General features: G+C 46.8%; 36 protein-coding genes (1 of these 36 cut by a window edge). 30 read left to right on the forward strand and 6 right to left on the reverse strand.

What is annotated here, in order from left to right:
• The 3 genes from ACOJUN_RS06915 to ACOJUN_RS06925 all read left to right on the forward strand — a co-directional run.
• Positions 1-676, forward strand: the 3' end of a protein-coding gene (locus ACOJUN_RS06915) for an F-box/WD repeat-containing protein (RefSeq protein WP_422135925.1). 983 nt of this gene lie to the left of the window's left edge; only the last 676 of its 1,659 coding nucleotides appear in the window; its start codon lies off the left edge, out of view; its stop codon occupies positions 674-676.
• 145 nt (positions 677-821) lie between these two features.
• Entirely contained in the window at positions 822-2,531 is a 1,710-nt protein-coding gene (locus tag ACOJUN_RS06920; protein ID WP_422135926.1) for an F-box protein, read from the forward strand.
• 77 nt (positions 2,532-2,608) lie between these two features.
• The gene (locus ACOJUN_RS06925) at positions 2,609-2,809 is read left to right on the forward strand and encodes a hypothetical protein (RefSeq protein WP_422135927.1); all 201 of its coding nucleotides are present in this window, start codon (positions 2,609-2,611) and stop codon (positions 2,807-2,809) included.
• Positions 2,810-2,926: 117 nt separating this feature from the next.
• Here the strand turns inward: ACOJUN_RS06925 and ACOJUN_RS06930 are convergent, their stop codons facing one another.
• Complete coding sequence (locus tag ACOJUN_RS06930) at positions 2,927-3,373, reverse strand: DUF6682 family protein (RefSeq protein ID WP_422135928.1); 447 nt, start codon at positions 3,371-3,373, stop codon at positions 2,927-2,929.
• A 335-nt stretch (positions 3,374-3,708) separates the two neighbouring features.
• Between ACOJUN_RS06930 and ACOJUN_RS06935 the strand changes: the two genes are divergently transcribed.
• From ACOJUN_RS06935 to ACOJUN_RS06975, 9 genes are all read left to right on the forward strand, one after another.
• Positions 3,709-5,376 (forward strand): F-box/WD repeat-containing protein, encoded by a 1,668-nt coding sequence (locus ACOJUN_RS06935; protein WP_422135929.1) that lies wholly within the window; start codon positions 3,709-3,711, stop codon positions 5,374-5,376.
• Between the two features lie 148 nt (positions 5,377-5,524).
• Positions 5,525-7,234, forward strand: coding sequence for an F-box protein (locus ACOJUN_RS06940; protein ID WP_422135930.1), 1,710 nt, complete (start codon positions 5,525-5,527; stop codon positions 7,232-7,234).
• A 172-nt stretch (positions 7,235-7,406) separates the two neighbouring features.
• A complete protein-coding gene (locus ACOJUN_RS06945) occupies positions 7,407-9,089 on the forward strand; it encodes an F-box/WD repeat-containing protein (RefSeq protein ID WP_422135931.1) in 1,683 nt (560 codons plus the stop codon).
• Between the two features lie 113 nt (positions 9,090-9,202).
• Positions 9,203-10,915 carry an F-box/WD repeat-containing protein gene (locus ACOJUN_RS06950; protein WP_422135932.1) on the forward strand — a complete coding sequence of 571 codons (1,713 nt, stop codon included), beginning with the start codon at positions 9,203-9,205 and terminating at the stop codon, positions 10,913-10,915.
• Between the two features lie 173 nt (positions 10,916-11,088).
• Positions 11,089-12,786 carry an F-box/WD repeat-containing protein gene (locus tag ACOJUN_RS06955; protein WP_422135933.1) on the forward strand — a complete coding sequence of 566 codons (1,698 nt, stop codon included), beginning with the start codon at positions 11,089-11,091 and terminating at the stop codon, positions 12,784-12,786.
• 163 nt (positions 12,787-12,949) lie between these two features.
• Entirely contained in the window at positions 12,950-14,650 is a 1,701-nt protein-coding gene (locus ACOJUN_RS06960) for an F-box/WD repeat-containing protein (RefSeq protein WP_422135934.1), read from the forward strand.
• Positions 14,651-14,811: 161 nt separating this feature from the next.
• A complete protein-coding gene (locus ACOJUN_RS06965; RefSeq protein ID WP_422135935.1) occupies positions 14,812-16,482 on the forward strand; it encodes an F-box/WD repeat-containing protein in 1,671 nt (556 codons plus the stop codon).
• A gap of 192 nt (positions 16,483-16,674) precedes the next feature.
• Positions 16,675-18,381 (forward strand): F-box-like domain-containing protein, encoded by a 1,707-nt coding sequence (locus ACOJUN_RS06970; RefSeq protein WP_422135936.1) that lies wholly within the window; start codon positions 16,675-16,677, stop codon positions 18,379-18,381.
• A gap of 160 nt (positions 18,382-18,541) precedes the next feature.
• The gene (locus tag ACOJUN_RS06975) at positions 18,542-20,245 is read left to right on the forward strand and encodes an F-box/WD repeat-containing protein (RefSeq protein ID WP_422135937.1); all 1,704 of its coding nucleotides are present in this window, start codon (positions 18,542-18,544) and stop codon (positions 20,243-20,245) included.
• Between the two features lie 134 nt (positions 20,246-20,379).
• Here the strand turns inward: ACOJUN_RS06975 and ACOJUN_RS06980 are convergent, their stop codons facing one another.
• Together ACOJUN_RS06980 and ACOJUN_RS06985 are read right to left on the reverse strand one after the other, a co-directional pair.
• Positions 20,380-20,706 carry a helix-turn-helix domain-containing protein gene (locus ACOJUN_RS06980; protein WP_422135938.1) on the reverse strand — a complete coding sequence of 109 codons (327 nt, stop codon included), beginning with the start codon at positions 20,704-20,706 and terminating at the stop codon, positions 20,380-20,382.
• The gene (locus ACOJUN_RS06985) at positions 20,690-20,944 is read right to left on the reverse strand and encodes a type II toxin-antitoxin system RelE family toxin (protein WP_422135939.1); all 255 of its coding nucleotides are present in this window, start codon (positions 20,942-20,944) and stop codon (positions 20,690-20,692) included. Before ACOJUN_RS06985 ends, ACOJUN_RS06980 begins: the two co-directional genes overlap by 17 nt.
• Positions 20,945-21,274: 330 nt before the next feature.
• Between ACOJUN_RS06985 and ACOJUN_RS06990 the strand changes: the two genes are divergently transcribed.
• The 6 genes from ACOJUN_RS06990 to ACOJUN_RS07015 all read left to right on the forward strand — a co-directional run bounded on the left by ACOJUN_RS06990 (position 21,275) and on the right by ACOJUN_RS07015 (position 32,168).
• Complete coding sequence (locus tag ACOJUN_RS06990) at positions 21,275-22,978, forward strand: F-box/WD repeat-containing protein (RefSeq protein ID WP_422135940.1); 1,704 nt, start codon at positions 21,275-21,277, stop codon at positions 22,976-22,978.
• A gap of 162 nt (positions 22,979-23,140) precedes the next feature.
• On the forward strand, positions 23,141-24,844 hold the full coding sequence (locus tag ACOJUN_RS06995; RefSeq protein WP_422135941.1) for an F-box/WD repeat-containing protein: 1,704 nt from the start codon (positions 23,141-23,143) through the stop codon (positions 24,842-24,844).
• A 176-nt stretch (positions 24,845-25,020) separates the two neighbouring features.
• Positions 25,021-26,727, forward strand: a complete 1,707-nt coding sequence (locus ACOJUN_RS07000; RefSeq protein ID WP_422135942.1) for an F-box/WD repeat-containing protein — start codon at positions 25,021-25,023, stop codon at positions 26,725-26,727.
• A gap of 173 nt (positions 26,728-26,900) precedes the next feature.
• Complete coding sequence (locus ACOJUN_RS07005) at positions 26,901-28,472, forward strand: F-box/WD repeat-containing protein (RefSeq protein WP_422135943.1); 1,572 nt, start codon at positions 26,901-26,903, stop codon at positions 28,470-28,472.
• 174 nt (positions 28,473-28,646) lie between these two features.
• Complete coding sequence (locus ACOJUN_RS07010) at positions 28,647-30,356, forward strand: F-box/WD repeat-containing protein (protein WP_422135944.1); 1,710 nt, start codon at positions 28,647-28,649, stop codon at positions 30,354-30,356.
• A 162-nt stretch (positions 30,357-30,518) separates the two neighbouring features.
• Complete coding sequence (locus tag ACOJUN_RS07015) at positions 30,519-32,168, forward strand: F-box/WD repeat-containing protein (protein WP_422135945.1); 1,650 nt, start codon at positions 30,519-30,521, stop codon at positions 32,166-32,168.
• A gap of 32 nt (positions 32,169-32,200) precedes the next feature.
• Here the strand turns inward: ACOJUN_RS07015 and ACOJUN_RS07020 are convergent, their stop codons facing one another.
• Positions 32,201-32,797 (reverse strand): hypothetical protein, encoded by a 597-nt coding sequence (locus ACOJUN_RS07020; RefSeq protein ID WP_422135946.1) that lies wholly within the window; start codon positions 32,795-32,797, stop codon positions 32,201-32,203.
• Positions 32,798-33,283: 486 nt separating this feature from the next.
• Between ACOJUN_RS07020 and ACOJUN_RS07025 the strand changes: the two genes are divergently transcribed.
• Both ACOJUN_RS07025 and ACOJUN_RS07030 read left to right on the forward strand, forming a co-directional pair.
• Entirely contained in the window at positions 33,284-34,933 is a 1,650-nt protein-coding gene (locus tag ACOJUN_RS07025; RefSeq protein WP_422135947.1) for an F-box/WD repeat-containing protein, read from the forward strand.
• Between the two features lie 243 nt (positions 34,934-35,176).
• Positions 35,177-36,682, forward strand: a complete 1,506-nt coding sequence (locus ACOJUN_RS07030) for a hypothetical protein (protein WP_422135948.1) — start codon at positions 35,177-35,179, stop codon at positions 36,680-36,682.
• A 51-nt stretch (positions 36,683-36,733) separates the two neighbouring features.
• On the opposite strand, the gene ACOJUN_RS07035 is transcribed toward ACOJUN_RS07030, so the two are convergent.
• Both ACOJUN_RS07035 and ACOJUN_RS07040 read right to left on the reverse strand, forming a co-directional pair.
• Entirely contained in the window at positions 36,734-37,933 is a 1,200-nt protein-coding gene (locus ACOJUN_RS07035; protein WP_422135949.1) for a hypothetical protein, read from the reverse strand.
• A gap of 482 nt (positions 37,934-38,415) precedes the next feature.
• Positions 38,416-39,618: a hypothetical protein gene (locus ACOJUN_RS07040; RefSeq protein ID WP_422135950.1), complete on the reverse strand. Its 1,203-nt coding sequence runs from the start codon at positions 39,616-39,618 to the stop codon at positions 38,416-38,418.
• A 376-nt stretch (positions 39,619-39,994) separates the two neighbouring features.
• Here ACOJUN_RS07040 and ACOJUN_RS07045 point away from each other — a divergent pair, with 376 nt between their 5' ends.
• From ACOJUN_RS07045 to ACOJUN_RS07090, 10 genes are all read left to right on the forward strand, one after another.
• Positions 39,995-41,641 (forward strand): F-box/WD repeat-containing protein, encoded by a 1,647-nt coding sequence (locus ACOJUN_RS07045; RefSeq protein ID WP_422135951.1) that lies wholly within the window; start codon positions 39,995-39,997, stop codon positions 41,639-41,641.
• A 133-nt stretch (positions 41,642-41,774) separates the two neighbouring features.
• Positions 41,775-43,430: an F-box/WD repeat-containing protein gene (locus ACOJUN_RS07050; protein ID WP_422135952.1), complete on the forward strand. Its 1,656-nt coding sequence runs from the start codon at positions 41,775-41,777 to the stop codon at positions 43,428-43,430.
• A gap of 133 nt (positions 43,431-43,563) precedes the next feature.
• Entirely contained in the window at positions 43,564-45,219 is a 1,656-nt protein-coding gene (locus ACOJUN_RS07055) for an F-box/WD repeat-containing protein (protein WP_422135953.1), read from the forward strand.
• A 133-nt stretch (positions 45,220-45,352) separates the two neighbouring features.
• The gene (locus ACOJUN_RS07060; protein ID WP_422135954.1) at positions 45,353-46,744 is read left to right on the forward strand and encodes an F-box/WD repeat-containing protein; all 1,392 of its coding nucleotides are present in this window, start codon (positions 45,353-45,355) and stop codon (positions 46,742-46,744) included.
• 133 nt (positions 46,745-46,877) lie between these two features.
• The gene (locus ACOJUN_RS07065; protein ID WP_422135955.1) at positions 46,878-48,554 is read left to right on the forward strand and encodes an F-box/WD repeat-containing protein; all 1,677 of its coding nucleotides are present in this window, start codon (positions 46,878-46,880) and stop codon (positions 48,552-48,554) included.
• Positions 48,555-48,687: 133 nt separating this feature from the next.
• A complete protein-coding gene (locus ACOJUN_RS07070) occupies positions 48,688-50,364 on the forward strand; it encodes an F-box/WD repeat-containing protein (RefSeq protein ID WP_422135956.1) in 1,677 nt (558 codons plus the stop codon).
• Positions 50,365-50,495: 131 nt separating this feature from the next.
• Positions 50,496-52,253, forward strand: a complete 1,758-nt coding sequence (locus tag ACOJUN_RS07075) for an F-box/WD repeat-containing protein (RefSeq protein ID WP_422135957.1) — start codon at positions 50,496-50,498, stop codon at positions 52,251-52,253.
• 122 nt (positions 52,254-52,375) lie between these two features.
• Entirely contained in the window at positions 52,376-54,055 is a 1,680-nt protein-coding gene (locus ACOJUN_RS07080) for an F-box/WD repeat-containing protein (protein WP_422135958.1), read from the forward strand.
• Between the two features lie 132 nt (positions 54,056-54,187).
• A complete protein-coding gene (locus ACOJUN_RS07085) occupies positions 54,188-55,849 on the forward strand; it encodes an F-box/WD repeat-containing protein (RefSeq protein WP_422135959.1) in 1,662 nt (553 codons plus the stop codon).
• Between the two features lie 136 nt (positions 55,850-55,985).
• The gene (locus tag ACOJUN_RS07090) at positions 55,986-57,656 is read left to right on the forward strand and encodes an F-box/WD repeat-containing protein (protein WP_422135960.1); all 1,671 of its coding nucleotides are present in this window, start codon (positions 55,986-55,988) and stop codon (positions 57,654-57,656) included.
• Positions 57,657-57,671 lie beyond the last annotated feature (15 nt).

Raw genomic sequence — 57,671 nt, forward strand, 5'->3', positions numbered from 1 at the left:
CCAGCTGGCCGAGGGATTATGGGTAGTAACATCCATTATTCAACCAGAGGCCAATGCTTTCCAGGCCAACTTCAGCGCCGATAGCTGCCATCTGGTCCTCAGCACTTATAGTAATCACGCGGCAATAATCTTTAACCTGCAGGCTGATGGATCGTGGAAAGAAATGGACACGATAAAACATGATGAGTTGATCAAATCAGCCAACTTCAGCGCCGACTGCCGCCATGTGTTGACCGTCTATAAAGGTGGTATGGTGAAAATCCATAGCCAGAACGCTGGATCATGGGGAGAAAAAGCCCGCGTTGAACACTCTGAGGAGGTCATCTCAGCGAGCTTCAGTGCCGATTGCCAGCATGTGGTGACCATCAGTGATGCTATAGCGAAAATCAGCAGCCTGCAGGCCGATGGATCATGGGCACTAAAAGCCCGCATTGTCCATCAGGATGAGGTTGTCTCAGCCACCTTCAGTGCCGATGCTTGCCATGTGTTGACCGCCAGTATCGATGGTGTAGTGAAAATTTATGGTCTGGAGATTAGTGAGTCATGGCTGCAAAAAGCCGTCATTCAAAAAGGGACAGAACTCACCGCAGCCAGTTTCAGCCCCGATAGCCGGAATGTGATGACCCTGGGTGATTATAAAAAGGTAAGAATCACTGAACTTCGGAAGAAGAATTGATGATCGAATGATGGGTATTAGTTCCACTGACCTCAATCTTTTTTGAACTTCCACTATAAAAGCGACTCCAACAGATTGAATGCTTTTTAAATAACCTTTCCAGGCGAGAATAAAGACCGACTTTGGAGCTACGGAGTAATGAGGGATGAACCCAATTAACAGCCATTCCGGGATACACGAATCACTCCCGCCAACACCTGTGCAGCATCAACTGGAGGAAGCACCAACGGGTGTCAGTGCAGGTAGGGACGTTACTCTATATCACAACAATAACTCTCCGATTTTAGCTTTGCCCGAATTAACACAGTTAAAGATTATTCGATGCCTGGATTTTCGAGAGATTACCCGTTTAGCCAAGGTATGCCGATATTTTCGCGATTTTGTTAAACAAAACAGAGCTCTGGAAAGTGCATGGGATCGCCGGTTTCCTTCACCACATCTTTATCAACTAAAGGCCGCAATTAAGACAAAAGACGAGCAACAGCTCCGTGATTGGTTGCAGACGTTTGCAAATTCAGAAACTATCGAGTCACTCATTAAACAAAGAAAGAGTTCTTATTTTCCTGTTCAGTTACTTTTCAGCAACAGTAAACTGATGTCTGAATGTAAAAAATTCAAGTTAGTGGAAAAAGCCAAAATTACTCATTCCTTCTATGTCAAAACAACCACCTTCAGCGCCGATGGTTGCCATCTGGTCACCGTCGGTGGGGATAAAAGGGCGAAAATCTTCGGCCAGAAGACCGATGGATCATGGGAACCAAAAGGCATCATTTCCCACAGTGATTACCTCTACTCAGCCCGCTTCAGTCCCAATGGTCGTCATTTGGTGACCGCCGGTTGGGATGGCCAGGCGAAAATATATGGTCAGGAGGATGATGGATCATGGAAAGAGAAAGCCATCCTTTCCCATATTGGTCCGGCCTATTCAGCCACCTTCAGTGCTGATGGCCGCCGTGTGGTGACTGCCAGTGCTTACAGGACGAAAATCTTTATTCAGGGGGACGATGGATCATGGGCATTAGAGAGTACTATTGAACGTGGTAGTACGGTCTCTTCGACCGTAATCAGCTCCAATGGCCATCATCTGGCGCTCTGCAGTCAAGATTACTCTGTAAAAATCTATGCTCGGGGGCCCGCTGGATCATGGGTAGAAAAAGCCAGCATTCAGCACAGTTCCGGAATCAAATCCGCCAACTTCAGCGCCAATAGCCTCCATGTGGTGACCGTCAGTAGGGACAGTACGGCAAAAATCAGTGGCCTGCAGGCCGATGGATTATGGAAAACAGCAGCCACGATTTATCATAATCATCGGGTCTCAGCCACCTTCAGCGCCGATAGCTGCCATCTGGTGACCGCCAGTCGGGGCGGCAAGGCGAAAATCCATAGCAAGACGGCCGATTCATCATGGCAAGAAAGAGCCTGCATTTCCCACACCGAAGAGATCACCAAAGCCAACTTCAGTGCCGATTGCCGCCATCTGGTGACCAGCAGCAGGGATAACACGGTAAAAATCAGTACCCTGCAGGCCGATGGATCATGGCAAGAAGAGGCCATCATCATTATCCATCAGAACAGCGTCACCTCAGCTACCTTCAGTGCCGATGGCTGTCATATGGTAACTACCAGCCTGGATGGTACAGCGAAAATATGTGGCCAGGAGGCCGACGGGTCATGGCAGGAAAAAGCCACCATTCAACACGAAAGTCAGGTCAAGTCAGCCGCTTTCAGCGCCGATAGCCGACTTGTGGTGACGGTTACTCTTTACACAGCAAAAATCACTGAACTATGCAAGGACGATGATGATCCAATGGGTCTGACCCAACCTCAGCCTGAGGTTAGTTGTCTCCTCTTTTGATGTAGGGGCGTATGCGCGGCAGGTAGTCCAGTTCCATAGTCTATGATGTCCTTTCAAGAAATGAAAAGGTGAAATCAATGAATAAAAATCAGCGTGATTGTTTGTCTAAGATGTGGTTTGATCTGGTCAAGGTGCCCTTAGCTCTGTGTATCCTGGGTCCTTTGGTATCAGAAAGTGACCTGTTTTGGGAAATAGAACTGTTCGGTGCTGCGCTGATTATTTTCTTTGTTTATGTTGGCTTTCTGACACTCCCCGCCCTATCGGGCGAGGGTTCTTAGATCGCTCCAAGGGAGAAAAGTTATGACACCCAGCGATATGTATCTGCTCATGACCCTTTTTGTGGTCATTATTGCCATACCGGTCATTATCTGGATCAAGCATGAAAACAAAAAGCATTAACCCTGAACCACATCCCCCTGAAGCTGCTGCCTGAAAATCAGGTCCACATTCCATTTCAGTTGCAGGTCATTAGCGAACATTTTCAGATAGCTTTGTGCCTGCATCAGATTTTCTTCCGTTTCTCCGTCCGTAATGTAGGCACGGAACATCAAGTAATTGATTACCGGGTTCAGCCAGACGGTATCCAGTTCCATGTCGGTAGGATCGTTTCCAACGTCGGTAATGGTGACCGGAACCGGTGTTCGGTTGATCATAATATTGATGATGTGATTGGCCGCTGGCACTGGGTAGACGTAAAACACGCCGGGGCTTTTCTCGTCGTAGATAAACCGTTCCACATTCGTTCCGGTGGTGACAGACCAGTTGGCTATTAATGAATCCAGTGACTCACGGGTAGTTTTAGTGACCGATCTGCCGGCATTTTCGTTGTCGATGATATTCATTAACCGTTAGGCTTCAATGGGTACACTCTGCCTTGACTTGGCCTGACAGTTAAAATTAGTCACCTGCGAATAGGTATCAGGGCGGTTCTGCACCACGGCCAGCTGAGCTAAACCCGGTTGCCGTCTTTGTCGCAAGGGAACAAGTCTTTGTTCACTTGCTTGATCCATGACCTTGAAAAAATTTCACGGATCAGGGCTCTGTTTTTTTCCTGGTTTCACTGACCCCAATATTTTGAACTTCCATTACAAAACCGACTCTAACAGATCAAATCAACTTTAGATGTCTTTTTAAGGCACGGGTAAGTACTGACTTTTGAACTCAGGAGGGGCCAGACATGAACCCTTTGAACAACAATTCCGGCCATGACGATTTACTCCCGCCAGAACCCAAGCGACCTAGACTGGAGGAAACAGCAACGAGTGTCTGTGTCGGCAGAGACATTAATGTATATTACCAAAACCAATCGCCATTGCTTTGTTTACCCTACGAAACAAAATCGATGATTATTCGCTATTTGGGTCTTCGCGAGATTACCCGTTTGGCAAGGGTATGCAGGTACCTTCGCGATTTTGTTGAAACCGATAAAGCACTGGAAAGAGGGTGGTATCAACGGTTTCCTTCACCTCACCAAGATCAACTAAAGGCCACGATAACGAAAAAAAATGAGCAACAACTCCGTGCCTGGTTAAAGCCGTTTGTGGATAAGGACACTATCGAGTCACTTTTAAAACAACGAGAAAGTACTTACTTTCCTGTTCAGCTCCTTTTCATCAACAGCAAACTGATGTCTCAATGTAAACTATTCAGCCCAGTGGAAAAACTCGAAATTGCCCATTCCAGCAATGTCTGCACCGCCACCTTCAGCACCGATGGCCGTCACCTGGTAACCGCCAGTTATGATGGAACAGCAAAAATCTTCGGCCTGGAGACCCATGGATCATGGGAATCAAAAGGCACCATCTCCCATAATAATTGGGTCACATCAGCCAGCTTCAGTCTCGATGGCCGTCATGTGGTGACTGCCAGTAAAGATCACACGGCGAAAATCTTTGGTCAGCAGGATGATGGATCATGGGAAGAAAAAGTCATTATTACCCATATTGATCAGATCAGTTCAGCCAGCTTCAGTACTGATGGGCGCCGCGTGGTGACTGCCAGTCTGGATCATACGGTGAAAATCTTTGCTCAGGGGAGCGATGGATCATGGCAACCGGAGGGCATTATTGACCACAGTAGTCAGGTCTGTTCGGCCATGCTCAGCGCCAATGGCCATCATCTAGTGATTTGCGATGCAGATTATGCTGTAAAAATCTACGCTCAGGGGGTCGCTGGATCATGGGTAGAAAAAGCCACCATTCAACACAAGAAAGCAATCTCCTCAGCAGACTTCAGCGCCGATAGCTGCTATCTGGTAACCTCCAGTTTTGATTGCACGGCAAGAATCTGTGGCCTGCAGGCCGATGGATCATGGAAAGAAATAACTGCGATCCATCATGGCGATGTGATCTGCTCAGCCAACTTCAGCGCCGATTGCCGTCATGTGGTGACCGCCAGTTGGGATGGCAGTGCAAAAATCTATAGCCAGAATGTCAATTCATCATGGCAAGAAAAAGCCCGCATTTTTCACACCAGGGAAGTCAACTCAGCCAACTTCAGCGCCGATTGCCTCCAAGTGGCGACCGCCAGTAATGACAACACGGCAAAAATCAATGGCCTGCAGGCCGATGGATCATGGCAGGAAGAAGCCTGTATCACCCATAGCGGGAGTGTCTTCTCAGCCGACTTCAGTGCCGATGGTTGTCATATGGTAACCGCCAGTTTGGATCGCACAGCGAAAATTTGTGGCCAGCAGGCCGACGGATCATGGCTGGAAAAAGCCACCCTCCAACACGAGGATGAAGATGCAGTCCACCAGGCCACTTTCAGTGCCGATAGCCGACATGTGGTAACCGTCACCGAGTACACAGCGAAAATTACTGAACTATTGAAGAACGATCAATGATCGAATGAGCGTATTTTTGCTTGGCTCCACTGAACTCAATCTTTTTTGAACTACCACTATAAAACTGAGTCGAACAGATAGAATCCATTTAAAATATCCTTTCCAGGCGAGGATAAAGACTGATTTTGGAGCTACGGAGCAATCAGGGATGAACCCTATCACCAGCAATTCAGAGATACACAAATCACTTTCGCCAAGACCTTTGCAACCTCAGCTTGAGGAAGCATCAACGGGTGTCAGTGCAGGTAGGGACGTTGCTTTATATCACAACAATAACTCTCCGATTTTAGCTTTGCCCGAATTAACACAGTTAAAGATTATTCGCTGTCTGGGTTTTCGAGAGATTATCCGTTTAGCAAAGGTATGCCGATATTTTCGCGATTTTGTTAAACAAAACAGAGCTCTGGAAAGAGCGTGGGATCGCCGGTTTCCTTCACCACACCTATATCAACTAAAGGCCGCAATTAAGACAAAAGACGAGCAACAGCTCCGTGATTGGTTGCAGACGTTTGCAAATTCAGAAACTATCGAGTCACTCATAAAACACAGAAAGAGTTCTTATTTTCCTGTCCAGTTACTTTTCAGCAACAGTAAACTGATGTCTGAATGTAAAAAATTCAAGTTAGTGGAAAAAGCCAAAATTACTCATTCCTTCTACTTTGACTCAGTCACCTTCAGCGCCGATGGTCGCCATCTGGTCACCGGTGGGGATAAAAGGGCGAAAATCTTCGGCCAGAAGACCGATGGATCATGGGAACTAAAAGGCATCATTTCCCACAGTAGTTACTTCTACTCAGCTAGCTTCAGTCCCAATGGTCGTCATTTGGCGACCGTCAGTTCGGATTGCCAGGCGAAAATATATGGCCAGGAGGATGATGGATCATGGAAAGAGAAAGCCATCCTTCCTCATATTGGTCCGGTCTATTCAGTCACTTTCAGTGCTGATGACCGCCGTATGGTGACTGCCAATGCTCATAGGACGAAAATCTTTAGTCAGGGGGACGATGGATCTTGGGCATTAGAGAGTACTATTGAACGTGGTAGTTCGGTCTCTTCGTCCGTAATCAGCTGCAATGGCCATCATCTGGCGCTCTGCAGTAAAGATTGCTCTGTAAAAATCTACGCTCAGGGGCCCGCAGGATCATGGGTAGAAAAAGCCAGCATTCAGCACAGTTTCAAAATCAAATCCGCCAACTTCAGCGCCGATAGCCTCCATGTGGTGACCGTCAGTGATGACAGAACGGCAATAATCAGTGGCCTACAGGCCGATGGATCATGGAAAAAAGCAGCCACGATTTATCATAATCATTGGCGCTTCTCAGTCACCTTCAGCGCCGATAGCTGCCATCTGGTGGCCGCCAGTCGGGGCGGCAAGGCGAAAATCCACAGCAAGACGGCCGATTCATCATGGCAAGAAAAAGCCTGCATTTCCCACACCGGAGAGATCACCTCAGCCAACTTCAGTGCCGATTGCCGCCATCTGGTGACCGGCAGCAAGGATAACACGGTAAAAATCATTACCCTGCAGGCTGATGGATCATGGCAAGAAGAGGCCATCATCATTATCCATCAGAACTGCATCACCTCAGCTACCTTCAGTGCCGATGGCTGTCATATGGTAACTACCAGCCTGGATGGTACAGCGAAAATATGTGGCCAGGAGGCTGACGGGTCATGGCTGGAAAAAGCTACCATTCAACACGAAAGTCCAGTCAAATCAGCCGCTTTCAGCGCCGATAGCCGACTTGTGGTGACGGTTACTTCTTACGCGGCAAAAATCACTGAACTATGCAAGGACGATGATGATCCAATGGGTCTGACCCAACCTCAGCCTGAGGTTAGTTGTCTCCTCTTTTGATCCATGACTTTGAAAAATTTTTCTGGATCAGGGCTCTGTTTTTTTCCTGGTTTCACTGACCCCAATATTGTGAACTTTCATCATAAAACCGAGTCTAAGCTGTCGAATCCATTTTGAATGTTTTTTTCCTACAAGGATAAATACCCACCTTGAAGTTTTGAAGGAGTCGGGCATGGGACCTGTTAACAGCAATTCGGGTATTGACTCGCCAACACATGGACAAGCTTACCTTGAGGAAGTGCCAACGGTTGTCAGTGCAGGCAGGGAGATTAGTGTATACAACCAAAACCAATCGCCATTGCTCCGTTTACCCTACGAAACAAAATCGATGATTATTCGCTATTTGGGTTTTCGCGAGATTACCCGTTTGGCAAAGGTATGCAGGTATCTTCGCGATCTTGTTGAAAACGATAAAGCACAGGAAAGAGCATGGGGTCGCCGGTTTCCTTCACAACACCAATATCAACTAAAAGCCACGATAACGAAAAAAGATGAGCAACAACTCCGTGATTGGTTGGCGCCTTTTGCTAATAAGGACACTGCCGAGTCGCTCATTGAACACCGAAAGAATATTCATTTCCCTGTTGAGTTACTTTTCACCAACAGTAAATTGATGTCTCTATGTAAAAAATTCAAGCTAGTGGAAAAAATCAGGATTACTCATGCTGGTCCTGTCTCCGAAGCCACTTTCAGTCCCGATGGCCACTTCCTGGCAACCGCCAGTTTTGATAACACAGCAAAAATCTACCGCCTGCAGGCCAATGGATTATGGGAAGAAAAAGCCACTATTACCCATAATCGTATGGTCTTGTCAGCCAGCTTCAGCCCCGATGGCCGTTATCTGGTCACTGCCTGTCACGATGGCACAGCGAAAATCTGTGGTCTGAAGGATGATGGATCATGGGAAGAAAAAGCCATTATTCACCATATTGATCATGTCAGTTCAGCCAGCTTCAGTGCTGATGGTCGCCGTGTGGTGACTGCCAGTTTGGGTCATACGGTGAAAATCTTTGGTCAGGGGGACGATGGATCATGGCAACAGGAGGGCATTATTGACCATAGTAGTCCGGTCTGTTCGGCCATGCTCAGCGCCAATGGCCATCATCTGGTGATCTTCGATGAAGATTATGTTGTAAAAATCTACGCCCAGGGGGTCGCTGGATCATGGTTGGAAAAAGCCACTTTTCAACACAAGAAAGCAATCAGCTCAGCCAACTTCAGCGCCGATAGCTGCCATCTGGTAACCGCCAGTTTTGATTGCACGGCGAGAATCTGTGGTCTGCAGGCTGATGGATCATGGAAAGAAATAACGGCTATTCATCATAGTGACGTGATCGGCTCAGCCACCTTCAGCGCCGATTGCCGTCATGTGGTCACTGCCAGTATGGATGGCAAGGCGGAAATCTATAGCCAGAAGGCCCCTGCATCATGGCAACATAAAGCCTGCATTTCCCACAACGGAGGGATCAACTCAGCCAACTTCAGCAGCGATTGCCTCCATGTGGTGACCGCCGGTGGTGACAACACGGCAAAAATCAGTGGCCTGCAGGCCGATGGATCATGGCAAGAAGAAGACAGCATTATCCATAAGGAGTGTGTCATCTCAGCCACTTTCAGTGCCGATGGTTGTCATTTGGTCACTGCCAGTGCAGATGGTACAGCGAAAATTTGTGGCCAGGAGGCCGACGGATCATGGCTGGAAAAAGCCACCCTCCAACACGAGGATGAAGGTGCAGTCCAATGGGCCACCTTCAGTGCCGATAGCCGACATGTGGTAACCGTCACCGAGTACGCAGCGAAAATCACTGAGCTATTTTTCCCGGATCAGGGCGCTTCTTTTTCTTATTTCCACTGACCTCAATATTTTGAACTTCCGTCGTGAAAATGACTCTAACAGATCAAATCAACTTTAGATGTCTTTTCCAGGCAGGGGTAAGTAATGACTTTTGAACACAAGAGGAGCCAGACATGAACCCTTTGAACAACAATTCCGGCCGTGACGATTTACTCCCGCCAGCACCCAGGCGACCTCGACTGGAGGAAGCGGCAACAGGTGTCTGTGCAGGCAGAGACGTTAATGTATATCACCAAAATCAATCGCCATTCCTCTGTTTACCCTACGAAACAAAATCGATGATTATTCGCTGTTTGGGTTTTCGCGAGATTACCCGTTTAGCAAAGGTATGCAGGCATCTTCGTGATCTTGTTGAAAACGATAAAGCTCTGGAAAGAGCCTGGTTTCGCCGGTTTCCTTCTCAACACCAATATCAACTAAAGACCACGATAAAGAGAAAAGATGAGCAACAACTCTGTGACTGGCTGGCACCGTTTGCGGATAAGGACACTGTCGAGTCACTTTTCAAACAACGAGGAAGTACTTACTTTCCTGTTCAGCTCCTTTTCACCAACAGTAAACTGATGTCTCAATGTAAAAAATTCAAGCTGGCAGAAAAAGCCAAAATTACCCACGCTTCTTATGTCACCACAGCCACCTTCAGCGCCGACAGCCGCCGTGTGATGACCGCCAGTGTGGATCATAAGTTGAAAATCTATGGCCAGGAGAGTGGTGGAACCTGGGAAGAAAAAAACACTATTACCCATGATGGTTCAGTCATGTCGGCCAGCTTTAGCACTGATGGCCATCATGTGTCAGCCACCGGTTGTGATAAGACATTCATTATCTACAGTCAGGCGGACAATGGATCCTGGGAAGCAAAAGCCACCATTCCCCATGTTCCCACTGCCAAATCAGTCACCTTCACTGCTGATGGTCGCCGTTTGGTGACTGCCGGTACAGATCACACGGTAAAAATCTTTGGCCAGGGAAACAATGGATCATGGGAATTAGAGGACACCATTGACCATACCACTCCGATCGAATCGGCCAGGTTCAGCGTCGATGAGAGTCTTCTGGCGATCCACGATACACATTTCGTTGTTACAACCTATGGCAAGGGGGCCGCTGGAAAATGGGTGGAGAAAGCCACCCTTCAAGGCACCCATATCGCACTTGCCGATATCAGCGCCGATAGCTGTCACCTGTTAACCAAAGATTCAGGTTACAAGGCAAGTATCTTTAACCTGCAGGCCGATGGATCATGGAAAAAAGCGGTCACGATTTCCCATGATTATATACTCGAAACAGCCACCTTCAGCGCCGATAGCTGCCATGTGGTGACCGCCAGTTGGGATTACAAGGCGAAAATCTATAGCCGCAGAGCCGATTCATCATGGCAAGAAAAAGCCTGCATTACCCACAAGTACGAAGTCATCTCAGCCACCTTCAGTGCCGATTGCCTTCATGTGGTGACTATCAGTAAAGATAACAAGGCAAAAATCAGTGGCCTGCAGGCCGATGGATCATGGCGAAAACAAGCCAGCATTACCCATAAGGAAAAAATCCTCTCAGCCACCTTCAGTGCCGATGGTCGTCTTGTGGTGACCGCCAGTGCAGATGGTACGGCGAGAGTTTTTGGTCTGCAGACCGAAGGGAAGTGGCTGGAAAAAGCCACCATCCGACACGAGAGAGGAGTCCTCTCAGCCGACTTCAGTCCCGATGACCGATATGTGGTGACCATCAGTAATGATTACAGTGCAAGAATCACTGAGCTGCGGAAGGACGATGATGATCAAATGAGCATAACCCACCTCTTGTCTGAGGCTAGTTGCCTCCTCTTTTGATCCATTACCTTGAAAAATTTTCCCGGATCAGGGCTTTTTTTTTCCTCGTTTCTCTGACCCCAATATTGTGAACTTTCATCCTAAAACTGAGTCTAAGTCGTCGAATTCATTTTGAATGTCTTTTTCATACAAAAAAGATAAATACTCACATTGTAGTTTTGAAGGAGCCAGAAATGGGCCCTGTTAACAGCAACTCGGGCATTGACTCGCCGACACCTGGACAACCTCAACTTGGGGAAGCATCAACAGTTGTCAGTGCAGGCAGGGAGGTTAGTGTATACATGCAAAATCAATCGCCATTCCTCTGTTTACCCTACGAAACCAAATCGATGATTATTCGCTGTTTGGGTTTTCGCGAGATTACCCGTTTGGCAAAGGTATGCAGGCATCTTCGCGATCTTGTTGAAAACGATAAAGCTCTGGAAAGAGCCTGGTATCGCCGGTTTCCTCCACGACACCAATATCAACTAAAGGCCATGATAACGGAAAAAGATGAGCAACAACTTCGTGACTGGTTGGCGCCGTTTGCAAATAAGGACACTGTCGAGTCACTTTTAAAACAACGAGAAAGTACTTACTTTCCTGCTCAGCTCCTTTTCACCCGGAGTAAACTGATGTCTCAATGTAAAAAATTCAAGCTGGTAGAAAAAGCCAAAATTCCCCATGCTGGCATCAGCAAAGACACCTTCAGTGGCGTCGGCCGCCGTGTGGTGGCCGCCAGTGAGGATCATAAGTTGAAAATCTATGACCAGGAGAATGGTGGAACCTGGGAAGAAAAAAACACTATTACCCATAATGGTGCAGTCATGTCGGCCAGCTTGAGCTCTGATGGCCGTCATGTTTTAGCCGCCGGTTATGATGCGACAGTCACTATCTACAGTCAGGCGGACAACGGATCCTGGGAAGCAACAGCCAGCATTCCCCATGTTCTCAATGTCAGATCCATCACCTTCACTGCTGATGGCCGACGTTTGATGACTGTCGCTCCAGATCACACGGTGAAATTCTTTGGTCAGGGGGACGATGGATCATGGGAATTAAAGGACATTATTTACCATACCAGTCCGGTCATTTCGGCCAGGTTCAGCGTCGATGAGAGTATTCTGGCGATCCGCGATATAAATTCCGTTGTTACAATCTACGGCAAGGGGGCCGCTGGATCATGGCTGGAAAAAGCCACCCTTCAAGGCACCCAGGAAGCAATTAAAGATATCAGCGCCGATAACTGCCACCTGTTAACCAGAACAGGTTTGGAGATAAATATTTTTAACCTGCAGGCCGATGGATCATGGAAAAAAGCGGCCACGATTTCTCATGATTATGAACCCATCTCAGCCACCTTCAGCGCCGATAGCTGCCACGTGGTAACCGCCAGTAAGTATTACAAGGCGAAAATCTATAGCCGGAGAGCCGGTTCATCGTGGCAGGAAAAAGCCTGCATTACCCACAATGACGAACTCTTCTCAGCCACCTTCAGTGCCGATTGCCTCCATGTGGCGACCACCAGTGTTGATAAGACGGCAAAAATCCATGGCCTGCAGGCCAATGGATCATGGCGAGAAGAAGCCAACATTAGCCATAAGAGCAGCGTCTCCTCAGCCACCTTCAGTGCAGATGGTTGTCATGTAATAACCACCAGTGTGGATGGTACGGCGAAAATTTATGGCCAGGAGGCCGATGGGTCATGGCTGGAAAAAGCCACCATCCGACACGAGAGACTAATCACCTTAGCCGACTTCAGTCCCGATGACCGATATGTGGTGACCATCAGTAATGATTACAGTGCAAGAATCACTGAGCTGCGGAAGGACGATGATGATCGAATGAGCACAACCCAGCACCTGCTTGAGGCTGGTTGTCTCCTCTTTTGACCCATGACCTTGAAAAAATTTAACGGATCAGGGCTCTGTTTTTTTCCTGGTTTCACTGACCTCAATATTGTGAACTTTCATCATAAAACCGAGTCGAATTCATTTTGAATGTCTTTTTCATACAAAGATAAATACCAACTCTGGAGTTTTGAAGGAGCCAGGCATGGGCCCTGTTAACAGCAATTCGGGTATTGACTCGCCAACACATGGACAACCTCAACTTGAGGAAGCATCAACAGTTGTCAGTGCAGGCAGGGAAGTTAGTGTATACCACCAAAATCAATCTCCATTCCTCTGTTTACCCTACGAAACAAAGTCGATGATTATTCGCTATTTGGGTTTTCGCGAGATTACCCGTTTAGCCAGGGTATGCAGACATCTTCGCGACCTTGTTGAAAACGATAAAGCTCTGGAAAGAGCCTGGTATCGCCGGTTTCCTCCACGACACCAATATCAACTAAAGGCCACGATAACGGAAAAAGATGAGCAACAACTTCGCGACTGGTTGGCCCCGTTTGCAGATAAGGACACTGTCGAACCACTTTTAAAACAACGAGAAAGTACTTACTTTCCTGCTCAGCTGCTTTTCACCAACAGTAAACTGATGTCTCAATGTAAAAAATTCAAGCTTGTAGAAAAAACCAAAATTCCCCTTGCTAAAGGTACCAACACAGCCACCTTCAGCGCCGTCAGCCGTCGTGTGTTGGTCGCCAGAGTGGATCATACGTTGAAAATCTATGGCCAGGAGAATGGTGGAACCTGGGAAGAAAAAAATACTATTACCCATAATGGTCCAGTCAGGTCGGCCTGCTTTAGCTCTGATGGCCGTCATGTTTTAGCCACCGGTTATGATAAGACAGTCACTATCTACAGTCAGGCAGACAATGGATCTTGGGAAGCGACAGCCAGCATTCCCCATGTTCTCAATGTCGAATCATTCACCTTCACTGCTGATGGCCGACGTTTGATGACTTTCGGTCCAGATCACACGGTGAAATTCTTTGGTCAGGGGGATAATGGATCTTGGGAATTAAAGGACATTATTTACCATATCAGTCCGGTCATTTCGGCCAGGTTCAGCGTCGATGAGAGTATTCTGGCGATCCGTGATATAAATTCCGTTGTTACAATCTACGGCAAGGGGGCCGCTGGATCATGGGTGGAAAAAGCCACCCTTCAAGGCACCCAGAAAGCAATTAAAGATATCAGCGCCGATAACTGCCACCTGTTAACCAGAACAGGTGTCGAGATAAATATTTTTAACCTGCAGGCCGATGGATCATGGAAAAAAGCGGCCACGATTTCTCATGATTATGAACCCATCTCAGCCACCTTCAGCGCCGATAGTTGCCATGTGGTAACTTCCAGCTGGGATTACAAGGCGAAAATCTATAGCCGGAGAGCCGACTCATCATGGCAAGAAAAAGCCTGCATTACCCACAAGAAAGAAGTCTGCTCAGCCACCTTCAGTGCCGATTGCCTCCATGTGGCGACCACCAGTAATGATAACACGGCAAAAATCCATGGCCTGCAAGCCAATGGATCATGGCGAGAAGAAGCCAACATTAGCCATGAGAGCAGCGTCATCTCAGCCACCTTCAGTGCAGATGGTTGTCATGTAATAACCACCGGTACGGATCGTACGGTGAAAATTTATGGTCAGGAGGCCGATGGATCATGGTTGGAAAAAGCCACCATCCGACACGAGAGAGGAGTCACCTTAGCCAAATTCAGTCCCGATGATCGATATGTGATGACCCTCGGTCTTGATAACAATGCGATAATCACTGAGCTGCGGAAGGACGATGATGATCGAATGAGCATAACCCACCTCTTGTCTGAGGCTAGTTGCCTCCTCTTTTGATCCATTACCTTGAAAAATTTTCCCGGATCAGGGCTCTGTTTTTCCTGGTTTCACTGACCTCAATAGTGTGAACTTTCAGCATAAAACCGAGTCGAATCCATTTTGAATGTCTTTTTCATACAAGGATAAATACCACCTTTGGAGTTTTGAAGGAGTAAGGCATGAGCCCTGTTAACAGCAATTCGGGTATTGACTCGCCAACACATGGACAACCTCAACTTGAGGAAGCATCAACGGTTGTCAGTGCAGGCAGGGAAGTTAGTGTATACCACCAAAATCAATCGCCATTCCTCTGTTTACCCCACGAAACAAAGTCAATGATTATTTGCTATTTGGGTTTTCGCGAGATTACCCGTTTAGCCAAGGTATGCAGGCATCTTCGCGATCTTGTTGAAAACGATAAAGGTCTGGAAAGAGCCTGGTTTCGGCGGTTTCCTTCACAACACCAATATCAACTAAAGGCCATGATAACGAGAAAAGATGAGCAACAACTTCGTGACTGGTTGGCGCCGTTTGCGGATGAGGACACTGTCGAGTCACTTTTAAAACAACGAGAAAGTACTTACTTTCCTGCTCAGCTCCTTTTCACCAACAGTAAACTGATGTCTCAATGTAAAAAATTCAAGCTGGTAGAAAAAGCGGAAATCCCCCTTGCATACGCTCTCAACACAGCCACCTTCAGCGCCGACAGCCTCCGCGTGGTGACCGCCAGTTTGGATCATAAGTTGAAAATCTATGGCCAAAAGAATGGTGGAACCTGGGAAGAAATAAACACTATTATCCATGATCGTCCAGCCAAGTCGGCCAGCTTTAGCTCTGATGGCCGTCATGTATTGGCTACCGGTTATGATAATACATTCACTATCTATGGTCAGGCAGACAATGGATCATGGGAAGCAAAAGCCACCATTCCCCATGTACTTAATGCCAGTTCAGCCACCTTCACCGCTGATGGCCGCCGCTTGGTGACTGGCGGTCCAGATCAGACGGTGAAATTCTTTGTTAAGAGAGACAACGGATCATGGGAATTAGAGGAGACTATTTACCATACCAGTGCGATCGATTCGGCCAGGTTCAACGACGATGAGAGTCTTCTGGCGATCCACGATATACATCTCGTTGTTACAATCTATGGCAAGGGGACCGCTGGATCATGGGTGGAAAAAGCCACCCTTCAAGGCCCCCAGACCGAAATCGCCAATTTCAGCGCCGATAGCTGCCATCTGTTAACCTTCAGTCCAGGTCACAAGGCAGATATCTTTAACCTGCAGGCCGATGGATCATGGAAAAAAGCAGCCTCAATTTATCATGATAATTTGATCATCACAGCCACCTTCAGCGCCGATAGCTGCCATGTGGTGACCGCCAGTTGGGATCACAAGGCGAAAATCTATAGCCGTAGGGCCGATTCATCATGGCAGGAAAAAGCCTGTATATCCCACGCTAGAAACATCAGCTCAGCCACCTTCAGTGCCGATTGCCTCCATGTGGTGACCACCAGTCACGATAATACGGCAAAAATCAGTGGTCTTCAGGCCGATGGATCATGGCAGGAAGAAGCCAGCATTATCCATAAGCGCAATGTCACCTCAGCCTGCTTCAGCGCCGATGGTTGTCATGTGTTAACCGCCAGTGCGGATGGTACGGCGAAATTTTGTGGTCTGCAGGCAGATGGGTCATGGCTGGAAAAAGCCACCATCCAGCACGCAAGAGGAGTCACCTCAGCCAATTTAAGTCCCGATGATCGATACGTGCTGACCGTCAGTGTTGATTACAGTGCGAGAATCACTGAACTGTGGAAGGACGATGATGATCGAATGAGTGTAACCTGACGCCTGCCTGATTAGTGGTCTCCTCTTTTGACCCATGACCTTGAAAAATTTTCCCGGATCAGGGCTCTGTTTTTCCTGGTTTCACTGACCTCGATATTGTGAACTTTCATCCTAAAACTGAGTCAAATGCATTTTGAATGTCTTTTTCATACAAGGATAAATACCACCTTTGGAGTTTTGAAGGAGTAAGGCATGAGCCCTGTTAACAGCAATTCGGGTATTGACTCGCCAACACATGGACAACCTCAACTTGAGGAAGCATCAACAGTTTTCAGTGCAGGCAGGGAGGTTAGTGTATACAACCAAAATCAATCGCCATTCCTCTGTTTACCCCACGAAACAAAATCGATGATTATTCGCTATTTGGGTTTTCGCGAGATTACCCGTTTAGTAAAGGTATGCAGGCATCTTCGCGATCTTGTTGAAAACGATAAAGCTCTGGAAAGAGCCTGGTTTCGGCGGTTTCCTTCACAACACCAATATCAACTAAAGGCCATGATAACGAAAAAAGATGAACAACAACTCCGTGACTGGTTGGCGCCGTTTGCGGATGAGGACACTGTCGAGTCACTTTTAAAACAACGAGAAAGTACTTACTTTCCTGCTCAGCTCCTTTTCACCAACAGTAAACTGACGTCTCAATGTAAAAAATTCAAGCTGGTAGAAAAAGCCAAAATTCCCCGTGCTGGCGGTATCAACGGAGTCTCCTTCAGTGCCGTCAGCCGTCGTGTGGTGGTCGCCAGTGCGAATCGTAAGTTGAAAATCTATGGCCAGGAGAATGGTGGAACCTGGGAAGAAAAAAACACTATTACCCATCATAATGGTGCAGTCATGTCGGCCAGCTTTAGCTCTGATGGCCTTCATGTGTTAGCCATTAGCTATGATAATACAGTCACTATTTACAGTCAGGCGGAGAATGGATCTTGGGAAGCAAAAGCCACCATTCCCCTTCTCAATGTCAGATCCATCACCTTCACTGCTGATGGCCGCCATTTGATGACTGTCGCTCCAGATCAGACGGTGAAATTCTTTGGTCAGGGGGACAATGGATCATGGGAATTAGAGGACATTATTTACCATACCAGTCCGGTCAATTCGGCCAGGTTCAGTGTCGATGAGAGTCTTCTGGCGATCCAGGATACACATTTCGTTGTTACAATCTATGGCAAGAGGGCCGATGGGTCATGGGTGGAAAAAGCCACCCTTCAAGACACCCCGAGCGTAATTGTCAATATTAGCGCCGATAGCTGCCACCTGTTAACCTACAGTTCAGATCGCACGGCAAATATCTATGACCTGCAGGCCGATGGATCATGGAAAAAAGCAGCCACGATTTATCATGATGATGCAATCGCCTCAGCCACCTTCAGCTCCGATAGCTGCCATGTGGTGACCAACGGTTGGGATTGCAAGGCGACAATCTATAGCCGGAAGGCTAATTCATCATGGCAAGAAACAGCCTGCATTACCCACAAGGGCATAGTCTTCTCAGCCACCTTCAGTGCCGATTGCCTTCATGTGGTGACCACCAGTACTGATAACACGGCAAAAATCTATGGCCTGCAGGCCAATGGATCATGGCGAGAAGAAGCCAACATTAGCCATAAGAGCATCCTCTACACAGCTACATCATTCAGTGCCGATGGTCGTCTTGTGGTTACCGCCAGTGAGGATCGTACGGCGAAGGTTTTTGGTCTGCAGACCGAAGGCGCATGGCTGGAAAAAGCCACCATCCGACACGAGAAAGGAGTCACCTTAGCCAAATTCAGTCCCGATAGTCGATATGTGATGACCCTCGGTGTTGATAACACTGCGATAATCACTGAGCTGCGGAAGGACGATGATGATCGAATGAGCATAACCCACTTCTTGTCTGAGGCTAGTTGCCTCCTCTTTTGATCCATTACCTTGAAAAATTTTCCCGGATCAGGGCTCTGTTTTTCCTGGTTTCACTGACCTCAATAGTGTGAACTTTCAGCATAAAACCGAGTCAAATGCATTTTGAATGTCTTTTCATACAAAGATAAATTCCCACTTTGGAGTTTTGAAGGAGCCAGGCATGGGCCCTGTTAACAGCAATTCGGGTATTGACTCGCCAACTCATGGACAACCTCAACTTGAGGAAGCATCAACGGTTTTCAGTGCAGGCAGGGAGGTTAGTGTATACCACCAAAATCAATCGCCATTCCTCTGTTTACCCTACGAAACCAAATCGATGATTATTCGCTATTTGGGTTTTCGCGAGGTTACCCGTTTAGCCAAAGTATGCAGGTATCTTCGCGATCTTGTTGAGTACGATAAAGCACTCGAAAGAGCATGGTTTCGCCGGTTTCCTTCACAACACCAATATCAACTAAAGGCCATGATAACGAAAAAAGATGAGCAACAACTCCGTGACTGGTTGGCGCCGTTTGTGGATAAGGACACTGTCGAGTCACTTTTAAAACAACGAGAAAGTACTTACTTTCCTGCTCAGTTCCTTTTCACCAAGAGTAAACTGAAGTCTCAATGTAAAAAGTTCGAACTGGTAGAAAAAGCCGAAATTCCCCATTCTGAAGTTATCAACACAGCCACCTTCACCGCCGACAGCCGCCGTGTAGTGACCACCAGTTGGGATAATAATTTGAAAATCTATGGCCAGGAGAATGGTGGAACCTGGGAAGAAAAAAACACTATTACCCATAATGGTGCAGTCATGTCGGCCAGCTTTAGCTCTGATGGCCGTCATGTGTCAGCCACCGGTTATGAAAACACAGTCACTATCTACAGTCAGGCAGACAATGGATCCTGGGAAGCAAAAGCCACCATTCCCAATGTTCGTAATATCAGTTCAGTCACCTTCACTGCTGATGGGCTTCGTTTAGTGACTGCCGGTACAGATCACACGGTGAAAATCTTTGGCCAGGGAGACAATGGATCATGGGAATTAGAGGACACCATTTACCATACCACTCCGATCGAATCGGCCAGGTTCAGCGTCGATGAGAGTCTTCTGGCGATCCACGATACACATTTCGTTGTTACAACCTATGCCAAGGGGGCCGCTGGAAAATGGATGGAGAAAGCCACCCTTCAAGGCACCCATATCGCAATTGCCGATATCAGCGCCGATAACCGTCACCTGTTAACCAAAGATTCAGGTTACAAGGCAAATATCTTTAACCTGCAGGCCGATGGATCATGGAAAAAAGCGGCCACGATTTCCCATGATTATACACTCGCCACAGCTACCTTCAGCGCCGATAGTTGCCATGTGGTGACTTCCAGTTGGGATTACAAGGCGAAAATCTATAGCCGGATAGCCGATTCATCATGGCAAGAAAAAGCCTGCATTACCCACAAGGACGAAGTCTTCTCAGCCACCTTCAGTGCCGATTGCCTTCATGTGGTGACCATCAGTAAAGATAACACGGCAAAAATCAGTGGCCTGCAGGCCGATGGATCATGGCGAAAACAAGCCAGCATTACCCATAAGAACGTACTCCGCTCAGCCACCTTCAGTGCCGATGGTCGTCTTGTGGTTACCGCCAGTGCAGATGGTACGGCAAAAGTTTTTGGTCTGCAGACCGATGGGGCATGGCTGGAAAAAGCCACCATCCGACACAAGGAAGCAGTCAACTCAGCCGACTTCAGTCCCGATGACCGATATGTGGTGACCATCAGTAATGATTACAGTGCGAGAATCACTGAACTGTGGAAGGACGATGATGATCGAATGAGCCTGACCCAACGCCTGCCTGAGGTTAGCTGTCTCCTCTTTTGACCCATGACCTTGAAAAATTTTCCCGGATCAGGGCTCTGTTTTTTTCCTGGTTTCACTGACCTCAATATTGTGAACTTTCAGCATAAAACCGAGTCCAACCTGTTGAATCCATTTTGAATGTCCTTTTCGTGCATTCAGTCTTCCAGCTGCTTAACAGTGATACCCAGAGCTTGCGCCACACGGGACAGGGTTCGTTCGGTTGGCGATTCCGTGTTCTCAATTTGGGCCATAGCCGACTGGCTGATACCGAGCCGGTCAGCCAGTTGTTTCTGGGTCAGTTTTTTATACTTGCGCCATGCAGTAATCAGGCTCAAACCCTGTAGCTGGAACCCCACCACTTCATGGGGGAAATAGGCTTCAGTGGCCTGACCAGTGAGCTGCAGCCATTGGTCATAAGGAACGACTGCAAAAGCCGGTTTACCGGAATGAGTAATGATCTGGACGTCAGTAGGTATGTTCATTTCTACGTTTAACCTCTTCTATGGTGACGATACGAACAGCACCGTCGAAGTTGAAAAAGACTCTGAAAGGTCCCACTCGTAAACGATATTCGTACTCATGGTTCGTCAGTTTCTTTATGTTCTGACAAGCCGGAAAGCACTCAAGAGCTAACACTTCTTCATGTATTTTTTTGGCTTCTTTATTAGGCAGTTTAAGAAGCTGCTTACGGGCTTTGTTGGACCAGCTTATAGTATTCATGACTTATATTATAAGTTAATTTATTAGAATTACAGTCTAACAACCACCATTTTTTCTGCCCCACGGAATGGCGGTTTTTTTATGCCTGAACTAAGCGAACATGCAAACGATGGTACCATCAGGTGATTAACACCTGCCTGAGGCTGGTTGTCTCCTCTTTTGCTTTTGACCCACGACCTTGAAAAATTTTCACGGATCAGGGCTCTCTTTTTCCTGGTTTCACTGACCTCAATAGTGTGAACTTTCAGCATAAAACCGAGTCGAATCCATTTTGAATGTCTTTTTCATACAAAGACAAATACCAACTTTGGAGTTTTGAAGGAGCCAGGCATGAGCCCTGTTAACAGCAATTCGGGTATTGACTCGCCAACTCATGGACAACCTCAACTTGAGGAAGCATCAACGGTTTTCAGTGCAGGCAGGGAGGTTAGTGTATACATGCAAAATCAATCGCCATTGCTCTGTTTACCCTACGAAACAAAATCGATGATTATTCGCTATTTGGGTTTTCGCGAGATTACCCGTTTAGCCAGGGTATGCAGGCATCTTTACGATCTTGTTGAATACGATAAAGCTCTGGAAAGAGCATGGTTTCGCCGGTTTCCTTCGCAACACCGATATCAACTAATGGCCATGATAACGAGAAAAGATGAGCAACAACTTCGTGACTGGTTGGCGCCGTTTGCGGATAAAGACACTGTCGAGTCACTTTTAAAACAACGAGAAAGTACTTACTTTCCTGCTCAGCTCCTTTTCACCAACAGTAAACTGATGTCTCAATGTAAAAATTTCAAGCTGGTAGAAAAAGCCGAAATTCCCCATGCTAACTTTATCAACACAGCCAACTTCAGTGCCGACAGTCGGCGTGTGGTGACCGCCAGTTGGGATCATAAGTTGAAAATCTATGGCCAGGAGAATGATGGAACCTGGGAAGAAAAAAACATTATTACCCATAATGGTGCAATCAGGTCGGCCTCATTTAGCTCTGAGGGACGTCATGTGTTAGCCGCCGGTTATGATAAGACACTCACTATCTTCAGTCAGGCGGACAATGGATCCTGGGAAGCAAAAGCCACCATTCCAAATGTTCTTAATTTCAGATCAGCCACCTTCACTGCTGATGGCCGCCGTTTGATGACTGTCGCTCCAGATCACACGGTGAAATTCTTTGGTCAGGGGGACAATGGATCATGGGAATTAGAGGACATTATTTACCATACCAGTCCGGTCAATTCGGCCAGGTTCAGTGTCGATGAGAGTCTTCTGGCGATCCACGATATAAATGCCGTTGTTACAATCTATGGCAAGGGGGCCGGTGGATCATGGGTGGAAAAAGCCACCCTTCAAGGCACCCAGGAAGCAATTAAAGATATCAGCGCCGATAACTGCCACCTGTTAACCAGAACAGGTGTCAAGATAAATATTTTTAACCTGCAGGCCGATGGATCATGGAAAAAAGCAGACACGATTCCTCATGATTTTATACCCACCACAGCCACCTTCAGCGCCGATAGCTACCATGTGGTCACCGCCGCCAGTAGGGATCACAAGGCGAAAATCTATAGCCGGAGGGCTGATTCATCATGGCAAGAAACAGCCTGCATTACCCACAAGGACGAACTCACCTCAGCCAACTTCAGTGCCGATTGCCTCCATGTGGTGACCACCAGTGAGGATGGTACGGCAAAAATCATTGGCCTGCAGGCCAATGGATCATGGCAAGAAGAAGCCAACATTAGCCATAAGAACAGCGTCTACTCAGCCACCTTCAGTGCCGATGGTCGTCTTGTGGCAACCGCCAGTGCCGACGGTACGGCGAAAGTTTTTGGTCTGCAGACCGATGGCGCATGGCTGGAAAAAGCCACCATCCGACACGAGAGAGGACTCATGTCAGTCAACTTCAGTCCCGATGACCGACACGTGGTGACCACCACTGAAAATTACATTGCGAGAATCACTGAGCTGTGGAAGGACGATGATGATCAAATGAGCACAATCCAGCACCCGCCTGAAGCTGATTGTCTCCTCTTTTGAGCCATGACCTTGAAAAATTTTCCCGGATCAGAGCTCTGCTTTTTCCTGATTTCACTGACCCCAATATTTTGAACTTTCATCCTGAAGCCGAGTCGAATCCATTTTGAATGTCTTTTTCATACAAAGATAAATACCAACTTTGGAGTTTTGAAGGAGCCAGGCATGAGCCCTGTTAACAGCAATTCGGGTATTGACTCGCCAACTCATGGACAACCTCAACTTGAGGAAGCATCAACGGTTTTCAGTGCAGGCAGGGAGGTTAGTGTATACATGCAAAATCAATCGCCATTGCTCTGTTTACCCTTCGAAACAAAATCGATGATTATTCGCTATTTGGGTTTTCGCGAGATTACCCGTTTAGCCAAGGTATGCAGGCATCTTCGCGATCTTGTTGAAAACGATAAAGCTCTGGAAAGAGCCTGGTTTCGCCGATTTCCTTCACAACACCAATATCAACTAAAGGCCATGATAGCGAGAAAAGATGAGCAACAACTTCGTGACTGGCTGGCGCCGTTTGCGGATGAGGAAACTATCGAGTCACTTTTAAAACAACGAGAAAGTACTTACTTTCCTGCTCAGCTCCTTTTCACCAACAGTAAACTGATGTCTCAATGTAAAAAATTCAAGCTGGTAGAAAAAACCGAAATTCCCCATGCTGACTATATCAGGACAGCCACCTTCAGTGCCGACAGCCGCCGTGTGGTGACCGCCAGTTGGGATTATAAGTTGAAAATCTATGGCCAGGAGAATGATGGAACCTGGGAAGAAAAAAACACTATTACCCATAATGGTCCTGTCAGGTCGGCCTGCTTTAGCTCTGATGGCCGTCATGTGTTAGCCGCCGGTTATGAAAGGGCATTCACTATCTACAGTCAGGCGGACAATGGATCCTGGCAAGCAAAAGCCACCATTCCAGATGTTATTAATGTCAGATCAGCCACCTTCACTGCTGATGGCTGCCGTTTGATGACTGTTGGTCGAGATCACACAGTGAAAATCTTTGCTCAGGGAGACAATGGATCATGGGAATTAGAGGAAACCATTTGCCATACCAGTCCGATCGAATCGGCCAGGTTCAGCGCCAATGAGAGTCTTCTGGTGATCCAGGATACAGAATTAGTTGTTTCAATCTACGGCAAGGAGGCCTCTGGATCATGGGTGGAAAAAGCCACCATTGAAGAAAACCCGATCATAATTGTCAATATCAGCGCCGATAGCTGCCACCTGTTAACCAAAGATTCAGATCACAAGGCAATTATCTTTAACCTGCAGGCCGATGGATCATGGAAAAAATCAGCCACGATCTCCCATGATGATATAATCATCCTGGCCACCTTCAGCGCCGATAGCTGCCATATGGTGACCACCGGTTGGGATCACAAGGCGAAAATCCACAGCCAGAGGGCTGATTCATCATGGCAGGAAAAAGGCTGCATCACCCACAATAACGAGATCACCTCAGCCACCTTCACTGCCGATTGCCTTCATGTGGTGACCACCAGTAGAGATAACACGGCAAGAATCAGTAGTCTTCAGGCCGATGGATCATGGCAAGAAAAAGCCTGCATTAGCCATAATAACAGCGTCCACTCAGCCACCCTCAGTGCCGATGGTTGTCATATGGTAACCGCCAGTACGGATGGTACGGCGAAAGTTTTTGGTCTGCAGACCGATGGGTCATGGCTGAAAAAAGCCATCATCCGACACGATAAAGGAGTCATCTCAGCCAACTTCAGTCCCGATGACCGACATGTGGTGACCGTCAGTTTTGATGCCAGTGCGAGAATCACTGAACTATCGAAGGCCGATGATGATCGAATGTGCTTAACCCACCTCCTGTCTCAGGCTGAATGCATCCTCTTTTGATCTATGACCTTGAAAAAAAATTTCCCGGACCAGGGCTCTGTTTTTTCCTGGCTTCACTGACCTCAATATTGTGAACTTTCATCCTGAAACCGAGTCCAACCTGCTGAATCCATTTTGAATGTCTTTTTAATACAAAAAGGATAAATACTCACTTTGGCGTTTTGAAGGAGCCAGGCATGAGCCCTGTTAACAGCAATTCGGGCATTGACTCGCCAACACCTGTACAACCTCAACTTGAGGAAGCATCAACGGTTGTCAGTGCAGGCAGGGAAGTTAGTGTATACCACCAAAATCAATCGCCATTGCTCTGTTTACCCTATGAAACAAAGTCAATGATTATTCGCTATTTGGGTTTTCGCGAGATTACCCGTTTAGCCAAGGTATGCAGGCATCTTCGCGATCTTGTTGAAAACGATAAAGCTCTGGAAAGAGCCTGGTTTCGCCGGTTTCCTCTACGACACCAATATCAACTAAAGGCCATGATAACGAGAAAAGATGAGCAACAACTTCGTGACTGGCTGGCGCCGTTTGCGGATGAGGAAACTATCGAGTCACTTTTAAAACAACGAGAAAGTACTTACTTTCCTGCTCAACTCCTTTTCACCAACAGTAAACTGATGTCTCAATGTAAAAAATTCAGGCTGGTAGAAAAAGCCAAAATTCCCCATGCTAACTTTATCACCACAGCCACCTTCAGCGCCGACAGCCGCCGTGTAGTGACCGCCAGTTGGGATCATAAGTTGAAAATCTATGGCCAGGAGAATGGTGGAACCTGGGAAGAAAAAAACACTATTACCCACAGCGGTGCAGTCAGGTCGGCCAGCTTTAGCTCTGATGGCTTTCATGTGTTAGCCACCAGTTCCGGTTATGATAAGACAGTCACTATCTACAGTCAGGCGGACAATGGATACTGGGAAGCAAAAGCCACCATTCCCAATGTTCATAATATCGGATCAGTCACCTTCACTGCTGATGGCCGCCGTTTGATGACTGTCGGTCCAGATCACACGGTGAAATTCTTTGGTCAGAGGGACAATGGATCATGGGAATTAAAGGATACTATTTACCATACCAGTTCAGTCAGTTCGGCCAGGCTCAGTGTCGATGAGAGTCTTCTGGCGATCCGCGATATAAATTCCGTTGTTACAATCTATGGCAAGGGGGCCGCTGGATCATGGGTGGAAAAAGCCACCATTCAACGCACCCAGTACGCAATTCTCGATATCAGCGCCAATAACTGCCACCTGTTAACCAGAGCAGGTTTCAGGGTAAATATTTTTAACCTGCAGGCCGACGGATCATGGAAAGAAGCAGACACGATTTCTCATAATTTTATAGTTAACACAGCCACCTTCAGCGCCGATAGCTGCCATGTGGTCACTGCCAGTAAGGATCATCAGGCGAAAATCTACAGCAAGAGGGCTGATTCATCATGGCAAGAAAAAGCCTGTATTACCCACAATGACGAGCTCACCTCAGCCACCTTCAGTGCCGATTGCCTCCATGTGGTGACCACCAGTAGAGATAACACGGCAAAAATCTATGGCCTGCAGGCCAATGGATCATGGCGAGAAGAAGCCAACATTAGCCATAAGAACAGGGTACCCCCAGCCACCTTCAGTGCCGATGGTCGTCTTGTGGTTACCCCCAGTTGGGATGGTACGGCGAAAGTTTTTGGTCTGCAGACCGATGGGTTATGGCTGGAAAAAGCCACCGTCCGACACGAGAAAGGAGTCATGTCAGCCATCTTCAGTCCCGATGACCGACATATGGTGACCATCAGTTTTGATTGCAGTGTGAAAATCACTGGACTGTGGAAGGACGATGATGATCGAATGAGCGTAACCCAACGCCTGCCTGAGGTTGGTTGTCTCTTCGTTTGATCCATGACCTTGAACAATTTCCCCGGATCAGGGTTCTGCTTTTTCCTGGTTTCACTGACCTCAATATTGTGAACTTTCATTCTATAGCCGAGTCCAACCTGTTGAATCCATTTTGAATGCCTTTTTCATACAAAAGGATAAATACTAACTTTGGAGTTTTAAAGGAGCCAGGCATGAGCCCTGTTAACAGCAATTCGGGCATTGACTCGCCAACACCTGTACAACCTCAACTTGAGGAAGCATCAACGGTTGTCAGTGCAGGCAGGGAGGTCAGTGTATACGTCCAAAATCAGTCGCCATTGCTCTGTTTACCCTATGACACAAAGTCGATGATTATTCGCTATTTGGGTTTTCGCGAGATTACCCGTTTAGCCAAGGTATGCAGGCATCTTCGCGATCTTGTTGAAAACGATAAAGCTCTGGAAAGAGCCTGGTTTCGCCGGTTTCCTTCACCACACCAATATCAACTAAAGGCCATGATAACGAGAAAAGATGAGCAACAACTCCGTGACTGGCTGGCGCCGTTTGTGGATAAGGACACTGTCGAGTCACTTTTAAAACAACGAGAAAGTACTTACTTTCCTGCTCAGCTCCTTTTCACCAACAGTAAACTGATGTCTCAATGTAAAACATTCAGCCTGGTGGAAAAAGCCGAAATCAACCATTTTAACCGTATCAGCACAGCCACCTTCAGCGCCGACAGCCGCCATGTGGTGACCGCCAGTTGGGATCATAAGTTGAAAATCTATGGCCAGGAGAATGGTGGAACCTGGGAAGAAAAAAACACTATTACCCATAGTGGTGCAGTCAAGTCGGCCAGCTTTAGCTCTGATGGCCTTCATGTGTTAGCCACCGGTTATGATAAGACAGTCACTATCTACAGTCAGGCGGACAATGGATCCTGGGAAGCAAAAGCCACCATTCCTGATGTTAATAATGTCAAATCAGTCACCTTCATTGCTGATGGCTGCCATTTGATGACTGTCGGTCCAGATCACACGGTAAAATTCTTTGGTCAGGGGGACAATGGATCATGGGAATTAGAGGATACTATTTACCATACCAGTCCGGTCAATTCGGCCAGGTTCAGTGTCGATGAGAGTCTTCTGGCGATCCACGATATATATGCCGTTATTACAATCTACGGCAAGGGGGCCGATGGATCATGGGTGGGAAAAGCCGCCATTCAAGACCTCCAGATCGCAATTGCCGATATCAGCGGCGATAACTGCCATGTGGTGACCAGCAGTTGGGATGGCAGTGCAAAAATCTATAGCCAGAAGGCCTCTGCATCATGGCAGGAAACAGCCTGTATATCCCACTTTAGATGGCTCACCTCAGCCAACTTTAGTGCCGATTGCCTCCATGTGGTGATCACCAGTGACGATAATACGGCAAAAATCAGTGGTCTCCAGGCTGACGGATCATGGCAGGAAGAAGCCAGTATTCCCCATAAGGGCAGAGTCGTCTCAGTCACCTTCAGTGCCGATGGTCGTTTTGTGGTGACCGCCAGTGAGGATGGTACGGCGAAGGTTTTTGGTCTGCAGACCGATGGCGCATGGCTGGAAAAAGCTACCATCCGACACAAGAATGGAGTCCTCTCAGCCGACTTCAGTCCCGATGACCGATATGTGGTGACCATCAGTGATAATTACATTGCGAGAATCACTGAGCTGTGGAAGGACGATGATGATCGAATGAGTGTAACCCGACGCCCGCCTCAGGTTGGTTGTCTCCTCTTTTGATCCATGTCCTTGAAAAATTTTCCCGGATCAGGGCTCTGCTTTTTCCTGGTTTCACTGACCCCAATATTGTGAACTTTCATACTAAAACCAGGTCCAACCTGTTGAATCCATTTTGAATGTCTTTTTAATACCAAAAGGATAAATACTCACTTTGGCGTTTTGAAGGAGCCAGGCATGAGCCCTGTTAACAGCAATTCGGGCATTGACTCGCCAACACCTGTACAGCCTCAACTTGAGGAAGCATCAACGGTTGTCAGTGCAGGCAGGGAGGTCAGTGTATACATCCAAAATCAATCGCCATTGCTCTGTTTACCCTATGAAACAAAGTCAATGATTATTCGCTATCTGGGTTTTCGCGAGATTACCCGTTTAGCCAAGGTATGCAGGCATCTTCGCGATCTTGTTGAAAACGATAAAGCTCTGGAAAGAGCATGGTTTCGCAGGTTTCCTTCACAACACCAATATCAACTAAAAGCCATGATAACGAGAAAAGATGAGCAACAACTCCGTGACTGGTTGGCGCCGTTTGCGGATGAGGACACTGTCGAGTCACTTTTAAAACAACGAGAAAGTACTTACTTTCCTGCTCAACTCCTTTTCACCAACAGTAAACTGATGTCTCAATGTAAAGCATTCAGCCTGGTGGAAAAAACCGAAATTAACCATTCTAACCGTATCAGCACAGCCACCTTCAGCGCCGACAGCCGCCATGTGTTGACCGCCAGTGTGGATCATAAGTTGAAAATCTATGGCCAGGAGAATGGTGGAACCTGGGAAGAAAAAAACACTATTACCCATAACGATGCAGTCATGTCGGCCAGCTTTAGCTCTGATGGCCGTCATGTGTTAGCCGTGATAGCCTACGGTTACCATCATACATTCAATATCTACGGTCAGGCAGACAATGGATCCTGGGAAGCAAAAGCCTCCATTCCTCATGTTCTCAATGTCAATTCAGTCACCTTCAATGCTGATGGCCGCCGTTTGCTGACTGTCGGTCCAGATCACACGGTGAAATTCTTTGGTCAGGGGGACATCGGATCGTGGGAATTAGAAGAGACTGTTTATCATTCCAGTCTGGTCCATTCGGTCAGGTTCAGTGTCGATGAGAGTCTTCTGGCGATCCTCGATATAAATTACGTTGTTACAATCTATGGCAAGGGGGCCGATGGATCATGGGTAGAAAAAGCCACCCTTCAAGGCATCGCAGAAATCGCCAATTTCAGCGCCGATAGCTGCCACCTGTTAGCCTACAGTTTAGGTCGCACGGCAAATATCTATGACCTGCAGGCCGATGGATCATGGAAAAAAGCAGCCTCAATTTGTCATGATGATTTGCTCATCACAGCCACCTTCAGCTCCGATAGCTGCCATGTGGTGACCGCCAGTTGGGACGGCAAGGCAAAAATCTATAGCCAGAAGGCCTCCGCATCATGGCAGGAAAAAGCCTGTATCTCCCACACTAATAGAGTCGTCTCAGCCACCTTCAGTGCCGATTGCCTCCATGTGGTGACCACCAGTGACGATAATACGGCAAAAATCAGTGGTCTCCAGGCCGACGGATCATGGCAGGAAGAAGCCAGCATTCCCCATAGGCACAGAGTCTTCTCAGCCACCTTCAGTGCCGATGGTCGTCTTGTGGTCACCGCCAGTGTGGATGGTACGGCGAAAGTTTTTGGTCTGCAGAACGACGGCGCATGGCTGGAAAAAGCCACCATCCGACACGAGAAAGGATTCATCTCAGCCGACTTCAGTCCCGATGACCGGCATGTGCTGACCGTCAGTAATGATTACAGTGCGAGAATCACTGAGCTGCGGAAGGACGATGATGATCGAATGAGCACAACCCAGCAACTGCCTGAGGCTAGTTGTCTCCTCTTTTGATCCATGACCTTGAAAAATTTTCCCGGATCAGAGCTCTGCTTTTTCCTGATTTCACTGACCCCAATATTTTGAACTTTCATCCTGAAACCGAGTCGAATCCATTTTGAATGTCTTTTTCATACAAAGATAAATACCAACTCTGGAGCTTAGAAGGAGACAGGCATGGGCCCTGTTAATGGAAATTCGGGTATTGACTTGCCAACACCTGGACAACCTCAACTTGAGGAAGCATCAACGGTTGTCAGTGCAGGCAGGGAAGTTAGTGTATACATGCAAAATCAATCGCCATTGCTCTGTTTACCCTACGTAACAAAATCGATGATTATTCGCTATTTGGGTTTTCGCGAGGTTACCCGTTTAAAACTGGTATGCAAATTTCTTTGCATACTTGTTGAAGAGGATAAAGTTCTGGAAAGAGCGTGGATTCGCAAGTTTCCTTCGCCCTACCATTATCAACCAAAGACCATCGACAGGACAAAAGATGAGCAACAACTCCGTCATTGGTTGGAGGCGTTTGCGGATATGGGCACTGTCGAGTCACTCTTAGAACAACAAAAGAGTACTTATTTTCCTGCTCAGTTGCTTTTCATTAACAGTAAACTGATGTCTCAATGTGAAAAGTTCAAGTTAGTGGAAAAAATCGAAATGACCCATGATAAAAAAGTCAGAGCGGTCAGTTTCAGCCCCGATGATCGCCATCTGGCATCCGTCAGTGAAGATAAAACAGTGAAAATCTGCAGCCAGAAGACCGATGGATCATGGGAACCAAAAGCCACCTTTTTCCATAATCACAGGGCTGTTTTAGCCAACTTCAGCCCCGACGGCCGCTATCTGGTAACTGCCAGTCACGATAATACAGCAAGAATCTACGTTCAGCAGGACGATGAATCATGGGCACCAAAAGCCACCTTTACCCATGAAAATTGGGTTGCATCAGCCACCTTCAGCCCAGATGGCCGCCATCTGCTAACCGCCAGTCATGATCACACAGCGAAAATCTACGGTCAGGAGGACGATGGATCATGGGAGGTAAAAACCATCATTTTCCATGATCATATGATTCTTTCAGCCACCTTCAGCGCTGATAGTCAGCATATGATGAGCGTCGGCTTTGATCACACGGTGAGGATCCGTAGTCAGGGGGACGATGGATTATGGGAAGTAGAGGACACTATTCATGAAAGTTATGTCTATTTAGCCAGGCTCAGTCCCGATGACCGTCATCTGGCGATCATCTGTGTTGATTACGCTCTAAAAATTTATGGTCGGGGGGACGATGGATCATGGGTAAAAAAAGCCCCCCTTCAACACAGGAGCACAATCACATCTGCCAACTTCAGCGCCGATAGCTGCCATCTGGTAACCGTCAGTTTAGATGACACGGCAAAAATCTTTGACCTGCAAACCGATGGATCGTGGAAAGAAATAGCCACGATTTCTCATGATTGTAACGTTCGCTCAGCCGAATTCAGCGCCAATAGCCTCCATGTGGTGACTGCCAGTGATGATAAGACCGCAAAAATATACACCCGGAAGGCCCCTGGATTATGGGAAGAAACAGCCTGCATTACCCATAAGAAGGTGGTCAACTCAGCCAAATTCAGCGCCGATTGCCTTCATGTGGTGACCACCAGTGATGATAACACAGCGAAAGTCCTTGGCCTGCAGGCCGATGGATCATGGTTGGAAAAAGCCATCATCAGGCACAAGAAAGCAGTCACCTCAGCCAACTTCAGTACCGATGGCCGAAACCTGGTGACGGTCAGTAAAGATATCAGCGTAAGAATCACCGAACTTCGCAAGAAGGATTGATGATCGAATGCGCGATTTTTGCTTAGAACCGATTAAAAAACAGTGTCAGGTGTCTTTGTGCCAGTCTCTGCTATGCTGTTCCTCTTTGACATTTTATCAAGGAGTAACCCATGAGTGCGAAACCCAAACCTCAGTCGACAGAGATTGATCATATTCGTAACACTCTGGCTGACGTAGTTGACGGCCTTGGTCAAACCCGTGGTGAGATGCACCAGAGATTTGACCAGCAAGATAAGCGCCTTGACCAGCAGAGCAAAGAAATCAGCGAACGGTTTGACCAGCAGAGCAAAGAAATCAGCGAACGGTTTGACCAGCAGAGCAAAGAAATCAGCGAACGGTTTGACCAGCAGAGCAAAGAAATCAGCAAACGGTTTGACCAGCAAGATAAGCGCCTTGACCAGCAAGATAAGCGCCTTGACCAGCAAGATAAGCGCCTTGACCAGCAGAGCAAAGAAATCAGCAAACGGTTTGACCAGCAAGATAAGCGCCTTGACCAGCAAGATAAGCGCCTTGACCAGCAGAGCAAAGAAATCAGCGAACGGTTTGACCAGCAGAGCAAAGAAATCAGCGAACGGTTTGACCAGCAAGATAAGCGCCTTGAGCAGCAAGATAAGCGCCTCGACCAGCAAGGTTCTGATATTGTTGCTATCAAAGAAATGCTCCAAGCCTTACTCTCCCGCCAATAACCACGCCACCTAACAACTCACTTGACGGGGAAAGCTACGCTGCCCTCAGTTCTGGGTTATATCGAGAGCACAATGGCAATTTTTGCACTTGGCTCTCAATGAAAAAATTTCTTTCCATTCTTTACCCGAATCAGGGCTCTTCTTTCTCTTAATTATTTTGAACTTCCATTATAAAACCGAGTCTAAGAGATCGATTTAATTTCGAACGCGCTTTCCAAACGGAAATAAATAAGTACCTGGCCAGTTGGTTTCGCATATTCTGGCGAGTGGATTTTCTCATCCTTCAAGGCGCAACGACGGGCGCGTAGCCTTAGCTACGCAACCAGAGTTGGAACGCAGAAGGATGGAAAAAGCCGCCGTCCAGAATATGCGAAACCAACTGGTTAGGTACTTACTGCATTTTTGGGGCTTTGGAGGAACCCGCCCGATATGAACCCTTTGAACAACAATTCCAGCGATGACGGTACAGTCTCGCCAACACCCAAGCGACCTCGACTGGAAGCAGTGCCAACGGGTGTCACTGCAGGCAGGGACGTTACTCTGTATACCCAAAATCAATCTTCATTCCTCCGTTTGCCCGACGAACCAAAATCTGTGATTATTCGCTATCTGAGCCTTCGCGAGATTGCCCGTTTGGCGAGGACATGCAAATATCTTGGCGATTTTGTTGAAAACTCTAAAGCCCTGGAAAGAGCATGGTATCGTCGATTTCCTTCACAACACAGAGATCAACTGAAGACCATCTTTAAGGCAAAAACGAATCAAGAACTCCGCGATTGGTTGAGACCGTTTGCGAATAATGAAACTATCGAGTCACTTGTAGAACGACGAGATAATGCTTATTTCCCTGCTCTGTTCCTATTCACCAATAGTAAATTGATGTCTCTATGTGAAAAATTCAACCTGGAGACAAAAACCGAAATCATCCATTCCAGCTGGATCCACAAAGCCACTTTAAGCCCCGATAGCCGCCACCTGGTGACCGCCTGTTTGGATAATATATTGAAAATCTCCAGCCGTGAGAACGATGGATCATGGAAAGTTAAAGCCAACATTTCCCATAACGTCACATCAGCCACCTTCAGTCCCGATAGCCGCCATCTGCTAACCGCCAGTCGCGTTAATGCGGTCATCTATGGTATGGAGGAAGATGGATCATGGAAACTAAAATTCACAATTTCCCATGAAGATGGGGTCTGCTCAGCCACCTTCTGTGCAGATGGCCATCATGTGTTGACCTCCGGTTTGGATAAAAAGTTGAAAATCTATAGACTGGAGAACGATGGATCATGGCAAGCAAAGACCACTATTAACCATAATACTCAAGCCGGTCTGGCCAGCTTCAGCATCGATGGCCGTCATTTGATGATCTACTCTACATACTCTGTGACAATCTACGGTAAGCAGGCCAATGACTCCTGGAACGAAAAAGGCACCATTAACCATAATGGTTGGGTGATGACGGCCCAATTCAGCGCCGATGGCGGCTATGTGGTAACTGCCAGCAGGGATGGCAAGGCAAAAATATATGGCCTGCAGGACGATGGGTCATGGAAAAAAACAGACGAGATTCAGCATGATGGCAGTGTCTATTCAGCCAAGTTCAGCACCGATGGCACTCAGGTGGTGACCGCCAGTGAAGATAAAACGACGAAAATCTATGGTCTGCTGGCCGGATCATGGGTAAATAAAGCCATCATTCCTCACGAGAGCCCGGTCCACTCAGCCATCTTCAGCGCCGATAGTCGCCATTTGTTGACCACCATTACTAACAACACGGCAAAAATCTATCGTCTGGAGACCGATGGATCATGGGTAGAAAAAGCCACCATTTCTCACAAAGACAGGATCTATTCAGCCACCTTCAGTACCGATGGTTGTCTTGTAGTGACCGCCAGTAAGGACGCAACGGCGCAAATTTATGGTCTTGGGGCCGATGGATCATGGCTTCAAAAAGCTATTATTTCCCACAGGGGTGTTATCGGTCTCGGCTCAGCCGCCTTCGGTGTCGATGGCCGACATGTGGTGACCTTCAGTGATTACTCGGCAAGAATCACTGAACTACAGAAGGACGTTTGATGATCGAATGTTCGTCGTCGGCTAGCAGCAATCACTTAATCGTTCAACATCTCATCTGGAACTCGGCAACGCCTGTAACCTCTTAATCGCCTAAAGCATTGTCACTGTAGCTGTCATTTATGTCAGGGATTTATTTTTATTATTAATCCAAGTTAAAAGAGTGATGTTTCTGAAAAGGTTTGGATACATTTTTTGTTATGCCCTGCTAAGAAAAATACAAATATTGAGGAGCCAAGAAAAAACATGAATGTTACAGAGCTTAATTCAGAACTTTTTAGTAAAGACCTGACAAGGTTTTTAAATGAGCCTGAATCAAAAGGTAGCCCAAACTTTAAGAACAGAACCATCAAAATTGTGGTTGCTACCCGGCAGTACATGAGCGATACCATTTTAGAGAGGGGGTATGGTGATATTGCATCCGGGGTAAGGGAGTTGGGATATGTCAGGAAACTCTTTCCTGAAGCAACTTGCTCATTTGTCTTTGAACACCATGCCGCTGACATTGATGAGCTGAATCGATTAAGATCCATTGCCACCTTTGACGACGTTAAAACCTTCATTCTGGATGGTCGCCGTCGACAAATATACCGGCCACCTGAACAGCAGCAGTTAGACAAAGTGCATCAGGAAGAGGAAGTCCGTCAATTGCTGCATGAGGCCGATTTTATCTTGCATGGCCCGAGTGGTTTGATAGCGCCCTTGGCAAACAGCCATGGTGAATTTGCCAGCAAAACTGTGGGTGTTAGTGAATATGAACTCAAAAGCGGAGAATATAGTAAAAAAGGCCGTCATGGAATAGAAGAGATTGATATGGGTTTTAGCTGTCAGCGTTTATACCTGATGGAAAATACATACCCTGACACTGTATTCAAGGACGATTTACTGCGTAAGTATTGCGCTAATCCACTGAGCAAAAGCAGTGATGGGAATGACCAGAGCGTATTTTATTTTGTCTATGGTCATGCTAAATATTTTCTTGCTCAGGCGCTGAGAATTCTGGTGCTGATGGAAGCAAACAACGACAGAGATGTGGTGTTAGTCAGCTCTCAGCAGCTTAATCCGGGCCACGTCAGCGAGTATTTCTCTGAACAGCAGCCGGACTTTTTTCCCTATAAGTCTGTTAAGGTATTCAAAATCAACAGTGATGATAAAAAAGATGTGATCATGACTTTCCAAAATCCCGATGGTGAGCAGGAAAAAAATATACACATTATTACCCCTGGTCGAATAGTAAATAGTGACTTTGATCTTTTACAACAAGGTTCTGTAATCAATTGGAGTTCCGGTGATATCAGTCTCTCCGATGTTCTTGCCAAAGGAAAAATCCCAATCGCTGAGCCCTATAAAAAAGAGGATCTATTTTGGGGAATGTTGAATGCAGTGAAAAAGTTTTGTGCAATTCCGGGAAATGAGCAATATGGTTCTTTGATGGGCCCTTGGAGAACGGCTTGTGCGAGCTTAGCTTATAACCCCAGGAAAAGTTCTCTCACGAAAAGCCTGGCCAGCAGAGTCTCGTTGCAACAACTGCTTGGCTCGCAATGGCAAGCGTTCGAACGTGACTTCACGGATTGGTTAAAAAAGAACAATCAAACCGAATCATTTATCCGGGAAAAAGCAGAAGCGATTATCCGGAAAACCCTCTTTGCTGAAAACGATGACAATTCCAGCAATGACAGTTCACTCTCGCCAACAACTCAGCAACCTCAGCTGGAGAAAGCACCTGCGGGTTTCAGTGCAGGCAGGGAGTGACTGTCTATGAGAAAAGTAAATATTCAATTGCTGGTCGCCGAGAGTTTACACTCAAAAATAAATAAGGATATCCATTCGATCCCGATCAATAGATGCTCTGTAAATCAGTTTGTTTTCCTCTAATAAAGCAACAGCTTTCAAGAATAATGCATGACCTTGTTCAACAGCCTTTTTAATATCCATATGTGTATTTAAATACTGCTGCTTAATATGTGTCAGGTAATCAAGGTCATAACTATCCACGTAGCTGATACGGGCAGCATAGCCTTTAACATTCTGTTTTTTCTTAACTCGCATTTTGTCTTTCGCTGTGTTGTAAATAACCTCTGCCAGATTAGGAACCACTGGATCATAGTCGTATCTCAATGTCAGTTTGAACCCCCCGGGTTCCTGATAGAGTGTATCCGGGTGCACGGAAGCTGACATCGGATTAATGCCTTTGGCTAACAGATAATCATGATATCCTTCATACATTTTGTACCTTCTGATTGACTGCTGATAAGCGAAATCACGCAACCAACTGATATTATCACCTGTCAGAAAGCAGCTTCGATGATAGGAAGCGATGTCCAGAATATCGTCCAAAGCCCAGGGAAAAGCTTGTACGACATCGCGAACAATCTCTAATGCAGTGCGGTGGTCGGGTACAGTGTCAGAGTAATGATCAAGGTCAATCATACCGACCTTGTATTGAGTATTGCCATTGTTATCCACTGCTTGAAAGGGAGGAATATTATCGTAACGAATACGCTCTCCTGTCAGCGTTCCACCAATGGTAAAGTCAGGAATTCCCCTCAGGCAGGCCAGCGTCGTCAGATCTTTAATAGCATCACGATAACCTTTGCGATTCAGGCTGTACTCCATATAGTGTGCAAACCAATCTGTTGGTATATTGACCCGCTCTGTAAGCAACATCGCCAGACCACCTATGATCACTGGGAGCATTTTTGGAACAAACAGGTGTTCCAGGCCAAAAGCCTCAAAAAATGTCCGGGCAGAGAGCACTCGACCTGAATTTCTCTGGTCGGTTTTCAGAATATAACCAGGGTACTGATCAATGGAGTAAATGAGGTCGTATCCGCCAACCTTGCGCCTGTCTTTTTGATAGTTCACAGGTTCTGTCCTTGAGTTCAATTCCGCAAGCACAGCGTCAATACTTGGTTCAGAACTGGCAATAGCGCTTGAAACAAAGCAGAACAGCGAGCCGACCAGATATTTTCTTATACCGGATGGTTTCCATGTCTTTTTCAATTTTTCACCTTCGAAAGCTGGATAATTCAGAAAGGATAATTCAGGACAAAGATAGTTCAGGACACGCAGACTAGGAGGCTGACCGAGAATAGCGCCCGTAGCGAGGACGGCAGAAAATTGAGGATGAAAATTCGGTTTTGTGAGGAGAATAGCGAGCTATTTGACGAACAAAAGCGGATTTTCAGACCAATTTGCTGCCGCCGCAGTAGGGCAGTCTATTCTCGGTCAGCCTCCTAGACATGGCAGAAAATAAAATATTCCCGGGAAAGTGCGGCATTTTTAATGTACGGAATTGCACCCAAGTCATGAATACGGGCATTCAGGTAAAAAATATAAATAGACGATTTGAAACCCTGAGGGTATGCAAATATTTTCACGATCTTAATGAAAAAATACCTTTCTATCATTTTCACGAATCTGGAATCTGTTTTTTCGTCAGTTTCGCTGGCCTTAATGTTATGAACCTCCGTTATAAAACCGACTCAAAAATAAATCAGCATATCCATTCGATTCCGATCAACAGATGCTCTGTAAATCAGTTTGTTTTCTTCTAATAAAGCAACTGCTTTCAACAATAATTCATTACCTTGTTCAATACCCTTATTGTAATCCATATAGGCATCTATATACTGCTGTTGAATATATCTCAGGTATTCAAGGGCACAACTGTTCACGTAGCTGATACGGGCAGCATAGCCTTTAACATTCTGTTTTTTCTTAACTCGCATTTTCTCTTTCGCTGTATTGTAAACAGCCTCTGCCAGATTAAAAACCTCTGGATCATAGTCGTGCCTCAATGTCAGTTTGAACGCCCCGGGTTCCTGATAGAGTGTATCCAGGTGCACGGAAGCTGACATCGGATTAATGCCTTTGGCTAACAGATAATCATGATATTCTTCATACATTGTGTACCTTCTGATTGACTGCTGATAAGCGAAATCACGCAACCAACGGATCTCATCACCTGTCAGTAAGCAGCTTTGATGATAGGAAGCGATTTCCAGAATATCGTCCAAAGCCCAGGGAAAAGCTTCCGCAACTTCGCGAACAGTCTCTAATGCAGGGGGGCGGCGGACGGGTACAGTGTCATCGTAATAATCAAGGTCAATCATAGCGACCTTGTATTGAGTATTGCCATTGTTATCCACTGTTTGAAAAGGAGGAATATTATCGTAACGAATACGCTCTCCTGTCAGCATTCCATTAATGGTAAAGTCAGGAATACCCCTCATGCAGGCCAGCGCCGTCAGATCCTTAATAGCATCACTATAACCTTTGCGGTTCAGACTGTACTCCATATAGTTTGCAAAACTATCTGTTGGTATGTTGACCCGCTCTGTAAGCAACATCGGCTGACCACCTACGATCATTGGGAGCATTTGTGGAACAAACAGGTGTTTCAAGCCAAAAGCCTCAAAAAATGACCTGGCAGAGAGCACTCGACCTAAATTTCCCCGGTCGATTTTCAGAATATAACCAGGGTACTGATCAATGGAGTAAATGGGGCCGCGCCCGCCAGCCAGACGCCTGACTTTTTGATAGTTCACAGGTTCTGTCCTTGAATTCAATTCCGCAAGCACAGCGTCAATACTCGGTTCAGAACTGGCAATAGCGCTTGAAACAAAGCAGAACAGCGAACCCACCAGATATTTTCTTATACCGGATGGTTTCCATGTCTTTTTCAATTTTTCACCTTCGAAAGCTGGATAATTCAGGACACGTAATTTAGACATGGCAGAAAATAAAATGTTCCCGGGAAAGTGCGGCATTTTTAATGTACGGAATTGCACCCAAGTCATGAATACGGGCATTCAGGTAAAAAATATAAACAGACCATTTGAAAGCCTAAGGGTATGCAAATATTTTCACGATCTTAATAAAAAAATACCTTTCTATCATTTTCACGAATCAGGACTCTGTTTTTTTTGTCAGTTTCGCTGGCCTTAATGTTATGAACCTCCATTATAAAACCGACTCCAACTCCATCAGAATTGAACAAATTTTGATTACCCTTTCTGAGCAAGGATTAAAACTGACTCAGGCGCTTTGGAGGAGCCCGATATGAACCCTTTAAACATCAATTCCGGCAATGACAGTTCAACACCTCAGCAACCACAGCGGGAGGAAGCACCTGCAGGTTTCAGTATCGGCAGGGAAGTGATTGTCTATGAGAAAAGTAAATCTCCATTCTTTGATCTGCCCGATTTAGAAAAGTCCCTGATTTTTCGCTATTTGGGTCTTCGCGAGATTACCCGTTTAAAAAGAGTATGCAAATATTTTCACGATCTTGTTGAAAATAATAGAACGCTGGAAAGAGCATGGATTCGCCAGTTTCCTTCACCCTTTCAATCTCAACTAAAGACCATCGTCAGGACAAAAGATGAGCAACAACTTCGTAATTGGGTGCAGGCGTTTGCGGATATGAGCACGGTCGAGTCACTCATGGAACAACAAAAGAATATTTATTTTCCTGCTCAGTTATTTTTCATCAACAGTAAACTGATGTCTCAATGTAAAACGTTCAAGTTAGTGGAAAAAATCGAAATTATCCATGATAAAAAAGTCCAGACAGTCAACTTCAGCCACGATGAACGCCATCTGGCAACCGCCAGTGACGATAAAACAGCGAAAATCTACCACCAGAAAACCGATGGATCATGGGAACCAAAAGCCGTCATTTCCCATAAGGGTGTTGTCGCCTCAACCAAATTCAGCCCCGATGACCGCCATATGGTAACCGTCAGTTACGATAAAACAGCGAAAATCTATCGTCTGGGAGACGATGGATCCTGGCAACAAAAAACCACCGTTGGCCATTATGGCTGGAGCTATTCAGTCAACTTCAGTCCCGATGGCCAACATCTGGTAACCGCCAGTGACGATAACACAGCGACAATCTATGGCCTGGACGAAGATGAACAATGGGGAGTAAAAAACACTATTTCCCATAAAGGAATGATCACTTCAGCCACCTTCAGCGCTGATGGGTGCAATCTGGTGACCGTCAGTGTGGATAGCGTGAAAGTCAGTAGTCAGTTGGACGATGGCTCATGGGCAGTAGAGGGCGCTATTCATGAAAGATATATCGCTTCGGCCAGGCTCAGCTCCGATGGCCGTCATCTGGTGATCTCCGGTTTAGCTGCAGGTGTAAAAATCTATGGTCAGGGGGCCGCTGGATCATGGGTAAAAAAAGCCACTTTTAGTCACAGGGGCCTGATCAACTCTACCAGCTTCAGCGCCGACAGCTGCCATCTGGTAACCGCCAGTAGTGATCGCACGGCGAAAATCTGTCACCTGCAGGACGATGGATCATGGCAAGAAATAACCAGGATTCATCATGATAGTGAGGTCTTCGCAGCCAACTTCAGCGCCGATTGCCGCCATGTGGTGACCGCCAGTAAAGATAACACGGCGAAAATCTATAGCCTGCAGGACGATGGGTCATGGAAAGAGCAAGCCTGTATTACCCACAAAGGGGCGGTCAACTCAGCTAACTTCAGTGCCGATTGCCTCCATGTGGTGACTGCCAGTGATGACAACATGGTGAAAATCAGTGGCCTGCAACTCGATGGATCATGGCGGGAAAAAGCCACCATTCAACACAACAATAAAGTCACCTCAGCCAGTTTCAGCACCGATAGCCGAAATCTGGTGACCGTCACTAAAGATAACAAGGTGAGAATCACTGAACTGCGAAAGAAGGATTGATGATCGAATCATTCCACTGACCTCACTCTTTTGAACTTCCATTATAAAACCGGGTCAAACAGATCGAATCAATTTTAAATGCCCTTTCCAGGCAGAGATAAATAGCGACTCTGGAGCTTAAGAGAAATCAGGCATGGACCCAATAAACAGCAATGCCAGCATTGACAATTCACTCTCGCCAACACCTGAGCAACCTCAGCAGGAGGAAGTACCCACAGGTTTCAGTGCCGGTAAGGAAGTGACTGTCTACGAGAAAAGTCAAAGTTCATTCCTGAATTTGCCCGAATTAACACAGCGTATAATTATCCGCTATCTGGGCTTTCGCGAGATTACCCGTTTAAAAAAGGTATGCAAATATCTTCGCGATCTTGTTGAAAATGATAAATCTCAGGAAAGAGCCTGGTATCGCCAGTTTCCTTCACCCTACCAATATCAGCCAAAGACCATTATCAAGACAAAAGATGAGCAACAACTCTGTAATTGGTTGAAGCCGTTTGCGGATAGGGACACTGTCGAGTCACTCTTAAAACAACAAAAAAGTATTTACTTTCCTGCTCAGTTACTTTTTATCAACAGTAAGCTGATGTCTCAATGCGAAAAATTCGAGTTAGTGGAAAAACTCGAAATTATCCATTATGGAGAAGTCAGAATGCTCAATTTCAGCCCCGATGATCGCCATCTGGCAACCGCCAGTAACGATAGAACAGCGAAAATTTATGCTCAGCAAGACAATGGATCATGGGAACCAGTAGCCACCATTTTCCATAGGGACAAGGTCCTTGCAGCCAAATTCAGTCCCGATGGCCGCCATCTGGTAACCATGAGTTACAACAACATAGCGGTAATCTCTTGCCTGGCCGACGATGGATCATGGGAAGAAAAAACCATCATTCCCCATTTTGGCTTTGGCAATGCAATCAACTTCAGTCCCGATGGCCAACATCTGATAACTATGAGTGATTGTGACACAGCAAAAATCTATGGTCTGAATGGAGACGGACAATGGGAAATAAAAAACACCATTTCCCATGATTGGATGATCTTTTCAGCCACCTTCAGCGCTGATGGATACAATCTGGTGACCTTCGATGGGGCTAGTGTGAAAATCTCCAGTCAGATGGATGATGGCTCATGGGTAGTAAAAGACAGTGTTTATGACGGAAAAATCACTTCGGCCAAGCTCAGCTCCGATGGCCATCATCTGGTGATCTCCGATGTAGATGAAGTTGTGAAAATCTATGGTAAGGGGTCCGCTGGATCATGGGTAAAAAAAGGCACTCTCCGGCACAAGAGACTAGTCAACTTTGCCGACTTCAGCACCGACAGCTGCCATCTGGTAACCGTCGGTTTAGATCGCACGGTGAAAATCTGTCACCTGCAGGACGATGGATCATGGAAAGAAATAACCAGGATTTGTCATGACGGTCGGATCTTCTCAGCCAACTTCAGCGCCGATTGCCGCCATGTGGTGACCGCCAGTAAAGATAACACGGCCAAAATCTACAGCCTGCAGGACGATGGATCATGGAAAGAACGAGCCTGTATTACTCACAGGGGGGCGGTCAACTCAGCCAACTTCAGCGCCGATGACCTCCATGTGGTCACCGCCAGTGAAGATAACACGGCCAAAATCATTGGCCTGCAGGCCGGTGGATTCTGGCTGGAAAAAGTCATTGTTCAACATGATTGTGCAGTCACCTCAGCCATCTTCAGCGCCGATAGCCGACATGTGGTGACCGTCACTGAAGATTGCATCGCGAGAATCACTGAACTGCGGAAGAAGGATTGATGATCGAATCATTCCACTGACCTCACTCTTTTGAACTTCCATTATAAAACCGGGTCAAACAGATCGAATCAATTTTAAATGCCCTTTCCAGGCAGAGATAAATAGCGACTCTGGAGCTTAAGAGAAATCAGGCATGGACCCAATAAACAGCAATGCCAGCATTGACAATTCACTCTCGCCAAAACCTGAGCAACCTCAGCTAGAGGAAGCAGCATCAGGTTTCAGTGCAGGTAAGGAAGTGACTGTCTACGAGAAAAGTCAAAGTTCATTCCTGAATTTACCCGAATTAACACAGCGTATAATTATTCGCTATCTGGGCTTTCGCGAGATTACCCATTTAAAAAAGGTATGCAAATATCTTCGCGATCTTGTTGAAAATGATAAAGCTCAGGAAAGAGCCTGGTATCGCCAGTTTCATTCACCCTACCAATATCAGCCAAAGACCATCGTAAGGACAAAAGATGAGCAACAACTCCGTAATTGGTTGAAGCCGTTTGTGGACAGGGACACTGTCGAGTCACTCCTGAAACAACAAAAAAGTATTTACTTTCCTGCTCAGTTACTTTTCATCAACAGTAAACTGATGTCTCAATGTAAAAAATTCAAGTTAGTGGATAAAGCCGCAATCCTCCACAGAGACAGAGTCAAAACGGCCACCTTCAGCCTCGATGGTCGCCATCTGATAACTGCCAGTTTTGATAAAACAGTGAAAATCTATGTTCAGAAGGACGATGGATCATGGCAACCGAAAGTCGCCATTTCCCATGATCATAGTGTCCTCTTCGCCAACGTCAGCCGCGATGGCCGTCATCTGGTGACCGCCAATGTCGATAGAACAGCAAGAATCTATGGTCTGGAGGACGATGGATCATCGAAAATAAAAGCCACCATTACCCATGCTCGCCGATTCAATTCAGCCATCTTCAGCCTCGATGGCCGACACCTGGTCACCACCAGTAACGATAGAACAGCGAAAATCTATGGTCTGGAGGAGGATGGATCATGGGAAATAAAAACCACCATTACCCATACTTGCTGGGTCCTTCCAGCCAACTTCACTGCTGATTGCCGCCATCTGGTGACCGTCAGTAGGGATCATAAGGTGAAAATCCTTAGTCAGGGGGACGATGGATCATGGAAAGTAGAGGACACTATTCGTGAAAGTTCTATCATTTTGGCCAGGCTCAGCCCCGATGGCCGTCATCTGGTGATCTTCGTTAAAGATTTTGTTCTAAAAATCTATGGTCAGGGGGCTGCTGGACCATGGGTAGAAAAAAGCACCCTTCGATACGAGAGCTTTGCCTCTATCAAATTCAGTGCCGATAGCCGCCACCTGGCAACCGCCGGTTGGGACGGCAAAGTGAAAATCTGTAACCTGCAGGACGATGGATCATGGCAAGAAATAGCCACAATGGTTCATGACGATCCCGTCTATTTAGCCACTTTCAGCGCCGATGGCCGCCATCTGGTCACCGCAAGCGATGATAACACGGCGAAAATCTGTAACCTGCAGGCTGATGGATCATGGAAAGAAATGACCACAATTGTTCACGATGATTCTGTCCACTCAGCCACATTCAGCCCCGATAGTCTCCATGTGGTGACTGCCAGTGAAGATAACACGGCCAAAATCATTGGCCTGCAGGCCGGTGGATTCTGGCTGGAAAAAGTCATTGTTCAACATGATTGTGCAGTCACCTCAGCCATCTTCAGCGCCGATAGCCGACATGTGGTGACCGTCAGTGACGATCACAAGGTGAGAATCACCGAACTATGGAAGAACGATTGATCACCGAATCATTCCACTGACCCCACTCTTTTGAACTTCCATTATAAAACCGGGTCAAACAGATCAAATCAATTTCGAATGTCCTTTCCAGGCAGGGATAAGTAGTGACTCTGGAGCTTAAGAGAACTCAGGCATGGACCCAATAAACAGCAATGCCAGCACTGACAATTCACTCTCGCCAAAACCTGAGCAACCTCAGCTAGAGGAAGCAGCTTCAGGTTTCAGTGCAGGTAAAGAAGTGGCTGTCTACGAGAAAAGTCAAAGTTCATTCCTGAATTTACCCGAATTAACACAGCGTATAATTATCCGCTATCTGGGCTTTCGCGAGATTACCCGTTTAAAAAAGGTATGCAAATATCTTCGCGATCTTGTTGAAAACGATAAAGCTCAGGAAAGAGCCTGGTATCGCCAGATTCCTTCACCCTACCAATTTCAACTAAAGGCCATCCTCAGGGCAAAAGACGAGCAGCAACTCCGTAATTGGTTGGAACCGTTTGCGGACAGGGGCACTGTCGAGTCACTCATAAAACAACAAAAAAGTATTTACTTTCCTGCTCAGTTACTTTTCATCAACAGTAAACTGATGTCTCAATGTAAAAAATTCAAGTTAGTGGATAAAGCCGAAATCCCCCATAGAGACAGAGTCAAAACGGCCACCTTCAGCCCCGATGACCGCCATCTGATAACTGCCAGTTTCGATAAAACAGTGAAAATCTATGTTCAGGAGGACGATGGATCATGGCAACCAAAAGTCGCCATTTCCCATGATCACAGTGTCCTCTTCGCCAACGTCAGCCGCGATGGCCGCCATCTGGTGACCGTTAGTATGGATCATAAAGCGAAAATCCTTAGTCAGGGGGAAGATGGATCATGGGAAGTAGAGGACACTATTCGTGAAAGTTCTATCATTTTGGCCAAGCTCAGCCCCGATGGCCTTCATCTGGTAATCTTCGTTAAACATTTTGTTCTAAAAATCTATGGTCAGGGGGCTAACGGATCATGGGTAGAAAAAAACACCCTTCAATACGAGGGCTTTGCCTCAGTCAAATTCAGTGCCGATAGCCGCCACCTGGCAACCGCCGGCCGGGACGGAAAAGTGAAAATCTGTAACCTGCAGGACGATGGATCATGGCAAGAAATAGCCACAATGGTTCATGACGATCTCGTTTGTTTAGCCACCTTCAGCGCCGATGGCCGTCATCTGGTCACCGCCAGCGATGATAACACGGCGAAAATCTGTAACCTGCAGGCTGATGGATCATGGAAAGAAATGACCACAATTGTTCATGACGATTCTGTCCACTCAGCCAACTTCAGCCCCGATAGCCTCCATGTGGTGACCGCCAGTGCTGATAACACGGCGAAAATCAGTGGCCTGCAAGCGGGTGGATCATGGCGGGTAAAAGCCATCATTCAACATGATAATCCAGTCACCTCAGCCATATTCAGCGCCGATAGCCGACATGTGGTGACCGTCAGTGGCGATTACAAGGTGAGAATCACTGAACTGTGGAAGAACGATTGATGACCGAATCATTCCACTGACCACACTCTTTTGAACTTCCATTACAAAACCGGGTCTAACAGATCAAATCAATTTCGAATGTCCTTTCCAGGCAGGGATAAGTACTGACTTTGAAGCTTAGGAGAAATCAGGCATGGACCCAATAGACAGCAATGCCAGCGTTGACAATTCACTCTTGCCAACACTTGGGCAACCTCAGCCGGAGGAAGCAGCAACAGGTTTCAGTGCCGGTAAGGAAGTGACTGTCTACGAGAAAAGTCAAAGTTCATTCCTGAATATGCCCGAATTAACACAGCGTATAATTATTCGCTATCTGGGCTTTCGCGAGATTACCCGTTTAAAACAGGTGTGCAAACAGCTTCGCGATCTTGTTGAAAACGATAAAACTCAGGAAAGAGCCTGGTATCGCCAGATTCCTTCACCCTGGCAATTTCAACTAAAGGCGATCCTCAGGGCAAAGGATGAACGACAACTCCGTAATTGGTTGCAAACGTTTGCGGACAGGGGCACTATCGAGTCACTCATAAAACAACAAAAGAGTCTTTATTTTCCTGCTCAGTTAGTTTTCATCAACAGTAAACTGATGTCTCAATGTGAGAGATTCAAGTTAGTGGAAAAAGCCGAAATCTCCCATAGATCCCAGGTCATGATGTCCACCTTCAGCCCCGATGGCCGCCATCTGGTGACTGCCAGTTTCGATAAAACAGTGAAAATCTACGTTCAAAAAGACGATGGATCATGGCAACCCAAAGTCGCCATTTCCCATGATCACAGCTTCCTCTTGGCCAGGGTCAGCCCCGATGGCCGCCATCTGGTGACCGTCAATGTCGATAAAACTTTAACAATCTATGGTCTGGAGGACGATGGAACATCGAATGTAAAAGCCACCTTTACCAATACTCGCCAGATCAATACAGCCACCTTCAGTGCCGATGGCCGTCATCTGGTCACCGCCAGTAAGGACAAAACAGCGAAAATCTACGGTCTGGAGGAGGATGGATCATGGGCAATAAAAGCCACCTTTCCCCATACTCACTATGTCCTTTCAGCCACCTTCAGTGCTGATGGCCGTCATCTGGTGGCCATCGGCTGGGATAATAAGATAAAAATCCTTAGTCAGGTTAACGATGGATCATGGGAACTAGAGGACACTATTCATGCAGGTCGTCCAAGTCATGCAATATCTATCATTACGGCCAAGCTCAGCCCCGATGGCCGTCATCTGATGATCTTATATGAACAATTTGTTCTAAAAATCTATGGTCAGGGGGCTGCTGGATCATGGGTAGAAAAACTCAGCCTCAAACACGGATGTAGCATCACTTGTTGCATTTTCAGTGCCGATAGCTGTCACCTGGCAACCGCCAGTTTTGATCGCACAGTGAAAATCTGTAACCTGCAGGACGATGGATCATGGCAAGAAATAACCACATTGGTTCATGACGATTCTGTCCGCTCAGCCAGATTCAGCGCCGATAGCCACCGTCTGATCACCGCCAGCAATGATAATACGGCGAAAATCTGTAACCTGCAGGCCGATGGATCATGGAAAGAAACAGCCACAATTGTTCATGACGACTCTGTCCGCTCAGCCACATTCAGCAACGATGGTCTCCATGTTGTGACCACCAGCTGTGATAAAACGGCAAAAATCAGTGGCCTGCAACGGGGTGGATCATGGCGGGTAAAAGCCATCATTCAACATAATAATACAGTCACCTCAGCCATATTCAGCGCCGATAGCCGACATGTGGTGACCGTCAGTGACGATCACAAGGTGAGAATCACCGAACTATGGAAGAACGATTGATGACCGAATCATTCCACTGACCCCACTCTTTTGAACTACCATCATAAAACCGGGTCAAACAGATCAAATCAATTTCGAAAGTCCTTTCCAGACAGGGATAAGTGCTGACTTTGGAGCTTAGGAGAAATCAGGCATGGACCCAATAGACAGTAATGCCAGCATTGACAGTTCACTCTTGCCAACACTTGGACAACCTCGGCAGGAGCAAGCACCAACAGGTTTCAGTGCAGGTAAGGAAATGACTGTCTGCGAGGAAAGTCAAAGTTCATTCCTGAATTTACCGGAAATAACACAGCGTATAATTATTCGCTATCTGGGCTTTCGCGAGATTACCCGTTTAAAACAGGTGTGCAAACATTTTCGCGATCTTGTTGAAAACGATAAAACTCAGGAAAGAGCCTGGTATCGCCAGATTCCTTCACCCTGGCAATTTCAACTAAAGGCCATCCTCAGGGCAAAAGACGAGCAGCAACTCCGTAATTGGTTGGAACCGTTTGCGGACAGGGGCACTGTCGAGTCACTCATAAAACAACAAAAGAGTCTTTATTTTCCTGCTCAGTTACTTTTCATCAACAGTAAACTGATGTCTCAATGTGAGAGATTCAAGTTAGTGGATAAAGCCGAAATCTCCCATAGATTCCAACTCATGATGCCCACCTTCAGCCCCGATGGCCGCCATCTGGTGACTGCCAGTTATGATAAAACAGTGAAAATCTATGTTCAGAAGGACGATGGATCATGGCAACCCAAAGTCGCCATTTCCCATGATCGTAGTGTCCTCTTTGCCAACGTCAGCCGCGATGGCCGCCATCTGGTGACCGTCAGTGTCGACAAAACTTTAACAATCTATGGTCTGGAGGACGATGGAACATCGAATGTAAAAGCCACCTTTACCAATACTCACAAGATCAATACAGCCACCTTCAGTGCCGATGGCCGTCATCTGGTCACCGCCGGTAACGATAAAACAGCGAAAATCTATGGTCTGGAGGAGGATGGATCATGGGCAATAAAAGCCACCATTCCCCATACTTACTGGGTCCATTCAGCCACCTTCAGTGCCGATGGCCGTCATCTGGTGGCCATCGGCTGGGATAATAAGATAATAATCCTTAGTCAGGTTAACGATGGATCATGGGAACTAGAGGACACTAGTCATGCAGGTCGTCCAAGTTATGCAATATCTATCATGACGGCCAAGCTCAGCCCCGATGGCCGTCATCTGATGATCTTATATGTAAATTTTGTTCTAAAAATCTATGGTCAGGGGGCTGCTGGATCATGGGTAGAAAAACTCAGCCTTAAACACAGAAGTCGCCTCACTTGCTACGAATTCAGTCCCGATAGCTGTCACCTGGTAACCGCCAGTTCTGATGGCACAGTGAAAATCTGTAACCTGCAGGACGATGGATCATGGCAAGAAATAACCACAATGGTTCATGCCGACTCTGTCCGCTCAGCCACATTCAGCGCCGATAGCCACCATCTAATCACCGCCAGCGATGATAACACGGCGAAAATCTGTAACCTGCAGGCCAATGGATCATGGAAAGAAACAGCCACAATTGTTCATGACGACTCTGTCGGCTCAGCCACATTCAGCAACGATGGTCTCCATGTTGTGACCACCAGCTGTGATAACACGGCAAAAATCAGTGGCCTGCAACGGGGTGGATCATGGTTGGAAAAAGCCATCATTCAACACGATAATGCAGTCAACTCAGCCATCTTCAGCGCCGATAGCCGACATGTGGTCACCGTCAGTGTCGATGACAAGGTGAGAATCACTGAACTATGGAAGAACGATTGATGATCGAATGAGCCTATAGCTCACTCTTTTGAACTTCCATTACAAAACCGGGTCTAACAGATCAAATCAATTTCGAATGTCCTTTCCAGGCAGGGATAAGTACTGACTTTGGAGCTTTAGAGAAATCAGGCATGGACCCAGTAAACAGTAACGCCAGCATTGACAATGCACTCTCACCAACACCTGGGCAACTTCAGCTGGAGCAAGCACCAACAGGTTTCAGTGCAGGTAAGGAAGTGACTGTCTGCGAGGAAAGTCAAAGTTCATTCCTGAATCTACCGGAAATAACGCAGCGTATAATTATTCGCTATCTGGGCTTTCGCGAGATTACTCGTTTAAAACAGGTGTGCAAACAGCTTCGCGATCTTGTTGAAGATGATAAAGCTCAGGAAAGAGCCTGGTATCGCCAGATTCCTTCAGCATACCAAAATCCACTGAAGACTCTCATCAGGGCAAAGGATGAACAACAACTCCGTAATTGGTTGCAAACGTTTGCGGACAGAGGCACTGTCGAGTCACTCATAAAACAACAAAAGAGTCTTTATTTTCCTGCTCAGTTAGTTTTCATCAACAGTAAACTGATGTCTCAATGTGAGAGATTCAAGTTAGTGGAAAAAGCCGAAATCTCCCATAGATCCCAAGTCATGATGCCCACCTTCAGCCCCGATGGCCGCCATCTGGTGACTGCCAGTTTCGATAAAACAGTGAAAATCTACGTTCAAAAAGACGATGGATCATGGCAACCCAAAGTCGCCATTTCCCATGATCACAGCTTCCTCTTGGCCAGGGTCAGCCCCGATGGCCACCATCTGGTGACCGTCAATGTCGATAAAACTTTAACAATCTATGGTCTGGAGGACGATGGAACATCGAATGTAAAAGCCACCTTTACCAATACTCACCAGATCAATACAGCCACCTTCAGTGCCGATGGCCGTCATCTGGTCACCGCCAGTAAGGATAAAACAGCGAAAATCTATGGTCTGAAGGAGGATGGATCATGGGAAATAAAAGCCACCATTCCTCATACTCACTATGTCCTTTCAGCCACCTTCAGTGCTGATGGCCGTCATCTGGTGGCCATCGGCTGGGATAATAAGATAAAAATCCTTAGTCAGGTTAACGATGGATCATGGGAACTAGAGGACACTATTCATGCAGGTCGTCCAAGTCATGCAATATCTACCATTACGGCCAAGCTCAGCCCCGATGGCCGTCATCTGATGATCTTATATGTAAATTTTGTTCTAAAAATCTATGGTCAGGGGGCTGCTGGATCATGGGTAGAAAAACTCAGCCTCAAACACGGATGTAGCATCACTTTTTGCATTTTCAGTGCCGATAGCTGTCACCTGGCAACCGCCAGTTTTGATCGCACAGTGAAAATCTGTAACCTGCAGGACGATGGATCATGGCAAGAAATAACCACATTGGTTCATGACGATTCTGTCCGCTCAGCCAGATTCAGCGCCGATAGCCACCATCTGATCACCGCCAGCAATGATAACACGGCGAAAATCTGTAACCTGCAGGCCGATGGATCATGGAAAGAAACAGCCACAATTGTTCATGACGACTCTGTCCGCTCAGCCACATTCAGCAACGATGGTCTCCATGTTGTGACCACCAGCTGTGATAAAACGGCAAAAATCAGTGGCCTGCAACGGGGTGGATCATGGCGGGTAAAGGCCATCATTCAACACAATATTGAAGTCATCTCAGCCATCTTCAGCGCCGATAGCCGACATGTGGTGACCGTCACTAACGATCGCAAAATGAGAATCACTGAACTATGGAAGAACGCGCGTAGCCTTAGCTACGCAACCAGAGTTGGAACGCAGAAGGATGGAAAAAGCCGCCGTCCAGAATATGCGAAACCAACTGGTTAGGTACTTATAGCTCACTCTTTTGAACTTCTATTATAAAACCGGGTCAAACAGATCGAATCAATTTCGAATGCCCTTTCCAGGCAGGGATAAGTAGTGACTTTGGAGCTAAAGGGAAATCAGGCATGGACCCAGTAAACAGAAACGCCAGCATTGACAATGCACTCTCACCAACACCTGAGCAACCTCAGCTGGAGGAAGCACCAACAGGTTTCAGTGCAGGTAAGGAAGTGACTGTCTACGAGGAAAATCAAAGTTCATTCCTGAATTTACCGGAAATAACACAGCGTATAATTATTCGCTATCTGGGCTTTCGCGAGATTACCCGTTTAAAACAGGTGTGCAAACAGCTTCGCGATCTGGTTGAAAACGATAAAGCTCAGGAAAGAGCCTGGTATCGCCAGATTCCTTCGCCGTACCAATTTCAACTAAAGTCCATCCTCAGGGCAAAAGATGAGCAACAACTCCGTAATTGGTTGCAGCCGTTTGCGGACAGGGGCACTGTCGAGTCACTCATAAAACAACAAAAGAGTCTTTATTTTCCTGCTCAGTTACTTTTCATCAACAGTAAACTGATGTCTCAATGTAAAAAATTCAAGTTAGTGGATAAAGCCGAAATCCCCTATAGAGACAGAGTCAAGTCGGCCACCTTCAGCCCCGATGACCGCCATCTGGTGACCACCGGTCACGATCACTTCTACCAGATGAACCGTCGCGATAGAACAGTGAAAATCTATGTTCAGAAAGACGATGGATCATGGGAACCAAAAGTCGCCATTTCCCATGATCCTAGTGTCCTCTCTGCCAACGTCAGCCACGATGGCCACCATCTGGTGACCGTCAATGTCGATAGAACAGCAAGAATCTATGGTCTGGAAGACGATGAAACATCGAAAATAACAGCCACCATTACCCACACTTGCAAGATCAATACAGCCACCTTCAGCGACGATGGCCGTCTTCTGGTCACCGCCAGTAACGATAAAACAGCGAAAATCTATGGTCTGGAGGAGGATGGATCATGGGAAATAAAAACCACCATTACCCATACTATCCCGGTCCTTTCAGCCTCCTTCAGTGCTGATAGCCGTCATGCGGTGATCACCGGAAGTGATGAGGTGAAAATCCTTAGCCAGGGGGACGATGGATCATGGGAAGTAGAGGACACTATTCATCAAAGATTTATCAGATCGGCCAATCTCAGCCCCAATGGCCGCCATCTGGTGATCTTCGGTGAAGATACAGTTCAAAAAATCTATGTTCAGGGGGCTGCTGGGTCATGGGTAGAAAAAAACTCCCTTGTATACAGTACCACCGCCTCTGCCAAATTCAGTGCCGACAGCTGCCACCTGGCGACCGCCGGCGGGGATGGCAAAGTGAAAATCTTTAGCCTGCAAGACGATGGATCATGGAAGAAAATAGTCACAATTGATCATGACCGATCTGTTATCTCAGCCACCTTCAGCGCCGATAGCCGCCATCTGGTCACCGCCAGTCATGATAACACGGCGAAAATCTGTAACCTGCAGGCCGATGGATCATGGCAAGAAATAGCCACAATTGTTCATGACGATATTGTCAACTCAGCCACATTCAGCACCGATGGCCTCCACGTTGTGACAACCAGTGATGACGACACAGCGAAAATCAGTGGCCTGCAACCGGGTGGATCATGGCTGGAAAAAGCCATCATTCAACACGATTATGCAGTCACCTCAGCAAACTTCAGCGCCGATAGCCGACATGTGGTGACCGTTAGTGACGATGACAAGGTGAGAATCACTGAACTATGGAAGAAGGATTGATGATCGAATGAGCCTATAGCTCACTCTTTTGAACTTCCATTATAAAACCGGGTCAAACAGATCGAATCAATTTCGAATGTCCTTTCCAGGCAGGGAGTAAGTAGTGACTTTGGAACTAAAGAGAAATCGGGCATGGACCCAATAAACAGCAATGCCAGCATTGACAATTCACTCTTGCCAAGACCTGTGCAACCTCAACAGGAGGGAGTACCAACAGGTTTCAGTGCAGTTAAGGAAGTAACTGTCTACGAGAAAAGTCAAAGTTCATTCCTGAATTTACCCGAATTAACACAGCGTAAAATTATTCGCTACCTGAGTTTCCGCGAGATTACCCGTTTAAAAAAGGTATGCAAATATCTTCGCGATCTTGTTGAAAACAATAAAGCTCTGGAAAGAGCCTGGTATCGCCAGTTCCCTTCACCCTACCAATATCAGCCAAAGACCATTGTCAGGACAAAAGATGAGCAGCAACTCCGTAATTGGTTGAAGCCGTTTGCCGACAGGGTCACTGTCGAGTCACTTTTAAAACAACAAAAGAGTATTTATTTTCCTGCTCAGTTAATTTTCACCAACAGTAAACGGATGTCTCAGTGTGAAAAATTTAAGTTCGTGGATAAAACCGAAATTACCCACGCAGGAAAAGTCAAGACGGCCACTTTCAGCCCTGATGACCGTCATCTGGTGACTGCCAGTGCCGATAAAACAGCGAAAATTTATGCTCAGCAAGACGATGGATCATGGCAATCAAAAACCACCATTACTCATGATGATTGGCTCATCTCAGCCAACTTCAGCGCCGATGGCCGCCACCTGATGACCGCCAGTGCCGATAAAACAGTGAAAGTATATGTTCAGGAGGACGATGGATCATGGGAATTAAAAACCACCATTACCCATAATAATTGGGTCATTTCAGCCACCTTCAGCGCCGATGGCCGCCATCTCTTAACCGCCAGTCACAATAAAACAGCAAAGATCTATGGTCTGGAGGACGATGGATCATGGAAAGTAAAAGCCACCATTTGCCATGATAAATTGATTAATTTTGCCAGCTTCAATGCTGAGGGCCGCCATGTGGTGACCGTCAGTGGCGATAGAACGGTGAAGACCCATAGTCAGTGGGACGATAGCTCATGGAAACTGGAGGACACTGTTCATGAACGTTATGTCACTTCGGCCAAGCTCAGTCCCGATGGCCGACATCTGGTGATCCTCGGTGTAGATTACGCGCTAAAAATTTATGCCCGGGGGGCCGCTGGATCATGGGTAAAAAAAGCGCCCCTGCAACACAAGAGCACAATCACCTCTGTCAATTTCAGCACCGATAGCCGCCATCTGGTGACCACCAGTTTAGATCGCACGGCAAAAATCTGTGACCTGCAAGCCGATGGATCATGGCAAGAAATAACCAGGATTCATCATGATGGTGCGGTCTGGGCAGCCAACTTCAGCGCTGATGGCCGCCATCTGGTGACCGCCAGTGCTGATAGCACGGCGAAAATCTATAGCCACAAGCTCAATCGGCCATGGGAAGAAAAAGCCTGCATTCACCACAGCGGGACCGTCAACTCTGCCAACTTCAGCGCTGATTGCCTCCATGTAGTAACCACCAGCGATGATAACACGGCGAAAATCAGTGGCCTGCAGGTTGGTGGATCATGGCGGGAAAAAACCATCATTCCTCACAACGGGGAGGTTGTCTCAGCCAGCTTCAGCGCCGATGCCCGAACTGTGATGACCGTTTCCAGAGATAACAAAGCAAGAATCACTGAACTACAGAAGAATGATTGGTGATTGATTGTTTCACTGACCTTAATGTTATGAACTTCCATTACAAAATCGACTCTAACTACAACAGAATCTAATCAAGCTTGAATGCCTTCTTCAAGCGAGCATAAATTCTGGCTGTGGAGCTTTGGAGTAACCCGATATGAACCCTTTGAAAAACAATTCCAGCAATGACGGTCCATTCTCGTCAATACCTGAGCAACCTCCAATGGAAGGAACGTCGACGACTGTCAGTGCAGGCAGGGACGTTAGTGTCTATCACCAAAATGAATCTTTATTCTTCTGTTTGCCCGACGAACAAAAATCTATGATTGTTCGCTATTTGGGTTTTCGCGAGATTACCCGTTTAGCAAAGACATGCAAATATCTTCGCGATCTTGTTAAAGAAGGAAAAGCTCTGGAAAAAGCATGGTACCGCCGGTTTCCTTCAGCATACCAAAATCCACTGAAGACTCTCATCAGAACAAAAGACAAGCAACAACTCCGTGATTGGTTGAAGACATTTGCAGATAAGGACACCATCGAGTCACTTTTAAAACAAAAAGAAAGTACTTTTTTTCCTCATCAGCTTTTTTTCACCAGCAGTAAACTGATGTCTCAATGTAAAACATTCAACCCGGTGAAAAAAATCGAAATCATCCATACCGAGGCTATCCGAAAAGCCTCCTTCAGCCCTGATAGCTGCCATGTGGTAACTGCCGCCTTTCTTGATGCAGTGAAAATAACTGGCCAGAAGTCCGATGGATCATGGGAAGCAAAACTCGCCATTCCTAATGAAGGTGCTGTCTTCTCAGCCACCTTCAGCGCCGATGGTCATCAAATGGTGACCGCTGGTAATAGCAGCCGTACGAACAACATCTGTGTTCTGGAGGACGATGGATCGTGGAAAGTAAAAACCACCATTTCCCATGGACTTCCGCTCAGCTCAGCCAACTTCAGCCCTGATGACCGCTACTTATTGATCGCCAGTTTGGATATGACGGTGAAAATCTGCACCCGGGAGACCGATGGATCCTGGGAACCAAAATACACTATCTGGCATAATTCTCCGATCATATCGGCCTGCTTTAGTGCCGATGTCAGCCATTTGTTGGTCTCAGATGGAGATAACACTGTGACAATCTATGGTCAGGAGGACGATGGCTCATGGAAAGTAAAAGCCACCATTCCTCATAACGAATCATCTGCAGCCGTGAGGGCCACCTTCAGCCCCGATGGCAGTCTTGTGGTGACCGCTGGTGTCGATTGCGAGGCAAAAATCTATGGCCTGCAGGCCAATGGATCATGGGACAAAATGGCCATCATTCCCCATGATAATTGGGTCAAATCCGCCACCTTCAGCCCCGATGGCGGCCATGTGGTGACCATCAGTGGCAAGACGGTAAAAATCCACGGCCTGCAAACCGATGGTTCATGGAAAGAAATATACACCTTTGCCCATAACGCCCGGATCACATCGGCCAGCTTCAGCCCTGATAGCATCCATATGGTGACCACCAGTGAGGATAACACGGCAAAAATTCATAGCCTGCAGGCTGATGGATCATGGGATGTAAAAGCCACTGTTTACCACGATAAGAAGGTCAAATTAGCCAGCTTCAGTCCCGATAGCTGCCTGGTAGTGACCGTCAGTGATGACAAAACAGCGAAAATTTATGGTCTGGAACCCACAGGATCATGGCGGGAAAAAGCCATCATTCCTCACAACGGGGAGGTTGTCTCAGCCAGCTTCAGCGCCGATGCCCGAACTGTGATGACCGTTTCCAGAGATAACAAAGCAAGAATCACTGAACTACAGAAGAATGATTGGTGATTGATTGTTTCACTG

Source organism: Endozoicomonas sp. ALD040 (genome assembly GCF_049275945.1).
In the GTDB taxonomy this organism is placed as follows: Bacteria; Pseudomonadota; Gammaproteobacteria; order Pseudomonadales; family Endozoicomonadaceae; genus Endozoicomonas_A.

Coding starts and splice junctions, on each gene's coding strand:
- ACOJUN_RS06920 (WP_422135926.1), top strand. CDS start 822: ATGAACCCAATTAACAGCCATTCCGGGATACACGAATCACTCCCGCCA.
- ACOJUN_RS06925 (WP_422135927.1), top strand. CDS start 2,609: ATGAATAAAAATCAGCGTGATTGTTTGTCTAAGATGTGGTTTGATCTG.
- ACOJUN_RS06930 (WP_422135928.1), bottom strand. CDS start 3,373: ATGAATATCATCGACAACGAAAATGCCGGCAGATCGGTCACTAAAACT.
- ACOJUN_RS06935 (WP_422135929.1), top strand. CDS start 3,709: ATGAACCCTTTGAACAACAATTCCGGCCATGACGATTTACTCCCGCCA.
- ACOJUN_RS06940 (WP_422135930.1), top strand. CDS start 5,525: ATGAACCCTATCACCAGCAATTCAGAGATACACAAATCACTTTCGCCA.
- ACOJUN_RS06945 (WP_422135931.1), top strand. CDS start 7,407: ATGGGACCTGTTAACAGCAATTCGGGTATTGACTCGCCAACACATGGA.
- ACOJUN_RS06950 (WP_422135932.1), top strand. CDS start 9,203: ATGAACCCTTTGAACAACAATTCCGGCCGTGACGATTTACTCCCGCCA.
- ACOJUN_RS06955 (WP_422135933.1), top strand. CDS start 11,089: ATGGGCCCTGTTAACAGCAACTCGGGCATTGACTCGCCGACACCTGGA.
- ACOJUN_RS06960 (WP_422135934.1), top strand. CDS start 12,950: ATGGGCCCTGTTAACAGCAATTCGGGTATTGACTCGCCAACACATGGA.
- ACOJUN_RS06965 (WP_422135935.1), top strand. CDS start 14,812: ATGAGCCCTGTTAACAGCAATTCGGGTATTGACTCGCCAACACATGGA.
- ACOJUN_RS06970 (WP_422135936.1), top strand. CDS start 16,675: ATGAGCCCTGTTAACAGCAATTCGGGTATTGACTCGCCAACACATGGA.
- ACOJUN_RS06975 (WP_422135937.1), top strand. CDS start 18,542: ATGGGCCCTGTTAACAGCAATTCGGGTATTGACTCGCCAACTCATGGA.
- ACOJUN_RS06980 (WP_422135938.1), bottom strand. CDS start 20,706: ATGAACATACCTACTGACGTCCAGATCATTACTCATTCCGGTAAACCG.
- ACOJUN_RS06985 (WP_422135939.1), bottom strand. CDS start 20,944: ATGAATACTATAAGCTGGTCCAACAAAGCCCGTAAGCAGCTTCTTAAA.
- ACOJUN_RS06990 (WP_422135940.1), top strand. CDS start 21,275: ATGAGCCCTGTTAACAGCAATTCGGGTATTGACTCGCCAACTCATGGA.
- ACOJUN_RS06995 (WP_422135941.1), top strand. CDS start 23,141: ATGAGCCCTGTTAACAGCAATTCGGGTATTGACTCGCCAACTCATGGA.
- ACOJUN_RS07000 (WP_422135942.1), top strand. CDS start 25,021: ATGAGCCCTGTTAACAGCAATTCGGGCATTGACTCGCCAACACCTGTA.
- ACOJUN_RS07005 (WP_422135943.1), top strand. CDS start 26,901: ATGAGCCCTGTTAACAGCAATTCGGGCATTGACTCGCCAACACCTGTA.
- ACOJUN_RS07010 (WP_422135944.1), top strand. CDS start 28,647: ATGAGCCCTGTTAACAGCAATTCGGGCATTGACTCGCCAACACCTGTA.
- ACOJUN_RS07015 (WP_422135945.1), top strand. CDS start 30,519: ATGGGCCCTGTTAATGGAAATTCGGGTATTGACTTGCCAACACCTGGA.
- ACOJUN_RS07025 (WP_422135947.1), top strand. CDS start 33,284: ATGAACCCTTTGAACAACAATTCCAGCGATGACGGTACAGTCTCGCCA.
- ACOJUN_RS07030 (WP_422135948.1), top strand. CDS start 35,177: ATGAATGTTACAGAGCTTAATTCAGAACTTTTTAGTAAAGACCTGACA.
- ACOJUN_RS07045 (WP_422135951.1), top strand. CDS start 39,995: ATGAACCCTTTAAACATCAATTCCGGCAATGACAGTTCAACACCTCAG.
- ACOJUN_RS07050 (WP_422135952.1), top strand. CDS start 41,775: ATGGACCCAATAAACAGCAATGCCAGCATTGACAATTCACTCTCGCCA.
- ACOJUN_RS07055 (WP_422135953.1), top strand. CDS start 43,564: ATGGACCCAATAAACAGCAATGCCAGCATTGACAATTCACTCTCGCCA.
- ACOJUN_RS07060 (WP_422135954.1), top strand. CDS start 45,353: ATGGACCCAATAAACAGCAATGCCAGCACTGACAATTCACTCTCGCCA.
- ACOJUN_RS07065 (WP_422135955.1), top strand. CDS start 46,878: ATGGACCCAATAGACAGCAATGCCAGCGTTGACAATTCACTCTTGCCA.
- ACOJUN_RS07070 (WP_422135956.1), top strand. CDS start 48,688: ATGGACCCAATAGACAGTAATGCCAGCATTGACAGTTCACTCTTGCCA.
- ACOJUN_RS07075 (WP_422135957.1), top strand. CDS start 50,496: ATGGACCCAGTAAACAGTAACGCCAGCATTGACAATGCACTCTCACCA.
- ACOJUN_RS07080 (WP_422135958.1), top strand. CDS start 52,376: ATGGACCCAGTAAACAGAAACGCCAGCATTGACAATGCACTCTCACCA.
- ACOJUN_RS07085 (WP_422135959.1), top strand. CDS start 54,188: ATGGACCCAATAAACAGCAATGCCAGCATTGACAATTCACTCTTGCCA.
- ACOJUN_RS07090 (WP_422135960.1), top strand. CDS start 55,986: ATGAACCCTTTGAAAAACAATTCCAGCAATGACGGTCCATTCTCGTCA.